Source organism: uncultured Polaribacter sp. (genome assembly GCF_947497695.1).
Taxonomy (GTDB): domain Bacteria; phylum Bacteroidota; class Bacteroidia; order Flavobacteriales; family Flavobacteriaceae; genus Polaribacter.
The window spans coordinates 1-57,671 of sequence record NZ_CANMHM010000004.1 but is presented as its reverse complement, the minus strand read 5'-3'; the positions used below and the strand labels follow the sequence as shown (position 1 = coordinate 57,671).

Below are 57,671 nucleotides of genomic sequence, written 5' to 3'. Positions count from 1 at the left end.
TGATAAAGTAGAAGTAAGATCTGCATTAACTTGTGAGTCAGAAAAAGGAATTTGTGCAAAATGTTACGGACAAAGTTTGTCTACACTTAGTAAGGTACAAATTGGTGAAGCTGTTGGTGTAATTGCGGCACAATCTATTGGAGAACCAGGTACACAGTTAACATTACGTACATTCCACGTTGGTGGGGTTGCAGGTAATATTTCTGAAGAAAATAAATTAATTGCTAAGTTTGATGGTAAAGTCATTATTGATGATTTACGCACAGTTGTTGGAAAAGACAGTGAAGGTAAAGAAGTTGATATTGTAATATCTAGAACTGCTGAAATTAAAATTATAGATAAGAAAACAGGAATTACTCAGAGTACAAATATTTTACCTTATGGTTCTATTATATTTGATAAAGAACGTAAATCTATTAAAAAGGGTGAAGCAATTGTTCAATGGGATCCATTTAATGGTGTAATTGTTTCTGAATTTGAAGGAAAAGTGAAGTTTGATAACTTAACACAAGGTATTAATTACACTGTAGAAGTTGATGAGCAAACAGGTTTCCAAGAGATTGTAATGATCGATTCTAAAAATAAGAAATTAATTGCATCTTTAATTATTGAAGATAAAGATGGTAACGCTTTACGTTCCTATAGTTTACCTGTTGGGGCACACCTAATGGTAGCTGATGGAGATAAAGTAGCATCTGGTCATACTTTAGTAAAAATACCAAGAAAATCTGGTAAAGCAGGTGATATTACAGGAGGTTTACCTCGTGTAACAGAATTATTTGAAGCACGTAATCCTTCTAACCCATCTGTTGTATCTGAAATTGATGGTGTTGTTTCTTTTGGTAAAATTAAGCGTGGTAACAGAGAAATTATTGTTGAATCTAAAACAGGAGATATTAGAAAGTATTTAGTTAAACTTTCTAACCAAATTTTAGTTCAAGAAAATGACTTTATCAAAGCTGGTATGCCATTATCTGATGGAGCAACAACTCCTTCTGATATTTTAAGAATTAAAGGGCCATCTGCAGTACAAATGTACTTAGTAAATGAAATACAAGAAGTATATCGTTTACAGGGTGTAAAAATTAACGACAAACATTTTGAAGTAGTTGTTCGTCAAATGATGCGTAAAGTGAAGATTATAGATTCTGGAGATACTTTATTCTTAGAGAATCAATTAATTCATAAAATTGACTTTATCAAAGATAATGATGCAATTTACGGAATGAAAGTTGTTGAAAATGCTGGAGATTCTGAAAATTTAGTTGCAGGTCAAATTATTTCTGCACGTCAATTAAGAGATGAGAATTCTTTATTAAGAAGAAATGATCAGAATTTAGTTGAAGCAAGAGATGCAAAACCAGCAACTGCAGAACAAGTTTTACAAGGAATTACAAGAGCATCATTACAAACAAAATCATTTATTTCTGCAGCTTCTTTCCAAGAAACTACAAAAGTTTTAAATGAGGCTGCTGTAAATGGTAAAGTAGATACTTTAGAAGGATTGAAAGAAAATGTAATTGTTGGTAAGAGAATCCCAGCAGGTACAGGAATGAGATCTTATGATAAAGTAATTGTTGGTCCTAAAGAGGAGATAGAACAAAGTTTCTAAAACAAAACGTTTAAACGTTTAAATATTTTTAAAAGTTGAATTGTTTGTTGTAACTTGTTTACAATATTCAATTCAACTTTTTTTATTTCTATTTATTAGTTTCAAATGAGAAAATTACATAACTATTAAACGGATTATAGATTTTTTAAGATTACACAATTACAAGAATAAACAAATACACAATTTTTAATATGGAAGAAAATCAAAACAAAGACGGACAAATAAATATTGAATTAGATCAAGAAATTGCAGAAGGAACGTATTCTAATTTGGCAATAATTAATCATTCTATGTCAGAATTTATTGTAGATTTTATTAATATTATGCCAGGTGTACCAAAGGCAAAAGTTAAATCTAGAATTATATTGACTCCTCAACATGCTAAAAGGTTAGCCCAAGCTTTAGCTGATAATATTAGAAAATTTGAACAGCAAAATGGTGAGATTAAAGAATTTGAACAACCTCCAATTCCAATGAATTTTGGACCAACAGGTCAAGCATAAACAAAAAAAGTGATACTTTAAGTATCGCTTTTTTTATGTTAAAGCTTGTATTATAACTCTAAGATTTAATTATTAGAATTGATATAGACAAATTAATTAATTAAAATTTTATTAGATTGAAATTTCTGTTTGTCTTTTTTTATTTTTTAGAACGTCAAAATACATAAAGTCTAAAATTTCTTTAGAACATTCATACAATGGTCTTACACACCAACCATGGTTTCCTTCTTTTATAGTATATAAAAAATACGGTTTATTTAGTACTTTTAATCTATCAGCAATTGCTCTGGATCCGTAAAGTATAAGATACCCAACATCATTTTTTTTACAATAATGATGTGGTGCTATATTATAAGGGACTAGTTTGTCTTTTATTCCATGAAAAAGCAACGTTGGTATTGCATTCTGTTTATTTATTTTTTCTTGAGATATAGTTGCACCAGCCATACTAATAAGCCCCGCAAATTTAAATTTTTCAGAAAGAATTTTTTGATCATAAATATAGGCAAGGTTTAAAATAGCTTCTGCACCTGCACTTGATCCTAAAAGGATTATTTTGGTTTTATTTATTTTAAATTTTCTATTATTCTCTAAAATATAATTAATGGCAAAACTAATATCTTCAGAGGCATTATTAAAGGCTTTTATTTTTTCTGAAGCTTTGGTATTACATCCAAAACCTAATTTTTGCATTGTCAAACGATAAGATACAGAAGCTACAGCATATCCACGTTTAGCTAAGTTATTAGCAAAATCTACAATATGATTTACATCACGTTTTCCACCTGCAAAACCACCACCATGAACATAAATAATAAGCGGTAAATTCTTTTTAATTTTTTTAGGCTTGTAAAAGTCTAATTTTAGTTTTTTATCATTGTATTTTTTATAAGTATATGTTTTTTTTGATACTTTAGAAACGCTATCTAAATATAATGTTTGAGCAATACTAACATTATAAAGTAGTAAAAACAAAATTGAAGTAACTATTCTCATATATAATTGATACTATAAATTAATTATTCGTTTTTTAGCTTAGTAATTACTTTCCTTAAAAGGTTATATAAAAATGCATTTGATTTCACATAATAGAATGATATAAAGCATACACAAGAAATAAATGTGAATGCTCCAAAAAAAGCTTGCCAAGGGGTAAGTGTTTTTCCAATTAATTTTAAACCAATACCAGTAAAGCTACCATAAATAATAATGAAATGGATTACATAAATTGATAATGTTTTCTGTCCTATTTTTAAAATTAAAGGGAATTTTAAGTAATTTTCTAAAGCATAGAAAAAAGCAAAATAAATAAACACATTCCCCAGTCTGGTAAAAAGATAATTGAAACTAGCAGCCTCTAGAAAAAGTTTGATGTTAGTTAGCTTTGCTAAAATACAAAGGAAATATGAAGAATAAAATATTAAAAGAAATCCTACTAATATAAATGATGTAACTGTTAATAATTTAATTTTTTTTTTGTGAAGGTTTTTGTGAAAAAGCGTTGCTAAAAAAGCTCCAAAAGCAACATAACCAAACCATGGAATAATTGTAAAAATAGAGCCAGCACTTTTAGAAACATAATTATTAAAAAGTAGGGGTAAGTTATTAAAAGAAATATTTCTGTATAAAGGCTCTGTTATAAATATAACAATCCCTATAGTTATGGTTACCAAAGAAAAAATTGCTGTTTTTTTTGCTGATAAAAAATACAGTATAATAATAAGTATTAAACTAAAACCAATACATTGTAAAACATCAATAACTAAAAAATATGTATTAAAACTTCCAGACAGCCATTGTAAAATTGGTATTCTAATAAGATAACCAACAAATATTAAAAAGAAACCTCTTATAATCCCTTTTCTCATTCTTAATTTCGATTCTCCTCTATCTTTTGCTCTTAATAAAAGGTAGGTAAATATTAGACCAGAAATTGTAAAAAAAGTAGGAGCTGTTATGCCTCTAAAATAAGACCAAATAGAAAAAGAGACTAAGTTCAAATTTCTATAATTTGTTGCTAAAAGCGTGTCAACAAAATGACCTTGCAACATCATTATAATAGCAAAAGCTCTAATAATATCAATAAAATATAACCTTTTCGATTCCAATATTTATAGTATCTATTCATCTAAAATAGAACTAAATATTTATAATGAATAAATATTCAGAAAAAAGTTAAATCTTTCTAGATTTATTAATTAACCAAAAATCAGCTAAAACCAAAGCAGTCATTGCTTCTACTATTGGCACAGCTCTTGGTACAACACAAGGATCGTGTCTTCCTTTTCCAGTAATTTCTGTGATTTCATTTTCAGAATTTATAGTTTGCTGTGTACTCATAATTGTTGCAACTGGCTTAAAGGCTACCCTAAAATAAATATCCATTCCGTTACTAATTCCTCCTTGAATTCCACCAGATAAATTGGTTTGTGTAGATCCATCAGCATTAAATACATCATTATGTTCAGATCCTTTCATTCTAGAACCACAAAAACCGCTTCCAAATTCAAAACCTTTAACAGCATTTATAGACAACATTGCTTTACCTAATTCTGAATGTAATTTATGAAAAATAGGTTCACCTAAACCAACAGGAACATTTTGTGCAACACAGGTAATTGTACCTCCAATAGTGTCACCTGCTTTTCTAATTTCCTTTACTTTTTCGATCATTTTTTCTGCGGATGCTTCATCAGGACAACGAATAATATTAGTTTCCGTTTTTGAGAAATCTAAGTCTTGATAAGGTTTTTCCATAAAAATATCTCCAACAGAAGATGTAAAAGCATTAATATTTATACTAGCAATTAATTGTTTTGCTAAAGCACCTGCAACTACCCAATTTGCAGTTTCACGAGCAGAACTTCTACCACCACCTCTATAATCTCTGTTGCCAAACTTTTTATCATACGTAAAATCGGCATGAGAAGGCCTATAAACATTTGTATTGTGATTGTAATCTTTACTTTTCTGGTTGGTGTTTTTAATGATAAACCCAATAGATGTACCTGTAGTTTTACCTTCAAAAATACCAGATAAAAATTCTACTGTATCAGGTTCTTTACGTTGCGTAACAATTTTAGATTGCCCAGGTTTACGTCTATCTAATTCATTTTGAATAGCATCAAAGTCAAGCTTTAATCCTGCGGGGAAACCATCAATGACACCACCAATTGCTGTTCCATGAGATTCTCCAAATGTTGTTACTTTTAATAAATTTCCGAAAGAATTAAATGACATATTTGTATAATTATAATAATAGTACAAATATACTAAACGATTCTAGAAGAAATAGAAATCGACTTAGTTTTGTAATGATTTCTAAAAAAAATAATTTTATTATAATCTTTGATTGTTAGAAAGATATAAATTTTAATCAATGATATTCAAATAAAAATAAAAAAAATGTATTTTTTATTTGACAAAATGAAAAAGGTTGTTATATTTGCAGCCGCTAACAGATTATATCTGATAAGACGCACTGGAGAAATGGCAGAGCGGTCGAATGCGGCAGTCTTGAAAACTGTTGTCTGTAACAGGACCGGGGGTTCGAATCCCTCTTTCTCCGCAAAACCCTTGTTAATCAATTGATTTTCAAGGGTTTATTTTTTGAGTTGACATTTGTCGTGGGTCAATACCAAAAGTTGTGGGTTGGAGTAAAAAGTAAGAGATTTGAATCATAAATTTTCTACATTTTGGACACTTCGATTGAGCTTGTTAAATTATTTCTACTGGAAATTATTGTTGATTATTTTAACTTACCAAACACGAAATTAAAGACGTTGAACTTCATTTCTATTTCACTGAATTAAGTACGATACCAGAAGAATTTAAAATACTTAAACTAAGTTCTAAATGATTTTTTCAAGAAGCTACTGTTCAAGATTTTCCTATTCAAGGTAAAAGCGTTTTTCTACATATTATTAGAAGACGCTGAGTTGATGATAATTCTAAAAAAAATAGTAGTAAGAAATTGGAAATTAGTAGTAAAAGTCACTAGAATGACTAGTGAATTTAGTACTTTTTTAAAACAAATCAGTTCGTAAAAATGCTACAAGTACATCTGTTGTAGTAACCTTTTACGGAGTAAAACAAAGAAACCTACAGAGACAGTACAAAGATTATTTGAGCGATTTTAAACAATTGAATCAAAAATCACACGCTAAAAATTGGTTACTATTTCCTTAAAATATTGGAAAATATATTTCCATAGATGAAACTTCTTTTTCAAACGGAGATTTATATACTATTTTTACCAACAAAGATGCACAAGGTAAAAAAGGAGCTTTAATAGCAATGGTTAAAGGAACTAAAGCAGAAACTGTTATTAAAATACTTAAAAAAAATCCATTAAAAATCAGAAAAAAAGTACTAGAAGTAACCCTAGATATGGCTGGTAATATGGGACTTATTGTAAAAAAGTCATTTCAACAGGCTAGCCAAGTTATTTATAGATTTCATGTAAAAAAAAAGCTTTAGATGCACTTCAAGAAATTAGAATTAAACATCTTTGGGAAACTTTAGATAAAGAAAATGATGCCATAGAAAACGCTAAAAACAAATCAATAAAATACAAGTTTAAACTATTTAAAAACGGAGATACCTTAAAGCAACTACTTGCTAGAAGCAGGTATTTACTTTATAAGGCTAATAGTAAATGAACTGATAATCAAATAAAAAGAGCTAAAATACTTTTTGAAAAATATCCTGACATAGAAAAAGCATATAAATTATGTCAAAACCTACCCTGGATTTACAATCAAACAAGAGATAAAACTTCACCATTGATTAAACTAGCTAAATGGGATGAAAAAGCAAGACAAGCTAAATTTAAAAGCTTTAGCAGTATTGCTAGAACCATGTCAATACATTACCAAAATAAAATCAACTATTTCGATAACAGAAGTACAAATGCTTCTGCTGAATCTTTTAACTCCAAAATAAAAGAATTTAGATCACAATTTTGGTGTTCCAGAAATATAGAATTTTTTCTTTTTAGAATAACGAATATTTATGCATAATTTCTAAATCCCACAACTTTTAGATTTGATCCCTCTTTGTTAAGAGTAAGAAAATTTGAGGCATAAAAAAACGAATTGTTAGTCACAATTCGTTGATTTAATTAGCATTAATTTTGTAGCGAGAACGGGATTTGAACCCGTGACCTCAGGGTTATGAATCCTGCGCTCTAACCAACTGAGCTACCTCGCCATAGGTTTTGAGGCTGCAAATATAATCGAATTTTGCAAACTAGCAAGAAGTGTTTTTGATTTTTTTTAAATAGAATTAATACCTATATTGTCGACCTAACAAAAAAATAATGGATAAAATAAAATTCGAAATAGAAATTCCTATTCACGCCTCACCTCACATGTTGTATCAGTACATTTCTTCTCCTTCTAATTTACAGGAATGGTTTGCTGATAAAGTAAATTCTAGAGGTAAAGAGTATAGTTTTACTTGGGAAGGCGAAGAGGAACTTGCAGAATTGATTACTAAAAAAACAGACGATAGAGTTCGTTTTAAATGGTTAGAAAGTGAAGATGATGATAGTTTTTTTGAAATTAAAATTCAGGTTGATGCATTAACAAAAGATGTTTCTTTAATTGTTACTGATTTTGCTGATGATGAAGATGAAGTTGAAGAATCTAAGAAGTTATGGGAAAGTCAAATTGATGAATTAAGAAACACAATAGGTGCTTAAATATAATTTTCATAAATTATAAAACTCAACATTATTGTTGAGTTTTTTTATGTTTAAATATTTTAAAATACCTTAATTTTGCAACTTTAAATTTAAACTATGGTCAATTTCAATGGAGATTTACTTTCTTCAACAGATATAAAATTATCATTAGAAAATAGAGCTTTTAAGTATGGAGATGCTATTTTTGAAACTATAAAGGTATTTAATAATAAAGTTATTTTCTGGGAGGACCATTATTTTAGGTTAATGTCTTCTATGAGAATGTTGCGTATGAAAATTCCTATTGAGTTCACTTTAGAGTTTTTAGAGAAAGAGATACTAAAAACAGTTAAAGCTCAAGGTGATAAAAGTTCTTATAGAGTTCGTTTAAATGTTTTTAGAAAAGATGGTGGTTTATATTTACCTAAAACCAACCAAATTGATTTTAGTATTGAAGTAAAAGAAAATTTGTATAAAACTAAAAAATCATATTCTTTAGATGTTTACAAAGATTTTTATAATTATTCTGGGCTTTTATCAACAATAAAAACCAATAATAGAATGATAAATACATTGGCAAGTATTTTTGCGAATGAAAATGATTTAGATAATTGTATTTTAATTAACGAAAAGAAGGGGGTAGTAGAAGTAACTAATGGTAATATATTTATCGTTAAAGGAAATGTTATAAAGACACCTGCTTTAACGGAAGGATGTATTAAAGGAATTACTCGTTTAAAAGTACTTGAAATTATTTTTAAAAATAAGGAATTTACAATCGAAGAAACTTCAATATCTCCCTTCGAAGTACAAAAAGCTGACGAAGTTTTTATTACAAATGCAATTATTGGGATACAACCAGTTACTAGTTATAAGAAAAAAGTGTTTACTACAGTTATTGGTAATAAAATTGCAAATAGTTTAAAAGTATTACAGACAGTAGGAGTTTAGTTTAAGTTAAAATTACTTGGTGCATTAGCCCAGAGTTTATAAGCTCCTCCTTTTTGTAATAGTTTATTTTTCCAAAGGCTTTTATCATCTGTAGAAAAAATATTTTCAAAATCATTTTCTCCAACAAACCAAGATTTTTCATTCATTTCTTCTTCTAGTTGTTGTCTATCCCATCCAGAATATCCTAAGAAAAAACGGATATCAGAAGTGTTTAAAATTTTATTTTTTAGTAAGTCTCTCAGAGATTTAAAACTACCTCCCCAGAATATTCCATTAGCAACTTCAATACTATTAGGCAGTAATTGTGGAATTTTATGTACAAAATATAAGTTATCTTGCTCTACAGGGCCTCCTTGATATATTTTAAAATGACAATCAATATCTGGAAATATATCATTTACAGTGAAATCTAAAGGTCTATTTAAAATGAAACCAACAGAATTATTTTCGGTATGTTCAGTTAATAAAACAATCGTTCTATTAAATGAACTGTCATTTAAAATAGTAGGTTCTGCAATTAATAATTTACCTTTATTTGGTTTCATATTTGCTATAAAAACTAATAGTTAAAAATAAATTCGATTACGTTTATATTATAAATATAGTCATTTACTTTTTAATACTATTTATTGCTTTAAATTTAAATATAGATTTTTAATGATCTATAATTAAAATTATAAAAAGAAAAAACCCAAAGCTAAAATGCTTCGGGTTTTATATGAATTAGATTTAAATATTGTTCAATCTAATTATTGATTGATTACTCTAAAAGAAGTTCTTCTGTTTGCTCTGTGTTCAGCTTCAGTACATGAAACACCATCAGAACATCTGTTAATTAATTTAGATTCTCCAAAACCATTACCAGTAATTTGACTAGGGTTTACACCTTTAGAAATTAAGTAATTTGTTACAGATCTTGCTCTTCTATCAGATAAGCTTTGGTTACTTAAAGCAGAACCTCTTGAATCTGTATGAGACTCAATAGCTACAGCAACACCATTCTTTAATACAGGTAACAATCTAGTATCAATAATGTTCTTAGCTTCTGCTGTTAAAGTTGCACTACCTAAATTCCAGTTAATAGGTAAAACAGTATTGTTAATTAATGCACATTCAACTTCTTTCCAAGTAGTTAAACCACCTTTGCTTACTAATACTTCTTTACTAACTGTTTTGTATTGTGGTGCTACTGCTATTTCTTCTTTAGTAGCATCTTTAACTAAAACAGTTTTCTTAATTGTAGAATATACAGGTTCAGAATTTACAACTCTTGTTGTTGGAGGAGTAACCATTACTCTTTTCTGAATAGTTTTAGTTGTTTCTGGTACATTTACTGTTTTTGTAGTTTCTGGTGTAATTACAGTTCTTGTAAATGTTTTTGTTTTTTGTGGTATTGTTACAACTCTAGTTGTAGGAGGTGTAACCATTACTCTTTTCTTAATTGTTCTAGTTACAGCAGGAACATCAATTACTCTAGTTGTAGGAGGTGCAACCATTACTCTTTTCTTAATAGTAGTTGTAACTTCTGGAATTGTAATTGTTCTTGTAGATGCTTTTTCTTTTAAAACTCTTTTTGTATAAGTAGCTTCTCCACAGTTATTTCCATCAGAATTACCAGTACAATCTGGAGTAGAAACTACTTGAGCATCACTAGATAAAACTGTTTTTTGAATTGTTTGAAATTGAGCAGGTACTTCTTTAAAACACCAGTATCTACAGTCATTAGGATCAGAAGATTCACAATCAGGTGCTCTTTCACTCATTTCCCATCTTGCAGATTGAGCTTTCATTTCAATAACCTCAGTATCTCTAGTAAGAACAGCTGGAATAACTTTTAAACTATTACCATATTCTCTTTTACGGTAAGTAATTGTTTCTGTACCATAAGTTGCAGGTATAACCTCTAAACTTTGGCTAGCTTCTTTGCTTACTACAGTTACGTCTCTCATTTCATATTTAGCAGGTATAATTTCTACTTTTTGAGTAGCTTCTGTAACAACCATAGTTACGTCTCTCATTTCGTAAACTGCAGGTACAACTTCTAAACTTTGACTAGCTTCTTCAACTACAACAGTTTCAGTTACTGTACTTGTCTTAGAAGGTACTTTTACTAAATAGCTACTTGCTTCTTTTGTAACAACAGTAACATCTCTCATTTCGTAAACTGCTGGTACAACAACTAACTCTTGTTTCCCTTCACTTACTAAAACTCTCTCAGTTACAGTTTTATACTGTGCTGGGTTTGTAATAATCTTTTTGTAAGAAGGTGCAACTTCTATTGTAATGTCTTGGTTTTTCCAAACTTCTGGAGTTTTACAACGTACATAACATTTACCCGGTTCTGGGTTTTCTGGTAAATCTTGAGCAAATGCAGATGCTCCAAACATTAATAGCATTAAGCTAAATAAAATTTTTTTCATAATTAATCGTATTTGATTTGTTGTTTATTGTGACACACAATTTTGTTTAAAGTCACATATATTATGCTAAAATAATAAAATATATTAAAGAGTAAATAACTTTTTTTAAAAAGTTATAATTTGTTATAATATAAACTTTTAATAATACCATCAGAGAGCCCTATTTTAGGAACATAAATTTTTCTTGCACCACTCCATTTCATTGCAGATAAATATATTTTAGTTGCAGGTATAATAACATCTGCTCTATCTGGGTTTAAACTTAGTTCAGAAATTCTTTCTTCATAAGTCATTTGTTTTAAAAATTGGTATTGAGCATTTAGATATATATAGGAGATTGGTTTGCCTTCAGTTCTGCCAGACATTTTAAACAATCGATTGATATTTCCTCCAGATCCTATTAAAGAAACCTTCTTTATACCTTTTGTATTCTTTTTAATCCATTTTTCAACATTAGCAAAAATTTCTTTATTTACAGATTTTTTATTCCCTAATAAACGAACAGTTCCCATTTTAAAAGATTTTGATGTTACAATTTTTCCTTGAGAAAAAAGTGTAAACTCTGTACTACCACCTCCAACATCAACATATAAATAAGAGTTATTACCACTTATTAAATCATTTAAATCTGTAGATGAAATTATAGCAGCTTCTTCCTTACCTCCAATAATATCTATCTTTATATCTGTTTCATTAAAGATTTTTTCTGTAACTTCTTTGCCATTTTTAGCTTCTCTCATGGCAGAAGTTGCACAAGTTTTATACCTTTCTACTCCATGAACGTCCATCAATAATTTAAATGCTTTCATAGCATTTATCATTCTTGTGATGTTTTTATCAGTAATAATCCCTTCATTAACAAAAGCATCTGCACCTAAACGAATAGGTACTCGTACTAAAGCAGATTTTTTAAATTTAGGATCATTATTTTTTGATATAATCACATTAGATATTAATAATCTAATTGCATTTGAACCAATATCAATGGCACCGTATTTTTTAATTTCTAACAAACTATAATTATTTATAATTTTTAGGGAATTCTACCATAAAAGTTTTCCCTTTTTTTATGTTTTTCCAATGTTTTTCTTCAAATTGAATGCCAATAACACCACTTGTAGAAACATGAGAAATAGGCTTGTTGCCAAACTTATTTACAAATGAATTAATACCATGATCGTGACTAAAAATAATAGCTGAGCTAAAACCATCATCCAAAGCATTTACTGTTTTTACCAAATAACCATCACTAAAACTATAAAGTTGTTTTTTTATTTTAAGGTTCGATAATGGATATCCAAAGTTTTCACAAAAGATTAAAGCAGTGTGTAATGCTCTGTTTGCACTACTAGAAACAAAAACGTCTGGTCTCTCCATTTTTTTTGATAGAATTTTAGATAATAAGTAAGCATCTTTTATACCACGTTTTTTTAAAGGTCTATCAATATCCTCTATTCCAGAGTACTCCCAAGAAGATTTTGCGTGTCTAACTATATATAAAGTTTTCATTAATTGTTTTGGTTGATGTGTAAATATAAAAATTATGGTGCTAATCTTTCTATTTTCCAAGAAAAATCTTTTGCCAATGTATATCTAATTCTATCGTGCATTCTATTAGGTCTACCTTGCCAAAATTCTATAGAAACAGGCTTTACCAAATAGCCTCCCCAATGTTTAGGCCTTGGTATTTCTTTATCTTTAAATTCTTTTTCTAATGATGATAATTTTTCTTCTAATTCTTGTTTAGAGTTTACCACAGCACTTTGGTTTGATGCCCAAGCACCTAATTTACTGCCATCTGGTCTAGAATCAAAATAACCATCAGATAAATTTTCGGCTAACTTTTCTGCGTTTCCTTTGATAATAATTTGTTGCTCTAAACCTGCCCAAAAAAAAGACAAACAAATATTATTAGTTGCTTCTATTGCCTTGCCTTTTTCTGAATTATAATTGGTGTAAAATATAAATCCTTCCCAAGTAAATTTCTTTAATAAAACAACTCTACTTTTTGGAAAACCATCTAGACCAATAGACGAAATTGTCATGGCATTTGTTTCTACAACGGTTTCTGAGTTATCAGCATTTGTAAACCAAATTCTAAATAGTTCAATTGGGTTTTCTGGACAATTACTTTCTAAAAGTTCTTGCTTTTCGTAAGATTTACGATAGTTACTTAAGTCTTTTTGCATTTAATTTATTTTGCCAAAGTAAAAATAGGTAATATTTTAAATATGAAGTAAATTTTTAATCAATTTTGTTCAAATGTTTTGCAACATAAACTCCTACACTTGCACAACCTTGAATTAAATATCCTCCTGTAGAAGCATCCCAATTTAGCATTTCGCCAATACAATACTGATTTTTAATTTGTTGCAATTGAAAATTATCATCAACAGCTTTTAAACAGATTCCTCCAACTGTAGAAATAGCTTTGTCTAAAACAGCTAAATCAATAACTTCTAAAGGGAATTTTTTAATTTTTTTTGATAAAACTATAGCATCTAAATAGTCTTCCTTAGAAAGATAATCTTTTAATAAATTGATTTGTGATGTGCTTAATTTGATTTCTTTTTTTAAAATTTGAGTGATATTTTTAAAGGTTGAATTTTTAATTTTAGTAAGAATAGTGTCTAAATTAAAAACAGGTTTAAAATCGATGTAAATAACTGCTTTTTTTGTTGATGATAGTTGGGTTCTTATTTGAGGACTCAATCCATAGATGGCATTTCCTTCTAAACCAAATTTTGTTATAACAGCTTCTCCTTTTTGTGTTTTATCAGCACAAGTAATTGCACTATTTTTTAAAGGATTTCCTTCATTTTGGTTGATGAAATTCGTTTTCCAATCAATTTTAAAAGCACAGTTAGATGCTTGGAATGGAGCAGTTTCAATACCTTTTTTTTGAAAGGTTTTTAACCAATTTCCATTAGAGCCTGTAATTTTCCAACTTGCACCACCTAAAGAAAAAACGGTATAATCAGATCGAATAATTTTATCATTTATAATAAGATCATTTTTAGTATTCCAACTAGAAAAAGTATGTCCGAATTTAAAAACGATGCCTTTTTCTTTTAAATGATTTAAAATAGTATTTAAAACAGTGATTGGTTTTATGCCTTCTTCTGGATATACTCTTTTGCTACTGCCAATAAAAGTAGGAATTCCGATTTCTTTTAACCAATTTCTAAAATCATTATTTGTGAAATTTAACAAGGCTTCTTTTAAAAAAATACTTGGAGTATAACGTTCAATAAACTCAATAATATTTTCTGAATGGGTAAGATTAAAACCACCTTTACCTGCAACTAAAAATTTTCTACCTGCTGTTTTGTTCTTTTCATAGATAGTAACGTTAAATTTTTTGGTGTCTAAAAAAGCAGCTAAAAGTAGTGCAGAAGGTCCACTACCAATAATAGAAATTGATTTTTTCATATTTATAGGTTGTTGCCTTTATTTTTAGTAGGACAAGGTCTTTATAATAGAAATTGTTGCTGTGTGTTATTGTTTAGTTTTGAAAAGTGCTTTTAATTTTTTTTATCCAAGGTTTAATCTTTAAATCTTGGTTAAGTTGGTTTAAAAGTTTTCTTTTTTCTTTTTTATTGTTACAGTTTAAAGGTACACCAACAAAGTTTAAACCATTTTGTAAAACACCTTCTGTTGGCTTGTAACCTAATGCTATTAGTTTATTAATTGTATTTGTTTTGTTTTTGAGCTCTTTAAAAACACCAACAATAGCAACGCAATTAAAATCGGTGTTGGTATTTTTCTTTATTGATGTTGCCTCATTAAGCGATGATTCTTCGTTTATTATCTGATTTTCAGAAGGTTTTTTAATAACTGAATTTAAAGAAGTGTCATTATCATCAACCTTATTTTTAGTGGTAACCTCATTAAAATCATCATTCACTTCACTTTTGTTGTGAATAATTTTATTTGGTGTTGTTTTAGTGGTTTCTAATGTATTATCTTCAGAGTGCTCTTTATTTACTTTATCTTCTTTGTGAAAACTTGTGTTTGGTGTTGATGTAGTTGTTGCTACTTCAGTGTTGTTTTGGTATTGAGTAGTATCTTCAGAATACTCTTTATTTACCTCAATTTCTTTAATTTTACTGGTATTAGGAGCTTTTTTAGAAGCCTTTATTTTAGTATTAACATCTTCAGCTTGTTTATCGCTAACATTAAAAAACATTAGGAAAACAAATAATGAAAAAAAAACGATAGTGATTAATGAAATAATAACATCTGCTTTATCTTTTGAATTTTTAAAAATATTGTTCTTGTTAGCCATAATTTTTATGATGTGTTTTTAAGATTCTAAAGATAGTATTTATTCTTTTACCTTCCATTAAGCAAAGTTGTTGTGATTAAAAGTTATGAAATAAACCTCGTTATTTTTTAACAATTCTTAAACCAACTAAAGTTAAAAATCCATTTAAAACCAATACAAAAAATCCAAAATCGAAACCTAATTTTTCTTTAGCATAATAACTAATTAGAAAAGTAAGAATTGGTGCAATTAAACAAATTGCTGGCACTAATTTATCTTTTACTTTTAATTTGGTAAACATTCCAAAAGTATATAAACCTAAAAGTGGCCCATAAGTATAACCAGCAAACGTAAATATTTTAGCAATAACACTTGCATCAGCAATAAAATATTTAAAAATTAAAATGGTTGCAACTAATACAAAAGAAAAAATAATATGAATTTTCTTTCTAATTTTTACTTGCTCATTTTTGTCTTTATTTTTATCGATTTCTAAGATATCAATACTAAAAGAGGTAGTTAATGAAGTTAAAGCAGAATCTGCACTAGAATACGCTGCTGCAATTAATCCTAACAAGAAAAATAGGGCAGTAGCTAAGCCTAAATTTCCTTGTGTTGCAATTATTGGAAAAAGTTGGTCTTTTTGAGCATCAATTCCGTTTTGTTGTGCATAATTTGTTAATAAAACGCCCAAAGCTAAAAAGAAAAAGTTAACAATTACCAAAACAATGGTAAACCAAAACATATTTTTCTGAGCATCTTTTAAGTTTCTGCAAGTTAGGTTTTTTTGCATCATATCTTGGTCTAAGCCTGTCATGACAACTGCAATAAAAGCACCAGATAAAAATTGTTTCCAAAAGTAGTTTCCTGTATTTACATCCTCAAAAAAGAAGGTTTTAGACAATTTATTATCAGCAATATAAGTGAATAAATTATCTATTTGCATTTCATCAGAAATGGTATAAATGCAAACGCCAACTGCAATTAACATAAATAAAGTTTGCAGCGTATCTGTCCAAACAATGGTTTTAATTCCGCCTTTAAAAGTATATAACCAAATTAATAAGATAGTGATGGCAACAGTGATCCAAAAAGGAATTCCATAAGCATCAAATAAAATTATTTGTAACACATTTGCAACTAAAAATAAACGAAAAGCAGCACCAATTGTTCTAGAAAGTAAAAAGAAACTTGCCCCCGTTTTGTAAGCATAATTACCAAAACGATCTTGTAAATAGGTGTAAATTGATGTTAAATTCAGTTTATAGTAGAGTGGGAGTAAAACCAAACCAATAACAGCATACCCAACAACATACCCTAAAACCATTTGAAAATAACTCATGTTTTGAGCCTCTACCCAACCAGGAACAGAGATAAATGTAACGCCAGAAAGCGAAGCACCAATCATACCAAAAGCCACTAAATACCAAGGAGAAGAATTATTGGCTTTGAAAAATGTTTTATTATCAGCAGATTTTCCTGTGATGTAAGAAATGAATATCAATACAGAAAAATAAGCGACAATTAATAGAATGATGTATTCTGGTTTCATAGAATAATTACGAATGTTCAATTATAAAGGACGAATATAAGATTTTTAGAAGTTAGAAAATAGAAAAGAGAGCAAAGAAAGATGTAATTAGAAATTAAGGAAATGAAGTGTGTCTTTTCTCTTTGATCTTTGATCTTTTTTCTCTTTAAAAGTGTAATTTTGCAAAATGGATTTCTCATCAAAATTATTAGAAAATGCAGTAAATGAAGTAAGTCGATTACCAGGAATTGGTAAGAGAACTGCGTTACGTTTGGTCTTACATTTGTTAAAACAACCTTCTGATAACACTAAATTTTTATCTGAAGCTTTATTGCATTTAAGAAATGATGTTAAAACCTGTAATAAATGTCATAATATTTCTGATACTATTTTGTGTGATATTTGCCAAAACGTAAAAAGAAACCCAGAAATTGTTTGTGTTGTAGAGGATATAAGAGATGTAATGGCAATAGAAAGTACCTCTCAATTTAATGGATTGTACCATGTTTTAGGGGGTAAAATTAATCCTATTGAAGGAATTGGCCCTCAAAACTTAGAAATAGAAAGTTTAGTAAATAAAGTTGCAAGTGGTGAAGTGAAAGAGTTAATTTTTGCCTTAAGTTCTACCATGGAAGGAGATACTACCAATTTTTATATTTTTAAACAAATAGAAAAATTTGAAATTACAACAAGTACAATTGCACGTGGAATTTCTGTAGGTGATGAACTAGAATATGCTGATGAAGTTACTTTAGGAAGGAGTATTGTGAATAGAATTCCTTTTGAGCAGAGTATTAGAGGTTAGTCTCAGTAAACAGTATTAAGAAACTGTTTACAATCTAAGAAACTAACTGTAAATGCCTCTGAAAACTGAGAACTATTTTTCTTCCAAAACTTCTTTCTCAGTTTTGTCCCAAGATTTTTTTTCTCTCATTTTTTTATAGAGCTTTGTAGCTAGCATAAGTAATATAACAAAAAGTAAAATACCAACAACACCCCAAAGCCAACTTATAGAACTTTTTACAGAAACCAAAAAAACAACTGCGAATAGAATAATTGTCGGAATTTCATTGATAATTCTTAATTTAAAAGCTGAGTGTTTTATAATGTCTTTTTGTAAATTTATAAAGATTACATGACAAAATCCATGGTAAAAATAAAGTGCAAATACAAAAGATAGTTTTACCAACATCCATGTTTCTTTTAGGTATTCTGGAAAATAATAAAACGTCCAAAAACCAAAAAGAAATGTTAAAATTGCTGAAGGCCATGTAATAATATACCACAGTCGTTTACTCATTAACTTGTACTGTGTTTGTAAAATAGATTTTGCAGGCTCTAATTTATTTTCTGCTTCTACTTGATAAATAAATAAACGCGGAATATAAAATAAACCAGCAAACCATGTAACTACAAAAATAATATGTAAAGCTTTTATGTAATAAATACTCATTTTTAAATTTTATTTCAAGCTAACAAAATATCAAAAAATTAAATGCAAATTTCACTAAGTTTTTCATTTTTGCTAACTGCTAACTGCTAACTGCTAACTGCTAACTATTCCTCAATCCAATTTACTAAAACATCTACCCAATCATCATTATCATTAATACAAGGTATTGCATAAAATGCTTCTCCTCCAGCTTCTAAAAATTCTTCTTTACCTTCCATAGCAATTTCTTCTAAAGTTTCTAAACAATCAGAAACAAAAGCAGGGGTAACTACTGCTAATTTCTTAACACCTTCTTTAGGGTATTTCTCTAACATTTTATCTGTGTAAGGTTGTAACCAAGGATCTCCTGCCAATCTAGATTGAAAAGATACAAAGTATTGATGTGGTTGTAAATCTAAGTATTCTACCACTTGTTTAGTTGTTTCATAACATTGATGTTTGTAACAAAACTCATGTGCAGCAGAACTGGTTTTACAACAAGCAAAATTTTTGCTATCTGATGGATTACAATGGCTTTTTGTAATGTCAGATTTACGAACATGCCTTTCTGGAATTCCGTGATAAGAAAATAAAATTTTATCCCATTCTTTGCCTTCTAAAGAACTTTTAATGCTTTCTGCCAATACTTTTATGTAATCTTTTTTATGATAAAAAGCAGGTATGTGCTTAAATTTCATTTCAGGATAAAACTCTTGTCTTAATTCTTCTGCCAATACCATAATGGTATCTGTAGTAGCCATTGCATGTTGAGGATAGAGAGGCACAATTAATACATCTGTTACACCTTTGTCATGCAGTTCTTGCAAGCCCATTTTTATAGACGGTGTTCCATAACGCATTGCTAAAGCAACTGGTAATTCTGTTTTTTTCTGTACTTTAGCTAACAATCTTTCAGACAATACAATTAACGGAGAACCTTCGTCCCACCAGATTTTTTTATATGCCTTTGCAGATTTTTTTGGTCTGGTGTTTAAAATAATACCTCTTACTAAAATAGTTCTTAACCATTTTGGAGCGTCAATTACACGCTCATCCATTAAAAATTCGTCTAAATACTTTCTAACATCTTTGGTAGATGTACTTGCTGGTGATCCTAAATTTACTAATAAAACTCCTTTCATATGTAAAGTTTCAAAGTTGCAAAGTTTCAAAGTTTGAAAAACACAACTTTAGTTATATATTTTTTATTTTTCTTACTGCTTACTGCTTACTGCTTACTGCTTACTGCTTACTGCTTACTGCTTACTGCTTACTGATAATTGATTGGTAACTTCATACAAAGTAATTGCCAAACTATGTATTACATTCATGCTAGAATTTCTACCAAACATTGGGATAGAAACAGTTTCATCAACTAAATTTATGTTTTCTATTCCGTTTCTTTCGCTACCCAAAAGTAATACTATTTTTTTGTGATTTTTGAAATTAAAATCTTGAATATCGATACTTTTATCAGTAATTTCTATGCCAATGATAGTGTTTCCTTCTTGTTTTAATTGATGTATTAAAGCATCAAAATTACTATAAAAATCATGATGAATTTGATGGATTGTATTTCTGGCAGTATTGATAACCTTTCTATTATTGATGGAAGGAGAATCTTTATGAAAATAAATTTTCTCCACACCAAAACTCTCAGAAATACGAAAACACATTCCTATATTTTCTGGAGTTCTAATAGCATCACACACAATTGTTATTGGAAATTGTTGCTGCTTATTTTCTATTTCATTGTGTGTTAATTGTTCCAACGTTTATTTTAGTTTCAAAGTTTTAACTGTAAACTGCGACTGAATACTGATTACTTATTCAAACTCATTACATATTTCTTAGGCGTTGTGCCAAATTTCTTTTTAAAAGCGGCAATAAAATGACTTGCTGTACTATACCCCACTTTTACACCAACTTCATTTACATTAAATTGGTTGCTTTCTAACAACTTTCTGGCATGTTCCATTTTATAATCTAATAAAAAACTATAAACAGTATCTCCATAAATTTGTTTAAAACCTTCTTTTAGTTTCTTTAAATTCAAACCAATTTCACTAGATAATTCTTGTAAACTTGGGGGTTCTGCCATTCTAGAAATAATAATTTCTTTGGCTTTTCTAATTTTGAGTACATTTTCTTCATCCACTAAAAACGGACAATATTCTCCGTCGTTATTTTCTTCTTTTTGAAAATGAAGACTCAACAGTTCATATACCTTACCCTTAATATATAGCTCTTTGATAGAGCTGTTAATATTAGCATTTATAATTTGCTGTAAAACAATTGAAACATTGGGCTTAATTTCAGCATCATCATAAAATTTTCTGTTACTGTTTTCATCACTCAAAAAAGGAATGTAACCAGCATCTTTAGAAAATAAAGAGTGAAATTTTTCGATAGAAATTAATAAAGAAATTAAGGTTGTTTTAGGTTGTATTTCTAAATTAATCGGTAATATTCTTTGAGGATTGTATAAAAGTATAGATCTATTGTCTAAAACATCAAAAGAATACGAACCATTATTAAACAGAAATTTAGATTTGCCTCTTAAACAAAAATGCATCTGAATAAAAGTGCTGTTAATTTCTCTTTCAAAATTCTGAATTTCATTGCTTTCATTCTGAAAATGAAATACATAAAACCCTTTTTCTAAAATAATTTCTTCAAAAGTACTTTCTCCGACATTTTTTAACATATTTCAAATGATTGTTAATATCTTTTTTATTTAGAATAGTTCTATATAAATTGGTTTTAAAGCCTTGTTTATACTACAAAAATAAGCATTTTGTTTGTTTTCAATACAATTAATTGTAAAAAAACAGATAGCGTTATAAAAAGTTCTTTAAGCGATATTTTTTTTAAATTGATGTTTATACTTTTGTATCACTTTACAAATTTATGAAAGAATTAGCACAAGAGCACTTTTACAACATTGGTGTAAGTTACAAAAAAGCAGACGCAGAAACGCGTGGTAAATTTTCTGTATCTAAAGAAAACCAAATAGCACTTTTAAAAGCAGCTAAAAATAAAGGTATTTCTGGTGCTTTAATAATTTCCACTTGTAATAGAACAGAAATATTTGGATTTGCTAATAGACCTTGCTTACTTATAGAGCTTTTATGTGATTTTTCTGAAGGAACTACCAAAGAATTTACAGAAATTTCTAATGTATACAAAGATAAACCAGCAATTATGCATCTGTTTAGAATTGGTACAGGATTGGAAAGTCAGATTTTGGGAGATTATGAAATTGTGGGGCAACTTAGGCAATCTTACAAACTTGCAAAAAAGTACAAAACGACTAATGCCTACACAGAACGTTTGGTAAATAGCGTTTTACAAGCAAGTAAACGTGTTAAAAACGAAACCAAATTAAGTTCTGGTACAACTTCTGTTTCTTATGCTGCTGTGCAATACATCATTAAAAATGTACCTGCTTACAATACCAAAAATATGTTAGTGTTTGGTTTGGGTAAAATGGGAAAGCATACTTGTAAAAATTTAGCCCAATATACCAATAATAAATCAGTTTGTTTAATTAACAGAACTGTAAATAAAACTTCTGAATTTGTAAAAGAACATACTTCTATCAGAAAATCAACTATAGAAAATCTAAAAGACGAAATTGCAAATACAGATGTTTTAATAGTTTCTACAGGAGCAAATAAGCCTACAATAACCAAAGAACATATTTCTAAAGATAAAGAGATTTTAATTTTAGATTTATCGATGCCAGAAAATGTATCTCATGATTTGGCAGCCTATAAAAATGTAACGTTGGTTAATGTTGATGAACTATCTAAAGTTACAGATGAAACCCTAGCAGTTCGTTTAGCAGAAGTGCCAATTGCAGAAGCAATAATAAAAGAACAAAAAACAGAATTTATTGATTGGCTAAACAATAGAAGGTTTACACCTGCAATTTCTGCTTTAAAAAAGTCTTTAGAAACTATTAAAAAAGATGAAATTAGTTTTCAGAAAAAGAAAATATCAAATTTTGATGAAGACCAAGCAGAGATTTTAACTTCACGCTTTATACAAAAAATTACTACTCAGTTTGTAAAACACCTAAAAGACGAAAATACTTCTGTATCAGAAAGTATTGATGTTATTCAAAAAGTTTTTCAATCTTAACAAAACATCCATGCAAAAAATAATAAGAATAGGAACTCGCGATAGTCAATTGGCACTTTGGCAAGCTAATAAAGTACGTCAAGAATTAGAGGTTTTAGGCTATCAATCTGTAATTGTTCCTATAAAATCTGTTGGAGATATTATTTTAGATAAACCTTTACACGAATTAGGAATTACAGGCGTTTTTACTAAAAATTTAGATATTTCTATGTTAAATGGAGATATTGATATTGCTGTGCATTCAGCAAAAGATGTACCAACCGTTTTACCAAAAGGCATTGTTCAATCGGCTGTTTTAAGACGTGATGATTATTCTGATGTTTTATTATTAAAAGACACCGAAGAATTTTTTGGACAACCAAATGGTATTATTGCTACAGGAAGTTTGCGTAGAAAAGCAATGTGGTTAGATAGATATCCAACTCATACAGTAGAAGGTTTAAGAGGTAATGTAAATACACGTTTACAAAAACTAGAAGATAGCGAAACTTGGAACGGAGCAATTTTTGCAGCTGCAGGTTTGTATCGTTTAGGATTAAAACCAGAAAATGCAATTCCGTTAACTTGGATGATTCCTGCTCCTGCACAAGGTGCAATTATGATTACCTGCTTAGAAAAAGATGATTATTCCTTTGACGCTTGTGAACAGCTAAACCACAAAGAAACCCATATTTGTACCTCAATAGAACGTGAGTTTTTAAATCTTTTAGAGGGTGGTTGTACAGCGCCAATAGGAGCTGTAGCATACATCGATTCTAAAACAGAAGAAATAAATTTTAAAGGTGTTCTATTAAAAAGGGACGGGTCTAAAAAAATTACAGTTACAAAAACAGCAAAAGTGGGTAGCCATAAATATTTGGCGAAAGATTGTGCAGATTATGTAATTAATAGAGGAGGAAAAGAAATGATGGCAGAAGATGAAGAAGTTTCTCAAGCTCCTTTACAAAACATATATTCTACTAAAAAACTATCAGAACTTCAAAAGGAAATATTATCTGAAACGATTGGCATAAAAGATAGCGATTTTATTAAAATTCGTTTTAATAGAATACCAGCAAAAGTAGTAAAAAACGAAATTGAAAACGTTGTGATTACAAGTCAAAACGGAGTTGAAGCGTTGTTAAATTCTTTCACAAAAAATGAAATGAATTTCAAAAATATTTACTGTGTTGGTAGAAGAACCAAAAAATTGATTGAAAACAGAATAGGTAAAGTTGCTCATGTTTCTAAAAACGCTACAAAATTAGCTGAGTATTTAGTATCAGCATTAAAAAATAAAGAGGTTACTTATTTTTGTAGTAATTTAAGATTGGATGTTTTACCTACAACTTTACAAAAAAATAATATTGCATTAAATGAAGTAGAAGTTTATAAAACAATGTTAAGTCCAGAAAAAGTTAATGATAAAGTTTCAGGAGTTTTGTTTTACAGTCCATCAGGAATTGAAAGTTATTTAGAACAGAATACTACAGATAAAGTTGCCTTTTGTATCGGAGAAACAACTGCAATAGCAGCAAGAAAACATTTTAATAAAGTAGAGGTTGCTCATTTACCAAGTGTAGAAAGTCTTTTAGAATTGGTGAATTTGTATTATTCGAAATAGCTTTAAGCTTTAGGCTTATTGCATAAAGCTTAAATTTATGTTCAGAACAAGAAGATTAAGAAAACAAGAAGGAATTAGAAGGTTAGTTAAAGAAACCAAACTTTCTGTAGACGATTTTGTGTATCCTCTTTTTATTGAAGAAGGAGAAAACATTGAAAAAGAAATTGTTTCAATGCCAGGAATTAAACGTTTTTCTTTAGATAGAATTTCTAAGGAATTAGATGAAGTTGTAGCTTTAAATATTCCAGCAGTTTTGTTATTCGGAATTCCATCTACTAAAGATGATGAAGGTAAAGAAACTTGGAATGATCATGGAATTATGCAACAAGCCATTCGTTTTATCAAAAAGAATTATCCAAGTTTATATGTAATTACAGACGTTTGTTTTTGTGAATATACAAATCATGGACATTGTGGAATTATACATGATAATGATGTAGATAATGATGCTACTTTAGTAAATATTGCAAAACAAGTAATTTCGCACGCAAAAGCAGGTGTAGATATGGTTGCTCCTTCAGGAATGATGGATGGAACGATTGATATGATTCGTCAATCTTTAGATAATTCAGGTTACATAAACTTACCAATTATGGCATATTCTGTAAAATATGCATCTGCATTTTATGGGCCTTTTAGAGATGCTGCAGATTCTGCCCCAACTTTTGGAGACAGAAGAACCTATCAAATGGATCCATCAAATAGAGACGAAGGTATGCGTGAAGCTACTTTTGATGATCAAGAAGGAGCAGATATTTTAATGGTAAAACCAGCATTGTCTTATTTAGACATCATTAGAGATTTAAAAAATAATTTCGATCGTCCAATTGCCTGTTACAATGTTAGTGGAGAATATGCTATGGTAAAAGCAGCTGCAGAAAAAGGTTGGATTGATGGCGAAAAAGTAATGATGGAAAGTTTGCTGTCTATGAAAAGAGCAGGAGCAGATATTATTATTACTTATTTTGCTAAGGAAGCAGCGAAAATTCTGTTGAAACGTTAAACTGTTTAATAGTGTAACTGTACAATTACACGATTCAACAAATAAACAATTACACAATAAATATGTTTAAAAAATCAGAAAAATTATATAATAAAGGCCTAAAACACTTAGTTGGAGCAGTAAATTCTCCTGTGAGAGCATTTTCATCAGTTGGCGGAAATCCTTTATTCATCAAAAAAGCAAAAGGAAGTAAAATTTACGATGTTGATGATAATGAATATGTAGATTTAGTTGTTTCTTATGGACCAATGATTTTAGGTCACAGACATAAAAAAGTAGAAAAAGCAGCCAAAAAAGCCTTAAAAAATGGCTATTCTTTTGGAGCCTCTACAAAAGCAGAAATTAAATTAGCAAAAATAGTTTGTGATGCTTTTCCAGGAATGGATAAAGTTCGTTTTGTAAATTCTGGTACAGAAGCTGTTTTAAGTGCAGTTCGTTTGGCAAGAGCATTTACAGGAAAAGATAAAATTATTAAATTTTCTGGTTGTTATCATGGGCATCAAGATTCTTTATTAGTAGCTGCAGGTTCTGGTTTGGCAACCTTAAGTTTACCAGGAAGCAAAGGTGTGCCAGAAGGCGCAGTTAAAAATACCTTAATTGCAGAATACAATAATTTAGAAAGTGTAAAAAAACATTTTGAACAATTTGATGATATAGCAGGTGTAATTTTAGAGCCAATTTGTGGTAATATGGGTGTTGCTATTCCACAAAACGGATTTTTAGTGGAACTAAAAAAATATTTAGAAACTAAAGGAGCTTTGTTAATTGCAGATGAAGTTATGACAGGTTTCCGTTCTAAATTTGGTGGCGCACAAGAATTATTGGGGGTAACAGCAGATATTACTTGTTTAGGTAAAGTAATTGGAGGGGGGTTCCCTGTAGGAGCTTATGGAGCAAGAGAAGAAATTATGCAAGAAGTTGCACCTTTAGGAGGCATGTATCAAGCAGGAACGTTGTCTGGAAATCCAATTGCAATGGCTGGAGGAATATCAACTTTAACTGAGTTGAAAAGACAAAATCCATATAAAAAGTTTGAAGAAATTGGTGCTATTTTAGAAGTGATTTTATTAGAAACAGCCAAAAAATACAATGTAGATTTAGTAGTAAATAGATTTGGTTCTATGATGAACCCTTTCTTCACCAAAACACCAGTTACAAATTTTGAAGAAGCACAAACATCAGACACCAAAAAGTTTGCAGTATTTTTCTGGGAAATGATTAAAAATGGCGTGTTTTTACCTCCAAGTCAGTTTGAAGCTTGGTTTTTAAACTCTGCAATTTCAGATAAAGATATTAAAGTAATTGCAAATGCTGTTGACAAAGCGATGCATAAGGTAGCAGATAGCTTTTAGTCTTTTGCCTTTAGAAAATAAACTATGAGAAATTTTAGAAATTTATTGATTTGGAAACAAGGTATTTTACTTGTTAAAGAGATTTATAAAATTGCTCATAAATTACCTTCAGAAGAAAAATATAGTTTAAAAAGTCAAATTACAAGAGCTGCAGTTTCTATTCCTTCAAATATTGCAGAAGGTTCAAGTAGAAATAGCGAAGTAGAGTTTAAAAGATTTTTAGAAATTGCAATGGGTTCTCTTTTTGAAGTAGAAACTCAATTAATTATAATTCAAGAATTAAGTCTGATAAAATCAGAAGAATTAAAAATCACTTTTGATCTAATAGCAAAAGAAGGCAAGATGATTAACGGATTAATAAATACAATAAAAAATAGCTAAAAGCTAAAGCCAAAAGCTAAAAGCCAATAGCAAAAAGCTGAATCATGATAAAAAACGATTTATTTTTAAGAGCATTAAAAGGAGAAACTGTAGATAGACCTCCAGTTTGGATGATGCGTCAAGCAGGTAGATATTTACCAGAATTTCAAGAAATAAAAAAGAAATACGATTTCTTTACACGCTGTCAAACACCAGAATTGGCATCAGAAATAACAGTACAACCTATTAGAAGATATGGTATGGATGCTGCAATTTTGTTTTCAGATATTTTGGTCATTCCACAAGCAATGAATATTGAAGTGGAAATGAAACCAAATTTTGGCCCTTATTTACCAAATCCAATTCGTACTCAAAAAGACTTAGATTCTGTAATTGTGCCAGATATTCAGGAAACTTTAGGTTATGTAATGGATGCCATTAAAGCAACCAAAGAAAAACTAAACGACGAAATTCCGTTAATTGGTTTTGCAGGTTCACCCTGGACAATTTTGTGCTATTGTGTACAAGGTCAGGGTTCTAAAAACTTTGATAAAGCCAAAGAATTGTGTTTCACAAATCCTGTGGTTGCACATTCTTTATTACAAAAAATTACAGACACAACTATCGCTTATTTAAAAGCAAAAGTTAAGGCTGGTGTCAATGCAGTTCAGGTTTTTGATTCTTGGGGCGGCATGTTATCTCCAGTAGATTATCAAGAATTTTCTTGGCAATATATCCAACAAATTATCGATGCTTTAAAAGACGAAACCCCTGTAATTGCCTTTGGTAAAGGCTGTTGGTTTGCCTTAGACAAAATGGCAAAATCTGGTGCTGCTGCTTTAGGTGTAGATTGGACGTGTTCTGCAAGAAATGCACGTTATTTATCTGGTGGTAACATTACTTTACAAGGTAATTTCGACCCAACTCGTTTGTTTTCTCCACCATCAGAAATTAAAAAAATGGTAACCCAAATGATTAACGAGTTTGGTAAAGACAAGTACATTGTAAATTTAGGTCATGGAATTTTACCAAACATTGGTTTAGACAATGCAAAAGCATTTATAGATGCTGTAAAAGAGTATCAAAGTCCTAATTAAAATAATATTTTGGGCGTTCCCACGCAAAAAAGCGTGGTCGCGCTTTCCATTATATCTTTTTGCTGAAAAAGCAAAAAGGATGCCATTTCAATCGCTAACGCAAGCCAACGCTAATGATTAAAAATATACTTTCTGCAATTAAAGCCTACGCAGGTTCTTTTAGTTTGATATCCAAATTAAAACTATGGAAGTATTTTGCAATTCCTATTCTAATTAGCATTGTAATAGCAACAATTATTGGTTTTTTTGCATACAGTCTATCAGACAATATAGGTGCATTTTTAGCAAAAATATGGATTTGGGATTGGGGAAAAGAAGCATTTACAACCTTTACATCTTTTATTGGTGGAATTTTTGTTTTGGTAATCGGTTTAATACTATATAAACATATAGTTTTAGCATTATCAGCACCCTTTATGAGTCCTGTTTCAGAAAAAATAGAAATTTATATCAATGGAAATTTAAAACATCAACATAGAAAAACATCTTTTCAAGAACAATTATGGCGTGGAATTAAAATTAATATCAGAAATTTAGGAAAAGAATTGTTGGTTACAATTCCTATTTTAGTATTAAAATTTATTCCTGTTGTAAATATATTTTCTACTATTTTATTGTTTTTAGTTCAGGCGTATTATGCAGGTTTTGGAAACATGGATTATACTTTAGAAAGACATTTAAACTATAAAGAAAGCATCAATTTTGTTGGAAAAAACAAAGGAACTTCTATAGGAAATGGAATCGTTTTTATGTTGTGTTTGTTAATTCCTGTTTTAGGAATCATCATTGTTTTACCACTTTCTGTAACAGCAGCATCAGTAAAAACAGTAGAATTGTTAAATAAAAATAATGAAAGATAAATTCATCAAATACATAGAAAACTTACAAGACCAAATAACTTCTAAGTTAGAAGAAGTTGATGGACAAGCAAAGTTTAAAGAAGACAATTGGAAAAGAGAAGAAGGAGGAGGAGGTAGAACTCGTGTAATTGAAAACGCCGATAATACTTTAGGGGTTTTTGAAAAAGGAGGTGTAAATATTTCTGCTGTTCATGGAGAATTACCTGAAGCTCTAAGAAATCAATTTAAAGTAAAAGAAGGTAATTTTTTTGCTTGTGGATTAAGTTTAGTACTGCATCCAATAAACCCTTTTGTGCCAACTGTGCATGCAAACTGGCGTTATTTTGAAATGTATGATTCAGAAGGAAATATTGTAACACAATGGTTTGGTGGTGGACAAGATTTAACGCCTTATTATTTATTTGATGAAGATGCAAAACACTTTCATCAAACCTGTAAAAATGCCTGTGATATACATCATCCAGAATTTTATCCGAAGTTTAAAAAAACGTGTGATGATTATTTCTGGAATTCCCACAGAAATGAAGCTCGTGGAATAGGAGGTTTATTCTTCGATTACTTAAAAGAAACCAATGAGTTTTCAATAGAAGATAGATTCAATTTTGTAACTGAAGTTGGAAATAGTTTTTTAGAAAGTTACGTTCCAATTGTAGAAAAAAGAAAAGATATCCCTTTCACTAAAGAACATAAAGACTGGCAAGAAGTAAGAAGAGGTCGTTATGTAGAATTCAATTTAGTGCATGACAGAGGTACACTTTTTGGTTTAAAAACAAACGGAAGAATAGAAAGTATTTTAATGAGTTTACCACCAATTGTACAGTGGAAATACAATCATCAACCAAAAGAAAACTCAGAGGAAGCAAGATTGATTGCAATTTTAGCAAATCCTAAAGATTGGGTTTAGTTTATTGAATTGTTATAATAATAGTTAAAAATTGAATTATTTATCAGTTTAAATTATTTATGTCTTTTGTTTTTTAAGAATAATATAATTTTGTTTTTAGTTCAACTTTTTTTTCATCTTTCAAATAGCATTAAAACCATCGATTTTTAGTACTTTTGCACACGTTAAAATTGATATAAATGGCTAGATTCGAATTAAAATTACCAAAAATGGGAGAAAGCGTTGCTGAAGCAACCATTACTTCTTGGTTAAAAGAAGTTGGAGACACCATTGAGTTAGATGAAGCAGTTGTTGAAATTGCAACAGATAAAGTAGACTCTGAAGTGCCAAGTGAAGTAGAAGGTACTTTAATAGAAGTTTTATTTAAAAAAGACGATGTAGTTGCTGTAGGAGAAACCATTGCTGTGATAGAAACTGAAGCAGACACTTCTTTTATTGCTACAGAGCCTAAAAGAGACATTATACCACAAGTTGCAGAAGTAGAAAAAGTAATCGAAAAAGCAGTAGAAGTTATTGCTAGTCCTATTGCCAAAACTTCTGATTCAGGTAAGTTTTACTCACCTTTAGTTAGAAATATTGCAAAAGCAGAAGGAGTTTCTATGGATGAATTAGAAGCAATTTCTGGGTCTGGTAAAGAGGGTAGAGTTACCAAAGAAGATATTCTTTCTTTTGTAGAAAAGAGAACTGCACCTGTGCAAATAGCTGCAAATACAGCACCAATTAAAAAAGTAATTACAAAACCAATTGAAAAGCCTTTAGAAAAAACTGTTGTTTCTAAAGCTACTCCTGTTTCTATCAGTGGAAGTGATGAAATTATAGAAATGAGTAGAATGGGCAAACTCGTTGCTAAACACATGGTAGATTCTTTACAGACTTCTGCTCATGTGCAATCATTTATAGAAATTGATGTAACAAATATTGTAAATTGGAGAAATAAAGTAAAAGATGCTTTTTTAAAAAGAGAAGGAGAAAAGCTAACTTTTACGCCCATTTTTATGCAAGCAATTGCAACTACTATTAAAAAATACCCATTAATTAATATTGCTGTTAATGGAGATACAATCATCAAAAAGAAAAATATTAATTTAGGGATGGCTGCTGCATTACCTGATGGAAATTTAATAGTCCCTGTAATTAAAAATGCAGATCAATTAAATTTAGTGGGTATTACAAAAGCGGTAAATGATTTGGCAAATAGAGCAAGAAATAATGCTTTAAAACCTGATGAAATTCAAGATGGTACCTATACTGTTACAAATGTTGGTAGTTTTGGTTCCATAACAGGTACACCAATAATAAACCAACCACAAGTTGCAATTTTAGCTCTTGGAGCTATTAGAAAATTACCTGCTGTAATTGAAGCTGAAGAAGGAGATTTTATAGGTATCAGACAAAAAATGATGGTCTCTCATTCTTACGATCATAGAGTTGTAAATGGTGCTTTAGGGGGAATGTTTATTAAAACATTAAAAGATATTTTAGAGTCTTGGGATGTGAATCAGGACTTTTAACTAGTAAATTTTAAAAAAATAAAAAAAAAGAAAATGAAAAAATTGTTCGTATTATTTTTAGTGTTATCTGCAAACTTAACTATTGCACAAGAATCTGTTGTACTTCGTTTAAATTACGAAAAAGGAGCAACTTATGATGTTACCATGAATATGACTCAAAAAATGGATACCATTATGTCTATGCAAATGAGTATTAATATGGATATTAAAGTTTTAGAGGTAAAAGATGATGTTTACGAAAGTGAAATGAAATTTACTAAAATGACAATGGATATGTCACAAGGAGGAAACGAAATGAATTTCGATTCTTCTAAAAGTGATGATGAACTTGACGATATGGGTAAAATGATGAAGACTCAAATGTCACCAATGTTAAATGCTGTGATTTTTGTAAAAGGAAATTCTTTAGGAGAAGTTTTAGAAGTAAAAGTAACGCCAAATGTTCCTGGTGTAGAAGATATTGCCAATCAATCTAGTAACGTTATTTACCCTAAAGAAGCTATAAAAGTAGGAAGTACTTGGACGATGTCTAAAAATCAAAAAGGAATGAAAATGGATTTTATTTATACAGTAAAATCTATTGAAAAAGAAACTGTTATTTTAGATTTATCTGGAGAAGTAACAGGAGTTGCAGCAGGAGAAATTTCTGGATCTATGAATATTGAAACAAATTCTGGGATACCTACAGATACTAAAATAAATATGGATTTAGATATTAATGGGCAAAAACTAAAGTCTGAAATAGCAATGATAATGGCTAAAAAATAAATTTCTACAAAAAATTAAACGCTTGTTAATTTTAATAGCTTGCTTTTTTAACTAAATATCTTTGGTTGATTTTGGCTACTTAAATTCAATTAGCATCATATTTTAATAAGATTCTTTAGCAAATTAAAACTCTAAATACAAAACATCATTGGGTCTTGTTTCTGTTTTAGAAATAGGGAAATGATAAGAGGCAATTTTTTTAAAGCCTGCATTTTTATAAAAATGAATCGCTTTGTAGTTTTTTATCCAAACATACAACCAAATACCTTTTTGATTTTGTTGTTTGGCTAATTTTAAATTATACGCGAATAATTGTTTTCCTAAACCCAAGCCGTAAAATTCTTTTAATAAATACAAACGCTCCATTTTAGTAACATTTGTTTCCTTTATATTTTCGTTTTTATAATTGATAATTATTTTTGAATATCCTACTAAAACATCATTTTTAAAAATTAAATGGTATTCAAATTCTTTGTTATTAATTTCTTTAATTAGATTTTCTTCATTAAAACTATCATCAATATAAGCCTCCATAATTTCTTTAGGAATTGCTTTTTGATGAGGTTCAAAAAAAGCTTTTTGTGCAACTATAGACAAAGCTTTTATATCTTTAATACTAGCTTTTTTAATTGAAATCATTCTACGATAAAATAATTACAAAGATCTTGCATTAAAAGTATCTCCTTGGTTTACATCACCAGTATCGAAACCTTTTTTAAACCAACGCATTCTTTGTGCCGAAGTTCCGTGTGTAAATGAGTCAGGTACAACTCTTCCTGTAGATTGTTTTTGCAAACGGTCATCACCAATGGCATGTGCAGCATTTAAAGCTTCTTCTAAATCACCACTTTCCATCATTTTATTGATTCTTTGAGAGTGATGTGCCCAAACTCCCGCATAAAAATCGGCTTGTAATTCTAGCATTACAGAATATTTATTGTATTCTGTTTGACTAACTCTACCTCTCATAGATTGTACTTTTCTACTGATACCTGTAATATTTTGAATGTGATGTCCAACTTCATGTGCAATTACATAGGCCTGAGCAAAATCTCCAGGAGCATTTAATTTACGTTCCATTTCTTCAAAAAAGCTTAAATCTATGTATAGTTTTTCATCTCCAGGACAATAAAAAGGGCCTGTTGCACTAGTTGCAGAGCCACAAGCAGAATTTACAGATCCAGTAAAAATAACCAATGTAGGTTCTCTATAATTAGGTATTATTTGATTCCAAATATCTTCTGTATTGGCTAAAATAGTAGCACTAAATGCAGCCAATTCATTTTCTTTTGCAGATCCTTTATAAGTAGACGATTCTATTTGGTTATTGGTATTTCCTGTGATAAAATTTAAAGGATTATTACCTGTAAAGTACATCACTGCCAAAATTACACCTACAATTATTAACCCTTTTTTAGAAGTGATTAATTTTAATAAAAGACCAATAATCATAGGGCTTAATCCACCACCTAAATTTGTAAAACTTTTTCCTGAAGAGTTACCTCTTCGATCATCAATATTTGAGCTTTTTCTATTTCCTTTCCACTTCATAAATGTTATTTTAAAAGGATAAATTTACTATTTATTTTTTGGTTTGATAAAATTAGATTTCAGGTAACAATTGTTTAATTTCTTAACAAGGTAAAATGACCAGTATAAGGCTTTCCATCAATAATTATTCGATACCAATAATCTGATGCAGGTAAAATAGCACTATTATAAGTTCCATTCCAACTAAAGGAAGTGTTTTTAGCACTTTTTAAAAGTTTTCCAAAACGATCAAAAATATGTACTTCGTAAGAGCTAAATGACTCTAACCCTTTTAATTCAAATGTATCATTTACAAGATCTCCATTTGGAGTGAAAAATTTTGGAATGTATATATGTTGATGCTGAGTTGTAATAACATCTGGACAGTTTTCTTGTTTTACAAAAATGGTATAAGAACCTGAAGGAATATTAATAAAAATATTACTAGTTTGAAAGTTAATGCCGTCTATTGAGTATTCAAAATTAACAAAACTAGAGGTTTTGATAACGATATTTTGCATATCAGAAGTTACACTTTCAATTAAGTGATTAGGAGGAGTACTTGTAATTTCCCAAGCACAAATATTGTTATTAAAGTTGGCAGTTTCCCAACATTTTAAAATGGGTTTTATATCTTGATTACCATTATTGACCCATAAACATGTTGTTGTATCAAATTGATAATTATCCCAACAATTTACTTTAGGTGGTTGTGCTTCTTGGACTCCATTGTTAACCCAAGTACAAGAAGTGGTATTGTATTCAAAATTATCCCAACAATTCACTTTCGATGGTGATGTAGGTATTATTACATCATTTATCCATTTACATGTAATATTATCAAACTGATAATTATCAAAACACTCTACACTTTGAGGTTTTGGGTCTTGATTTCCATTATTAACCCATGTACAAGAAGTAGTGTTAAATTGATAGTTATCCCAACAATTTACATTTGTAGGTTGAGTATTTTGCACACCTTTGTTTTCCCAAGAACAAGTTGTGGTGTTAAATTGATAATTATCCCAACAGTTTACCTTGGATGGTTGTGCGTCTTGCACACCAATATTAACCCAAGAACAAGAAGTAGTGTTAAATTGATAGTTATCCCAACAATTTACAGTTGATGGTTTTGAAGGAGCTGGATTTACAGTTACTTTAAAAACATCAGAAACTACATTACAACTAGAATTATTTAGGTTCACTGCAGATTCTGCTACTCTAGCTCTGTAATAACTTGTAGCATTAATGCCTGTAATTGTTATATTTTGATTGGTTTCTCCAGAAATATTTGTCCAATTTATACCATTTGTACTAGTTTGCCATTGGTAAAAATGAGTGCTAAAAACAGAATTATCAGGTGTTACATTTAGGGTTGTTGTATAAGGTGTTTCTGTGCTACAAATATTATTACTTGTATTGCCAGAAGTATCACCAATACTTATAAAATCTCCACAAGTTTTAAAAACAATATCATCAATAGCTACATCATTACCAATACCTCCAACACCATTATTTACCATTTTTAAAATTACAGAATTTTGTCCTACTTGTGTTTGAAATACAAGAGCAGATTCTATCCATACTCCATTTTCAGAAATTAAACTGCCAAAAAAATCACCAGTACTTCCAGATTTTAATAATACAGTATCTGTGCTGTTCCAAATTTCAAACTTTACATTGCAAGGTCTAATAGGAGGAGGGTTAGCTCTTGAATTTCTTGGAGTTAAATTTTTTAGCCAAGCAGAAAATTCATAGGTTGTATTTTCACAAAGACCCGTAATTGTGGTTTTATAAAATTGACCTGGAGTAAAACTTGCATTAACCACTAACATTCTTCCATTACTATCTCCAGGAGTATGATCTGGCTCATTAAACCAATCATATTGTTGATAATTAAAGTTAGTAACAGAATACCTACCATCAAAAAAATCATTTTGTGAAGGGTTGGTTCCTACAAATATGTAATTTGTTTGCGAACTAGGCAAAGGTACATGTTGTGTAGCAGCACTTGGTGCCCTACCAAAATCTTCCTTAAAAATTGGATCACCAGAATTACCACCACAAGATCCTAACTGAGCGTTTGTATTTATAGTAAAAATGCCGATTGTAATTACTAACCAAAAAGTGTTTTTAAATTGATAAAACAATAGTTTTTTATTTACATAATTTATAGTTAGCTATATTACAAAAAAAAAGGTGTATTTCTTTTGAATTTAGTGTAAATCAGTTTTTAACACAACTAATAAATTGAGTTTCAATTTATTTTATAAGAAGTAAAACGAAGAAAACCTCTCTGAATCAACAAAGAGGTTTTGGTTTTATAGATTCCTGTTTTCGCAGGAATAACAGATTAATTTTACTTAATCAACTCGTAAGAACGTTTGATAAAGTTGGTTAACTCTTCACCATGTAATAAGTTCTGAGATAATTTAGCCAAATCAAAAGCCTGAGAAATTAATCCTTTTTGTACAGCTTCGTCTTTATTGTTTAAAATTTCAGAAACCAATGGGCTGTTAGTATTTACTATTAAGTTATACATGTCAGGGAAATTACCCATTCCCATCATTCCTCCACCACCAGAAGCTTGCATTTCTTTCATTCTACGCATAAATTCTGGCACCGTAATCATAAAAGGAGACGCAGCAGAATCCATAGCTTCTAATTGTACTGTGTATGATTTAGAATTTACAGCACTTTCAATAATTGGCTTTAAAGTTTCTTTTTCTGCATCAGATAATTTAGAAATTACATTATCGTCTTTCTTAATTAAATTATCTACATGGTCTGCATCTACTCTTGCAAATTTTATTTTAGCATCACCACCTTCTAATTTCTGCATTAAATGCGAAATAATAGGAGAATCTAAAATTAAAACTTCATAACCTTTTGCTGTTGCATCTTGAATGTAACTGTGTTGTGCTTCTTTATTGGCAGCGTATAAAAGAACATGGTTTCCATCTTTATCAGTTTGAGAATCTTTTGTTTTTTCAATCAATTCATCAAACGTAAAATAAGAGTCTGCAACTGTTGGGTACAAAGCAAATTTCTTAGCTTTATCGAAGAATTTATCTTCAGACAACATACCATATTCTATAATTACTTTAATGTCGTTCCATTTTGTTTCAAAATCTGGTCTGTCTTTTTTAAAGATAGAAGCTAATTTATCTGCTACTTTTTTAGTGATGTAACCAGATATTTTTTTAACAGCACCATCTGCTTGTAAACCAGAACGAGAAACATTTAAAGGAATGTCTGGAGAATCAATAACCCCCTTTAACATCTGTAAAAAGTCAGGTACAATACCTTCTACATTATCCGTAACAAAAACTTGGTTTTGGTATAATTGTATTTTGTCTTTTTGCATATCCATAGAAGTACTTAACTTTGGGAAAAATAAAATTCCGGTTAAGTTAAAAGGATAATCTACATTTAAATGAATATGAAATAAAGACTCTTCAAATTGCATTGGATACAATTCTCTGTAAAAGTTTTCATAATCTTCATCACTTAAATCTGCAGGTGATTTTGTCCAAGCAGGTTCTGTGTTATTGATTATTTTATCTACAGTAATTTGTTTGTGTGGCTCTGTAGTTTCTTTACCATCTTTATCTTTGGTAGTTTTTGGTGTAAACTCAGGATCGTTAATTTCTTTAGTTCCAAATTTAATTGGTACTTGGTTAAAACGGTTGTATTTTGTTAGTAATCCTTCAATTTTACTTTCTTCTAAAAAGTCTAAAGAATCTTCAGCAACATGTAAAATAATTTCTGTACCTCTGTCAGTTTTATCATGTGCAACTAAAGTAAATTCTGGAGACCCATCACAAGTCCAATGAGCAGCAGGTTCATCTTTAAAAGATTTTGTAATTAATTCTACTTTATCAGCAACCATAAATGCAGAGTAAAAACCAAGACCAAAATGCCCAATAATTCCTGCTTCGTTGTCTTTATATTTGTCTAAAAACTCTTCTGCACCAGAAAATGCAATTTGGTTGATGTACTTTTCAACTTCATCAGCAGTCATTCCTAAACCTTGATCTTTTATAGAAATTGTTTTTGCATCTTTATCAATGCTTATTTCTATTTTAACATCACCCAATTCAGTTTTTGCTTCACCAATAGATATAAGGTGTTTAAGTTTAGAAGTAGCGTCTGTTCCGTTAGAAATTAATTCACGTAAAAATATTTCGTGATCAGAATACAAGAATTTTTTAATCAGTGGAAAAATATTTTCTACCGATACATTAATATTTCCTTTTGCCATTTTATAAATGTTTTTGTTAATTTATTATTTGTGATAAGCAATAGTCAAAAAAAATACCAAAGAAGTGATTGTGACAAGATGACAGAAGTATTACAATTTAGACAGTTTAGTGTTTTGTAATATGTGATTCATTAAAAATAAATGTTGCCACGAATTCACGAATTATTAAATCCAATTTTTATTAAAATTTCACTAATTTAAAAAGTTCCAATGGAACTTTACTTTGTGAAATAATTTTTTATATTAAAAAATTGAAATTCGTGAATTCGCGACAAATTTTAAAATCCATTATTTTAAGTGAACATTTATTTTGTAGTTGTTTTGAAAAATAAGATTCAAAAATAAATTCACTATTTTAGCTACAAGCAAATTGATATTCAAAAATAAAATATATGTACAGTTCTAAAATTACAGGTCTTGGACGTTATGTTCCAGAAAACGTTGTAACCAATAACGATTTAAAGGAATTTATGGAAACATCAGATGAATGGATTCAAGAAAGAACAGGCATACAAGAAAGACGTTGGATTGACCCAAAAACAGAAGACACCACTGCTGTAATGGGAGCAAAAGCAGCAAAAATTGCCATAGAAAGAGCTGGTTTAACAAAAGATGATATTGATTTTATTGTTTTTGCAACTTTGAGCCCAGATATGTATTTTCCTGGTGGAGGAGTGCAAGTACAAGATCTATTAAATATGCCAACAATTGGTGCTTTAGATGTGCGTAACCAATGTTCTGGTTTTATTTATGCGATGTCTGTTGCAGATCAGTTTATAAAAACAGGTATGTATAAAAATATTTTGGTGATTGGTTCAGAAAATCATTCTGGAGGTTTAGAAAAATCTACAAGAGGTAGAAATGTTTCTGTTATTTTTGGAGATGGAGCAGGAGCAGCTGTTTTATCACGAAGTGAAATAGTAGGAAAAGGAATTTTGTCTTCTCATTTACATTCTGAAGGAAAACATGCAAAAGAATTGGTTTTAGAAGGACCATCAACTCAAAGATGGGTGCCAGAAATTTTAGAAAATAATGATCCTGAAGATGTATCTTATTATCCTTATATGAATGGGCAGTTTGTTTTTAAACACGCTATAACACGTTTTTCTGAAGCGATTGTAGAAGGTTTAGCAGCTAATAATTTAGAGAAAGAACAGATTGATATGTTAATTCCACATCAAGCAAATTTGCGAATTGCACAATTTATTCAGAAAAAGTTTAAATTATCTGATCATCAGGTTTTTAATAATATTCAAAAATATGGTAATACAACTGCTGCTTCTGTAATTATTGCTTTAACAGAAGCGTGGGAATTGGATAAAATAAAAGACAATGATTTGGTTGTTTTAGCTGCTTTTGGAAGTGGTTTTACTTGGGGAAGCGTAATTATTAGATGGTAAATTATAATTTTTTTTAAATGAAAAAGACAACGTTGGTTATTGGAGCATCATTAAAAGAAACGCGATATTCTAATAGGGCAATAAAAAGTTTAAGAGGGAAAAAAATCCCTGTTTTAGCTTTGGGTTTAAGAAAAGGTATTGTTGAAGATGTTGCAATAGAAACTGAAAAAATTCTCTTTACAGATATAGATACTATTACTTTATATCTAAATCCTAAAAGACAAGAGGAGTATTACAACTATATCATCAACTTAAAACCTAGAAGAGTTCTTTTTAATCCTGGAACAGAAAACGTAGACTTTATAAAATTATTGAAAGATAATAATATTGAATCTGAAATTGCTTGTACGCTAGTATTATTAAGTACCAATCAATATTAAAAAGTTTTTTATAGGGTAAAAATTAACTTAAAAATTTAAACTCAAAAGCCTCATTTCTTCATAAAATGAGGCTTTATTTTTTAAACTAAAACTATTATCTTCTACTTCTTGATTTGTTATTTGTTGCACTTCTTGTTGATGTTGCTCTTGTTGTTTTTTTTACATCTCTTTTAATAGGAGTTGCACTTCTTTTAGTAACGCTAGCAGGTTTTCTAATTGTAGTTCTAGTAGTACTAGTTCTAGGTGTTACAGTTCTTTTTGTATTTACAGTAGCTGGCACTCTATTAGAAACAGCTGTATTTTTTCTTACAGTTGTATTTCTATTTGTAGTAGTTGCTCTGTTAATAATCCTATTATTTCTTTTAACAGGTTTTCTATAAGTAGTATTATTTTTTCTTGTAGAAGTAATATTTCTATTGGTAATTGCAACTGCTGGTTTTCTTCTTCTAATAATAGTACTTCTGTTACCAATTCTTGCATTAGGGTTTGCTCTGTAGTAATAGAAATTTCTATCTTCTCTAATTCTAGAATAGTTTACTCTAAAATCGTTTCTATAAAAGAAAGCATCATTATAATTACAAATATCTCCAATATTTAAGTTAATATTTACACCATTATAATTGTGAAAATTATTTCTTACAGTACCATTAAAAATAGGATTTCCCCAACGATTATATCGTACTTGTAAATTACCTACATTTGCTAACCTACCTCTGTTATATCTCATAAAAACGTTTCCAATTCTGGTAACATTTCCAAAAGCATCATAGTTTATAAACGAGTTTCCAATTCTTACAATTCTTCCCCTAAAATCTCTATTGATGTTTATGTTTCTATTGTAAACGCTATTAAAATCAAACTCACCATTTGTAAAAACAAAGAATTCTACACCTCTATCTTCAAAAATTACAGCGTTATTGTAAGAGTAATTAAATACATTTGTAATGAATGATTCGTTGTTGTTTTTAGCTTCTACAGTAGCAATCATTAGAAGCATACCTAATAATATATATATACCTTTTTTCATAATTTATGGTTTTAAAGGGTTTTGCTTACTCTTTATACTTTTCAGCTTCCGTATTTGATAAGTATTTATTCAAACAGCGTGCCAAAAAACAAAAACACTAGTTTTTAGGATTTAATTATTTGATATATAAGTTGTTATAATTATATTGATTTTAAAGCTAAGAACTCGTAAATTTGCTAAACTTTTTACGACAGATACTATTTAATAAAATGTATGATTAACGCAATTGAACAAAACTTACAAAAAGGGATTAAATTATTAAACTCTATTTCAGATGAACAATATTCAGATAGTTCTATAGCTCCTTACAATTCTAGTATTGGTTGTCATGTGCGTCATGTTTTAGATGTTTTTTCTTGTATTTTTAAAGGGTTAGAGAATGATTTTATAGATTTTTCTGTAAGAGAACGAAATGAATGTGCCGAAAAAGAAACTGCAACAGGCATTGCTTATTTTAAATCTATAACTCATCAACTAAAACAAATAAAAAAAGAAGACTTTACTAAAACGATTCAAGTTTCTGACGATTTAGGTTTGGGTAAAGAAATAGCAAATTATACCATTGCAGCAGTTTTAATGCAGGCTCAAAGCCACGCAATTCATCATTTTGCAAGTATTGGTTATTTAATTTATCAATTAGATATTGCTTTGCCAGATTCAGATTTTGGCTTTAACCCAACAACACCAAAAAGAGTAGGAAGTTAGTAATTTATGCAAGTATAGTGAGCTTAAAAGTTTTTTCCTTTTGATCAATAAAAACTTCTCTACAATTTGTAGGATGTATGAATTGATGTTTTTCAGAATGTTTAAAATCAGTATCAGAAATGCAAAATAATCCTTCAAAATCTTTTTTTCCTTTGGATGTAAATCTAGCTATTTTATAAGTTGTATTGTCTTTTTTTTCATCAATTATAAACCAAGCACCACTTCCAATTCCACCTAACCAAGTGCCGTTTTCTAATTTAAAAGATGCTAAATCAGCAATTTCAGTTCCAACTAAATTGGGTTCTCCTTTAATTTTATTAAAAAAAGAAGCCCTGTATTCTTTGGTAATAGATCTATTTTTATACTCCGTAATTTGTTGATTGTAAATAGTGTAAATACTATTATTTGTAGTGCCTTTTAGTACATTGCCAATAGGACTTGGTGTAACTAAATTAGATTTTTTTAGTTGCTTTTTAATTTTTGTATTTGATGAAGCAGCAATGAGTGTGTCTGTTACAAAACGAGCACAATTACTTCCATTTTTCACAAAAAGTCCATAAGGAATTTCTTTTTTATCAATTAATTGATGCATAAAGTTTAAAGCTTTCTGATAATCAATATCAGTGTGCATACTAGCAACCAATCTGCCATTTCCATGTGTTTTTTCAGGATGCTTTTCAATCCAAAGTAAAATTTCTTGTAGATTGGCAAGTTGTCCGTTTTTAAACTTTGCATCCATTGTAATCGTAACATCTGGGTCTGTTTCTTTACAACGAACACGACCATTTCCGTAAGAAGTAATATAGCGTCCAAAATCAAAATAATTGATCTCAGTTTCTCCTTTTTTAATCAACAATAAAGCAGCGTGACCAGCTTGTACTGCATGTTTACTTCCAATACCAATAATTGGCCAAATTTTACTCGAAGGTTCCCAGTAAGGAGGTCTAACAATAGTATCTGGGTAAGAAAGAATAATAATAATTCCGTCTGATTTTTTGCTGCTCATTAATTATTAAATAAAGCTTGTAATAAAATTTTAAAAGTTTTAAAAGCAAAAATAATCGTAAAAATAACTAGAATAGCAGCAACAAATAAAATAAGGTAAGACAGATATTCATTTGGTGTATTTTCAAACTTTTTTAAAGCTTTAAAACCCATGGTAAGTGTTATTGGAGATGCAATAAGAAATAGCACTAAAAAGCCTAAATATTTTAAACCCTTTGCTAATATGTTGATATTAGTACTCATTTTTTATAGTTTTTAATAGCATTTCTAACGTTGCCAAACTGTTCTAGTAAATTGGCAGCTACATTTTGGTCGATATTTAATTCTTTGGCTAACATTTTTTGCCCTCTTTCTAACAATTTATTATTAGAAAGTTGCATGTCTACCATTTTATTGCCTTTTATTTTACCCAATTGAATCATGGTAGCAGTAGAAAGCATATTTAATACTAACTTTTGAGCAGTACCTGCTTTCATTCTAGAGCTTCCTGTTACAAATTCTGGGCCCACAACAACTTCTATAGGGAATTGAGCTACTTTCCCTAAAGGACTATTTTTATTGCAAGCAATACAACCTGTAACAATATTGTTTTTATTACATTTTTCTAAAGCAGCAATTACATAAGGTGTTGTGCCAGATGCAGCAATACCCACAACAACATCTTTATTTGTAATATTATTTTCTTGCAAATCTAACCAACCTTGGTTTGTAGAATCTTCTGCAAATTCAACCGCTTTTCTAATAGCTATATCTCCACCTGCAATTATACCAACTACTAAATCATAAGAAACGCCAAAAGTTGGCGGACATTCAGAGGCATCGACAACACCCAATCTGCCAGAAGTTCCTGCACCTAAATAAAAAAGCCTGCCTCCTTTTTGTAATTTGTTTACAATTTGTGCCGTTAAAATTTCTATTTGTGGCAATGCCTTTTCTACTGCTAAAGGCACTGTTTTGTCTTCTTTATTAATATTTGCTAATAGTTCTTTTACAGACATCTTTTCTAGATGATTGTACTTAGAATCTTGCTCTGTAGTTTTTATAAAAGTCATGTTTCAAAAATATAGAAATCTACTGGATGTTTTTAATTATTTTTTGGGTGTTTTAAGGGGCTTGGAATTTATCTTTAACCAAGTGTAAAGGCTATATCTTTTTTTAAGAAAAATAAAAAAAAGGTACATTTTCAAATGCATCACATTTAATATTTTAAAAGAAATAAAAAAAAGTAAGAGTATTTTTTAAAGTAAATACAGGTTAAATAAATTTAGTTTTTATCTACCAAATCTATAGCAAAAGTATCTGTTTCAGAAATATGAAAATAACCTAATGGAAAATTGGCTTCGTTGGTCATATTGATTATATTTCCTAAAAGAGTAGAAGGTACCGTTTCAAAAGGACCACCTCCACCTTCACCACTTTGGCTAGATAAAACTCTAAAATAAGTAAAATAGTCTTTTGTGATACCAGACATTTTTATGTTTACTGTTTGAGGAAGTTCTAACTCTTCTTCACTATAAAAATTTGTAAAATTATAAGCTTTACCGTTAAAGAAACGATCTTCTAATACTCTAAAGTCTCCTTCAGAAAAATCAAATAAATAATAGTTTTCTACACTGCCATCGTCTGTAAAATCTATTTTAATTTGAGTCTCATTTCCTGTAAATAAAGTTTCATCTCCTTGAACAATATTTGTAAGTGTTGTAGATTTTATTCTTGTTGCAGTTCCTTCATAAGTTTCACCATCATAAATAACAGTTAATTTATACTCAACATTATCTTGAGGTACAAATGGATTTTCTGGTTCGTAATCTCCATCTGCATTTAAATCGTTATAATTAATGATGTTTCCATCAGACATATTAGTTACAAATACAGTTGCGTTGGTAACTTTAGGAATTGAATCTTCAAAAAAGTCTGCTGTTAGTCTTAAAGCTACTGTGTTATTTGAAATAATAGGGTTTTCATCAAATAAAACCTCAAAAGTAGCTTCAATAATTAATTTAGGCTCTATAGAAGGTACATCAATTTCTACTACTTTTTCGCAATTTGCTAAAAGTACCATAAATAAAACGAATAATATTTTTATATTTTTCATAAGAATAGTAATATATTAAAACCTGTTAAAGGTTTAAAATTTGAAATTATAAGTAACAGAAGGCACAATACCAAAAATAGAAGTTTGTACAGCTTCGTTTCTTAGGGTTTCGTCATTTTGACTAAAATTAATAGAAGCCGCATTTTGACGGTTGTATAGGTTGTAGATACCAAAAACCCACTCTCCTTGTAATTTTCTATTTTTATTTTTTCTAGGTGTTAATGTTGCAGAAACATCAAATCGATGAAATAATGGAAGTCTATCTGCATTTCTGGTATTGTCATTAAAAACAGGAATTGTTAACGCTTCAAATTGATATTGACCTACAGGATAATTTGTTGGTTGCCCTGTTTGTAGCACAAAATTTGCGTTAAATTGCCATTTTTCATTTAATTCATAACCTGCATTAATAGATAAGTCATGTGTTTTATCAAACGGTGTGCTATACCATTCTCCATTATTTATTCCTGGTTCATTAGCAGTTCTACCAGGTGTTTGTTGCTCTGATCTAGACAATGTATAAGCCAGCCAACCAGTAAATTTACCTCTATTTTTTTTAAACAAAAGTTCTAAACCATAAGCTCTTGCTTGTCCGTTTAAAATTACCGTTTCAATTTCATTATTGGCAACTAAATTAGCTCCATTTATGTAATCTATTCTATTTTGAATGTCTTTGTAAAATGATTCTACTTCTAAAGAATAATCTCCTTCTTTTAAAGAACTAAAATACCCAACAGCAAACTGATCTAGTAATTGAGGATCTATATACTTTCCACTTGGCGCCCAAATATCTAATGGAGTAGGTGAAGCAGTGTTTGTTAGCAAGTGTAAATATTGCACCATTCTGTTGTAGCTTGCTTTAATAGAAGTATTATCATTTAAAGTATAAGAAGCAGAAAGTCTTGGTTCTAAGTTATGAAAGTTAGAAATTAGATCAGTTCTTTTAAATGTATCAACTCCTGTTGCATCAGCAGATTCGTATTTTTTAAATTCTTCATTATAAATTACAGCTTTATCATTTGTATATGTATTTAATTCATCTTGTCCTAAACGCAGAAAGTTACTAAAACGGATACCATATTGTAATCTAAAATTATTAGTAATTTTATGTTCTACATCTATATAACTAGCAAGTTCAATGGCATGTTTTTGGGTTAATTCTTCTGCTTGAACACCATCTTCTCTATTTGGTGCAATTTTTCCAGGATTAAAGTTACTGTATATGTTATTAATTCCGTAACTTAATTTTATTTTATTACTTATATAATGGTTGATATCATATTTTAGATTAAAGTTTGTAATTCCAGACTCCCATTCAAACCCAACAAAATCTAATGTTAAACCATAAAAATAATCAGAATAAATTAATGATAGATTAGAAAATATTTTATCAGAAAAAAGATGATTCCAACGTAAATTCCCAACAGAATTCCCATAAGTATTTACAAAGCTATCATTAATGCCAAATACATCTTTACCAAAATAACCCGAAAAGAAAAGACTGTTTTTATCATCTAAACGAAAGTTTATTTTAGTGTTTAAATCATAAAAATAAGCAGTATTGTCATTATCAAAAAGCGGTAAAAATAAATGAGCATAAGAAGATCTACCACCAATTAAAAACGAACTTTTTTCTTTTTGAATAGGACCTTCTAATAACAATCTAGAGGAAACTAAACCAATACCACCAGTTGCTTTAAATTCTTTACTATTTCCTTCTTTTTGATAAATATCTAAGACTGAAGATAATCTACCTCCAAATTTTGCAGGAATACCTCCTTTGTATAATTTAACATCTTTAATTACATCAGGATTAAAAACCGAGAAAAAGCCGAATAAGTGAGAGGAATTAAAAACAATTGCTTCATCTAATAGTATTAAATTTTGATCTGCAGCACCACCTCTTACATTAAAACCAGAAGCTCCCTCACCAGCACTTGTTACACCAGGTAATAAAATTAAAGATTTTATAACATCTGCTTCTCCTAAAACAACTGGTATTTTTTTAATACTAGCAGAGGTTAGCCTATTTACACTCATTTGTGAAGTTTTAATGTTTAGTGCCTCCACATTACTTTTTATAACAATTTCATTCAAACTTTCTGTTTCTTCTTTTAGTTTGAAGTTTTTTGTAAGTTTTTCCCTTATGTTAATAGTCTTTAAAATTGTTTTGTATCCCAAATAACTAATTTGTAGTTTTTGAGTTCCTTCTGGAACTGTGATAGAATAGAATCCATATTCATTTGTAGTTGTTCCTGAATTTAGTTCTGGAAAGTAAATCGAAACTCCAATTAAAGTTTCATTACTACTATCGTCATAAATAGTACCACTAATAGTATGTTTTTCTTGACTTAAAGCGTTAAAAGCTATTAAAAACAACAAAAAAAACATTTTTTTTATGTGCAACATCTTCTTTCTATATTATATTCTTAATTTTCAAAAATACGATAGTAAAATTTAATAGAATGTTAAAATATGGGTAATTATAAACGAATAAAAACCAATGAATAAACATTGGTTTTTATTAAAAAAATATTTTTTCTGATATTTAAATAGAAGCTAAAATACTATTTAAAGTAGTATTTGGTCTCATTGCAGCATCTGCTAAAGTATCTGTTGGTTGATAATAACCACCAATATTTACAGCACTTCCTTGAATTTCATTTAATTCTGTTGCTATTTTAGTTTCATTCGTTTTTAAATCATTGGCAATCTTTGTAAAAGCAGCTTTTAAATCAGCATCTTTATTTTGCTTTGCCAAACCTTCTGCCCAATACATTGCCAAATAAAAATGACTACCTCTGTTATCTAATTCACCAACTTTTCTTGAAGGAGATTTGTCGTTTTCTAAAAATTTATCAGTAGCATCATCTAAAGTTTCTGCTAATACTAAAGCTTTAGCGTTGTCATTTGTATTTCCTAAATGCTCTAAAGAAACAGCTAATGCTAAAAACTCTCCTAAAGAATCCCAACGTAAATGATTTTCTTCTACAAATTGTTGCACGTGCTTTGGAGCAGAACCTCCAGCACCAGTTTCAAACAATCCTCCACCATTCATTAAAGGAACAATAGATAACATTTTTGCAGAAGTACCTACTTCTAAAATTGGGAATAAATCTGTTAAATAATCACGTAAAACGTTACCAGAAACAGAAATAGTGTCTTCACCTTTAGCAATTCTTTCACAAGTAAATTCAGTTGCTTTTATAGGCGATAAAATTCTGATATCTAAACCAGAAGTATCGTGTTCTGGTAAATATTTATTTACTTTTTTAATGATTTCTGCATCATGAGCTCTATTTTCATCCAACCAAAAAACTGCAGGTGTTTCTGAAGCTCTAGCTCTTGTAACAGCTAATTTAATCCAATCTTGAATTGGTAAATCTTTAGCCTGACACATTCTCCAGATATCTCCTTCTTCAACATTGTGTTCTAAAAGTGTATTTCCATCAGTATCAACTACTACTACTTTTCCTGCAGAAGCTATTTCAAAAGTTTTATCATGAGAGCCATATTCTTCAGCTTTTTGAGCCATTAAACCAACATTGGGCACTGTACCCATTGTTGTAGGGTCAAAAGCACCATTCTTTTTACAGAAATCTATTGTTGCAGCGTAAATACCTGCATAAGAACTGTCTGGTATTACAGCTTTTGTATCTTGTAACTCTCCTTTAGCATTCCACATTCTACCAGAAGTTCTAATCATTGCTGGCATAGAAGCATCAATAATTACATCAGAAGGTACATGTAAATTAGTAATTCCTTTATCAGAATTTACCATGGCTAAGTCTGCATTTTTTTCAAAAGCAGTTTCAATATCTTTTAAAATTTCTGCTTTCTTCTCAGCAGAAACTTCCTCTAGATTACTTATTAAATTACCAAAACCATTGTTTACATCAACACCAATTTCATCAAAAGTTGCTTGATGTTTAGAAAATACATCTTTAAAATATGTTCTTACAGCATGCCCAAAAATAATAGGGTCAGAAACCTTCATCATAGTAGCCTTCATGTGCAGAGAAAGTAATACATCTTGTTCTGCTGCGTCTGTAAATTCTTTATCCAAGAAATTTAATAATGCATTTTTGCTTAATACACTAGCATCTATAACCTCACCATCAATAATAGATATGTTTGCTTTTAATGTTGTTTCTGTATTGTTATTTGCAATATGCTTTATATGAAGATTTGTTGCTTTATTAATGGTAACAGATTTTTCATTGTGTGCAAAATCTCCTTCACTCATGGTTGCAACATGCGTTTTAGAGTCAGCACCCCAAACACCCATTGAATGTGGGTTTTTGCGTGCATAGTTTTTTATAGCTTTTGGAGCTCTCCTGTCAGAATTACCTTCACGTAAAACAGGGTTTACAGCAGAACCTTTTACTTTATTATATAATGCTAAAACAGCTTTTTCTTCATCTGTATTTGCTTCTTCGGGGTAATTAGGTATTTTATAACCTAATGTCTGTAATTCAGAAATAACAGCATTTAATTGAGGTACAGAGGCACTAATGTTTGGCAACTTAATAATATTAGCCTCTGGCTTTTTAGCCAAATCACCTAAAAAAGCCAATGCGTCTTCTACCTTTTGATCTTCTGTTAAGTAGTCTGAGAAATTAGCAAGAACTCTTGCTGCTAAAGAAATGTCTTTAACTTCGATTTCTATATTTGCAGATTTTGTAAATGCTTTTACAATAGGTAAGAAAGATCTTGTTGCTAAAGCTGGTGCTTCATCTGTTTTAGTATATACTATTTTAGCTATTTTACTCATTATGAGATGTTTTTTTAATTGTTATTTTTTTACGAATTATTTTTCAAAAAAAAAGTGGAACAAATTTAAGAATTATTAACGATACTTTTATTGATAAATTATTATTAATAACACTATTTTTAGGAGTTTCTAATAATAAATATAAGGTTTTGTTAAGAATATTAATTTAAAACAAAATAAAAGCCATATATAACAATTGCTTGTTAAAATATGGCTTATTTAAAATAGTTTAAAGTAATGTTTTATGTATTGCTACAAAAAAATATAAAGGTCAAATTTTATATTTATTAAAAAAGAAATTACTTTTACTAAATCTGTATTAGAAACGTTTTTAAAACGTTACTATAATTTATTCACTTGATAACAACATGAGCTTTATGAAGACTTTATGTTAAATTAACCTGTAAATTATTTTTCAAATATAAAATTGTTTTTTGTTTATGCGAATTTTTTGAGGAAATAGTAATCAACATATTATGTAGTATAGTTATTAACATTTGTTCATGAAAAAAGCGTTGTGAACATCACAACGCTTTTTTTAAATCCTATGTAAAAGAAATTATTTTCTTCTTTTTTCAGTAATTCTAGCTTTTTTACCAGTAAGACCTCTAAAGTAGAAAATACGTGCTCTACGTACTTTACCTCTTTTATTTACTTCAATTTTTTGAATAGAAGGTAAGTTTACAGGAAATATTCTTTCTACTCCAACAGTACCAGACATTTTTCTGATTGTAAAAGTTTCTGAAGCTGCAACTCCTTTTCTTTGAATAACTACACCTCTAAAAAACTGAGTACGTACTTTTTCACCCTCCTTAATTTCGTAATAAACTGTGATTGTATCACCAGCTGCAAATTCTGCAAATTCTTTTTTTGCTACAAATTCGTCTTGAACAAATTTTACTAAAGATTCCATATCTTTTAATTTAATTGATTTTGTAAAGCAACATTCACGATTTTTTCGTCAGAGGTTATTTTAGCGGTTGCAAAAGTAATCATTATTTTTTGTTGATAAAACTAATATTTAATTATTTTTTGCTATGGTAGTTATTAAAATAACAAATGCATCTTATTTTCAATCAAACAACTATACTTTTAATTGTTTTTTATTCCTTTAATAAATCAGGTCTTATTTTTTCAGTTCTTTCATAAGCTTGGTCGCTTCTCCAATCTTCAATTTTAGGAAAATTACCAGATAATAATACATCAGGTACTTTCATGCCTTCATATTCAGCAGGTCTTGTATAAACAGGTGGAGATAATAAATTGTCTTGAAAAGAATCTGTCAAAGCCGATTGTTCATCACCAATAACCCCAGGAATTAAACGTACAATAGTGTCTACTAAAACAGCAGCAGCTAACTCTCCGCCAGTTAAAACATAATCTCCAATAGAAATTTCTTTGGTTATGTATTTGTCTCTTATTCTTTGGTCTACTCCTTTATAATGACCTGTTAAAATGAGTATGTTTTCTTTTAAAGAAAGTGTATTTGCTGTGCCTTGGTTTAATGTTTTTGCATCAGGAGTCATATATATAACCTCATCATAGCTTCTTTCTAATTGTAATTTTTTAATACAGTTTGCAATTGGTTCAATCATCATAACCATGCCAGCACCACCACCAAATTGAGTGTCGTCTATTTGTTTGTAGTTACCCAAACCATATTCACGTAAATCGTGAATTACAATTTCTGCCAAACCTTTGTCTTTTGCACGTTTAATGATAGAATGATTAAACGGGCTTTCTAATAAGTTTGGGGCTATTGAAATAATATCTATTCGCATGTTTGCAAATGTAACATTTTTGTAGGTTTTTAAAAGAAGAGTTTTATAGATTCTATTTCTTATCAGTAGGTTTAAAAAAGTAGTATCAATTTATTTTAGTTGATAATAATTATTACTTAATTTTGCTATTAATATGGAAGAATTAACTTTAACAACACCCGCACTTTTATTTTCTGCAATTTCATTAATCATGCTTGCTTACACAAATAGATTTTTAGCCTATTCTGCAGTCATAAGAAATTTACACGATATTTATTTAGAGAAACAAGACACGTCATTATTAAGGCAAATTAAAAATTTAAAATTGCGTTTAAATTTAACAAGGTGGATGCAAATTTTTGGCATTTCAAGTCTATTATTTTGTGTGTTAACCATGTTTTTAATCTACATTAACTATCATCAAATTGCTGCTTGGGTTTTTGGTGCTGCTTTAATTTTACTAATTATGTCTTTAACTTTGTTGATAAAAGAAATACAGATTTCATCTCAAGCACTACAACATCATATTGCAGATATTGAAGAGCATTTAAAAAATAAATAAATCTAATTTTAGATTTATTTATTTTTAACAAAAATTAATTTATGCCTACTTTTTGATGCTTCTCTTTGGTCTAATTCAAACTTACCAATAGATTTAATGAGTGGTGTTAGCTTGTCAAAACCGTAGTTTCTAGAATCAAAATTAGGCTGTTTCTTTTGAAGTAAACTTCCAACATCGCCCAAAAATGCCCAACCATCTTCGTCCGATAAATCAGAAATGGTAGAAGAAATTAATTTAATCACTTTTGATGTAATTTTATCAACACTATCTTTTTCACTTTCTTTCTGGTTGATGCTTTCTTTCTTTTCGGTTTGTTTTCTAATAATTTCTATGTAAATAAATTTATCACAAGCAACAATAAAAGGGTTTGGTGTTTTTTTCTCTCCAATACCAATAACTTGTTGGCCAGCTTCTCTTAATCTAGTTGCTAATTTTGTAAAATCACTATCACTAGAAACTAGGCAGAATCCATTTACTTTTTCTGAATATAAAATATCCATGGCATCAATAATCATAGCAGAGTCTGTAGCGTTTTTACCTGTTGTATAAGCATATTGTTGAATGGGAGTTATTGCATTTTCTAACAACAAATTTTTCCATTTAGACAAATGAGGCCTTGTCCAATCTCCATAAATCCTTTTAATGGTTGGGTTTCCATATTTCGCAACTTCTTCCATCATTTCTCTTACGTGTGCAGAAGGAATATTGTCTCCATCAATTAATACTGCGATATTCATATTCTTAGTCATAATTTATTCAGAATCAAAATTAATGTTTCGAGCGAAGTTAGTTTTTTCTCAACAAAATCTTGTTCATTTTTTGAAATTAAAGATAGTTTTATCTTATCTTAAAATTATCTTTGCAAAATCAGAAAAAATGAATTAATTAAAAAGTTATTATTCATCATTATTTACAAAAATATTTTTTGTACATCTAATTAAATAGACATCGTATTTTTTAACGAGTTAATAAATTGTTTATCAGTTTTTTAATAGAATGTATTTGGGTTGGATATAATATATAAATTCATATAAATGTACTCTAAAACAGAATAATAGTGTATTTTTGGTAGCTGATTATAACTTAAATAATTAAAGAACAAACAAATGGCAAATACATTATTTGACAAGGTATGGGATTCACACGTTGTTCGTCAAGTTAAAGACGGACCAGATGTGTTTTTTATAGACCGTCATTTTATCCACGAAGTAACAAGTCCCGTAGCTTTTTTAGGATTAGAAAGTAGAGGGAATAGTGTTGTATATCCAGAGCGTACTTTTGCTACTGCAGATCATAACACACCAACAATAAACCAACATTTACCTGTAGAAGATCCTTTGTCTGCAAATCAGTTGGATGCATTAGAAAACAATGCAAAAAAGCACGGTATTTCTCACTGGGGTTTAGGAGATGTAAATAATGGAATTGTACATGTTGTAGGACCAGAAAACGGAATTACATTACCAGGAGCAACTATTGTTTGTGGAGATTCTCATACATCAACTCATGGTGCTTTTGGTGCTATTGCCTTTGGTATCGGTACTTCAGAGGTAGAAATGGTATTATCTACACAATGTATTATGCAACCAAAACCAAAATCGATGCGTATTAACGTAAACGGAAAATTAGGTTTAGGTGTTACACCAAAAGATGTTGCTTTGTACATTATTTCTAAACAAACAACTTCTGGTGCAACAGGTTATTTTGTTGAATATGCAGGAGATGTTTTTGAAAATATGTCAATGGAAGGTCGAATGACTGTTTGTAACTTATCTATTGAGATGGGAGCAAGAGGAGGTATGATTGCTCCAGATGCAAAAACATTCGAATATTTAAAAGGTCGTTCTCAAACACCTAAAGGAGCAGATTGGGACAAGGCAATGAAATATTGGGAAACTTTATATTCTGATGAAAATGCAGAGTTTGATGTAGAGTTTACTTATGATGCAGCAGATATTGAGCCAATGATTACTTATGGTACCAACCCAGGAATGGGAATGGGTGTAACAAAATCAATTCCTTTAGCAGAAAATGTAGAAGGTGGTGTAGATACTTATAAAAAATCTTTAGGGTATATGTCTTTTAGTGAAGGCGACTCAATGATTGGTAAAGAAATTGACTTTGTATTTTTAGGTTCTTGTACAAATGGACGTATTGAAGATTTTAGAGCATTTTGTTCTATTGTTAAAGGGCGTAAGAAAGCAGACAATGTTACTGCTTGGTTAGTGCCAGGTTCACATAAAGTAGTAGATCAAATTAATGCAGAAGGATTAGATAAAATAATTACAGACGCAGGTTTTGTTTTAAGAGAACCAGGTTGTTCTGCTTGTTTGGCAATGAATGATGATAAAATTCCACAAGGAAAATTATCTGTTTCTACTTCTAACAGAAACTTTGAAGGAAGACAAGGACCAGGTTCTAGAACTTTATTAGCAAGTCCTTTAGTTGCAGCAGCATCTGCAGTTAGTGGAGTTGTTACGGATCCAAGAACGCTTCTTGTATAGTTTGCAGTTCACAGTAGGCAGTTTTCAGTCAAAAACTGATTTTTTGCTAACTAAATAATATTTGAATAACATAATGACTGCCAACTGAATACTGGCAGACTGAATACTTAAAAATATGGCTTACGATAAATTTGACGTACTAACAAGTACAGCATATCCATTACCTACAGAAAATGTAGATACAGATCAAATAATACCTGCTCGTTTCTTAAAAGCAACAGAGCGTAAAGATTTTGATATTAATTTTTTCCGTGATTGGAGATTTGAACAAGATGGAACACCAAAAGCAGATTTTCCTTTAAATAAAGATATTTATGCAGGTTCTAAAATATTAGTAGGAGGTAGAAACTTTGGTTCTGGTTCTTCTAGAGAACACGCAGCTTGGTCTGTGTACGATTTTGGATTACGTTGTGTAATTTCTTCTGCATTTGCAGATATCTTTAAAAATAACTGTTTAAATGTAGGGGTTTTACCTGTACAAGTTTCGGCTGAATTTGCAGATACATTATTTGCAGCAATTATGGCAGATCCTAAAACAGAAATTAAAGTAGATTTACCAAACCAAACAGTAACTTTAGTTGCAACGGGTGAATCTGAATCTTTTGTAATTAATACTTACAAAAAAGAGAATATGTTAAACGGTTTTGATGATATAGATTACTTAAAAAACATCGAAAACGAAATTGCTGCTTTTGCTGAAACAAGACCGTTTTAATTATTAAAAAGTCTTCGACAAGCTCAGACTGACATACAGATTGCCACAATTGTAATTTGGATCAACAATGTCACACTGAGCTTGTCGAAGTGATTTAAGTTAAGTAGATGACCCAGAGAAAAATAGAAATAATGGATACGACACTGCGTGATGGCGAACAAACATCAGGAGTGTCGTTTTCAGTTTCTGAAAAATTAACAATAGCAAAATTATTATTAGAAGAATTAAAAGTAGATCGTTTAGAAATAGCATCTGCCAGAGTTTCTGAAGGCGAATTACAAGCCGTTAAAAAGATTACTTCTTGGGCCTCAGAAAATAATTTTTTAGAAAATATTGAGGTTTTAACATTTGTTGATGGAGGGAAATCTATCGATTGGATGCTAGAAGCTGGGGCAAAAGTTCAAAACTTATTAACCAAAGGTTCTTTAAACCATTTAACACATCAACTTAAAAAAACACCAGCACAACATTTTGCAGATATTAAAGCTACCATTGAATTAGCTGCAAAACATGATATTAAAACCAATGTGTATTTAGAGGATTGGTCTAACGGAATGCGTAATTCTAAAGATTATGTTTATGAATATTTAGATTTTTTAACTACTCAAAATATAGAACGTGTTTTATTACCAGATACTTTAGGTGTTTTAACACATACTGAAACTTTTGAGTTTATTTCTGAAGTTCGTGAAAAATACCCAAACACACATTTCGATTTTCATGGTCATAATGATTATGATTTAGGGGTTGCCAACGTTATGGAAGCTGTAAAAGCAGGTGTAAATGGTTTGCATTTAACCATAAATGGGATGGGAGAACGTGCAGGCAATGCACCAATGGCAAGTGTTATTGCTGTTATTAATGATTTTCTTTCGGATGTAAAGATTTCTGTGAATGAAAAGGCGTTACATAAAGTTAGTAAATTGGTAGAAACCTTTTCAGGCTTTCGAATTCCTGTAAATAAGCCAGTTGTTGGTGCCAATGTTTTTACTCAAACTGCTGGTATTCATGCAGATGGAGATAATAAAAACAACTTGTATTTTAACGATTTAATGCCTGAGCGTTTTGGTAGAAAACGTAAATATGCATTGGGTAAAACATCAGGCAAAGCCAATATTCAGAAGAATTTACAAGATTTAGGTCTAAGTTTGAATGATGAAGAGCTTAAAAAAGTAACCCAAAGAATTATAGAATTAGGAGATAAAAAAGAGGTGGTTTCTCAAGAAGATTTGCCTTACATTATTTCTGATGTTTTAGATAGTGATACTATTGAAAAACGTGTTGTTGTAGAAAATTATGTTCTTGGGCATGCTAAGGGTATGAAACCCTCTACCACTTTACAATTAAGAGTAGAAGGTGTGCAGTATGAAGCCCATGCACAAGGAGATGGACAATTTGATGCCTTTATGAATGCATTACGTAAATTGTACAAAAGGCATAGTAGAAAAGAAATACCTTCTTTAATAGATTATGCTGTAAGAATACCTCCAGGAAGTAATTCTGATGCTTTATGTGAAACAATTATTACTTGGAAATTACAAGAAAAAGAATTTATAACTCGTGGTTTAGATTCAGATCAAACAGTATCTGCTATTAAAGCTACAGAGAAAATGTTAAATATCATTTAAAATGCCATTTGCTTTTAGCTTTTGCTATTAGCTAAATAATAACTCAAAATAAATTACCAGCTGTTTTATTGAGCTAATTGCCAATTGTTAACAGCTAAAAGCTTAAAAATATGAAATTAAATATCGCAGTATTAGCAGGGGATGGAATTGGTCCTGAAGTAATAGATCAAGCATTAAAAGTATCTGATGCTATTGCAAAAAAATTCAATCATGAAATTACTTGGAGACCTGCTTTAACTGGTGCAGCAGCAATTGATGCAGTTGGTGAGCCTTATCCAGATGCAACACACGAAATTTGTGCGTCTTCAGATGCAGTTTTATTTGGAGCAATTGGGCATCCACGTTTTGATAATGATCCTTCTGCAAAAGTAAGACCAGAACAAGGTTTATTAAAAATGCGTAAAAAGTTAGGTTTATTTGCAAATGTAAGACCAACGTTTACGTTTCCTTCTTTGTTAGATAAATCGCCTTTAAAAAGAGAACGTATAGAAGGTACAGATTTGGTTTTTTTACGTGAATTAACTGGAGGAATTTACTTTGGTGAAAAGGGTAGAAGAGATGAAGGAGAAACTGCTTTTGATAATTGTGTATACACAAGAGCAGAGGTGCAAAGATTAGCCGTAAAAGGTTTTGAATTGGCAATGACGCGTGGTAAAAAGTTATGTTGTGTTGATAAAGCTAATGTTTTAGAGACTTCAAGATTATGGAGAGAAACTGTACAAGCAATGGAAAAAGACTATCCAGAAGTGGAGGTTTCTTATGAGTTTGTAGATGCAGTTGCAATGCGTTTGGTTCAGTGGCCAAATAGTTATGACGTTTTAATTACTGAAAACTTATTTGGAGATATTTTAACAGATGAGGCTTCTGTAATTTCTGGTTCTATGGGCTTAATGCCTAGTGCTTCTTTAGGTTCTGATATTGGTTTATTTGAGCCAATACATGGTTCTTACCCTCAAGCAACAGGTTTAAATATTGCAAATCCAATGGCAACCGTTTTATCAGCTGCAATGATGTTTGAAAATTTTGGTTTACAAGCAGAAGGACAAGCAATTAGAGATGCTGTAAATAGTGCTTTAGATAAAGGAATTGTAACAGAAGATTTAGCTGATGGAGGTAAAGCTTATGGAACAAATGAAGTAGGAGACTGGTTGGCAGAGAATATCTAATCTATACTATTTATATATTAAAAAAGCTCTCGTAAACTCGAGAGCTTTTTTTGTTTAAACTTTAAAATATATTAGGCACTTTCATAAGTATATAAATACTTGTTTATCAATTAAATAAGTTGTATTTTAGATAAAACAAAACCCCGAAAA

54 protein-coding genes and 2 tRNA genes (1 of these 56 running past the window's edge) are annotated in these 57,671 nt (G+C 29.8%); 26 read left to right on the top strand and 30 right to left on the bottom strand.

Going from position 1 to position 57,671, the window contains the following annotated elements:
* Together rpoC and Q0731_RS06420 are read left to right on the top strand one after the other, a co-directional pair.
* Window positions 1–1,612, top strand: partial view of a DNA-directed RNA polymerase subunit beta' gene (gene rpoC, locus Q0731_RS06425; RefSeq protein ID WP_299061491.1) — the 3' end only. 2,663 nt of this gene lie to the left of the window's left edge; 1,612 of the gene's 4,275 nt are visible here — the last part of the coding sequence; the start codon falls outside the window, past its left edge; its stop codon occupies window positions 1,610–1,612.
* Between the two features lie 191 nt (window positions 1,613–1,803).
* A complete protein-coding gene (locus Q0731_RS06420) occupies window positions 1,804–2,115 on the top strand; it encodes a DUF3467 domain-containing protein (RefSeq protein WP_299061488.1) in 312 nt (103 codons plus the stop codon).
* Window positions 2,116–2,226: 111 nt separating this feature from the next.
* On the opposite strand, the gene Q0731_RS06415 is transcribed toward Q0731_RS06420, so the two are convergent.
* The 3 genes from Q0731_RS06415 to aroC all read right to left on the bottom strand — a co-directional run bounded on the left by Q0731_RS06415 (window position 2,227) and on the right by aroC (window position 5,355).
* On the bottom strand, window positions 2,227–3,090 hold the full coding sequence (locus Q0731_RS06415) for a DUF1749 domain-containing protein (RefSeq protein WP_299061485.1): 864 nt from the start codon (window positions 3,088–3,090) through the stop codon (window positions 2,227–2,229).
* A gap of 44 nt (window positions 3,091–3,134) precedes the next feature.
* On the bottom strand, window positions 3,135–4,223 hold the full coding sequence (locus Q0731_RS06410; RefSeq protein WP_299061482.1) for a heparan-alpha-glucosaminide N-acetyltransferase domain-containing protein: 1,089 nt from the start codon (window positions 4,221–4,223) through the stop codon (window positions 3,135–3,137).
* Between the two features lie 67 nt (window positions 4,224–4,290).
* Entirely contained in the window at window positions 4,291–5,355 is a 1,065-nt protein-coding gene (gene aroC / locus Q0731_RS06405; protein WP_299061480.1) for a chorismate synthase, read from the bottom strand.
* A gap of 243 nt (window positions 5,356–5,598) precedes the next feature.
* Here aroC and Q0731_RS06400 point away from each other — a divergent pair.
* The 3 genes from Q0731_RS06400 (at window position 5,599) to Q0731_RS06390 (ending at window position 7,136) form a co-directional block, all read left to right on the top strand.
* Window positions 5,599–5,683: transfer RNA gene (locus tag Q0731_RS06400), tRNA-Ser, on the top strand.
* Window positions 5,684–6,306: 623 nt separating this feature from the next.
* Entirely contained in the window at window positions 6,307–6,594 is a 288-nt protein-coding gene (locus Q0731_RS06395; protein ID WP_366915402.1) for a transposase, read from the top strand.
* A 194-nt stretch (window positions 6,595–6,788) separates the two neighbouring features.
* Window positions 6,789–7,136 carry a transposase gene (locus tag Q0731_RS06390; protein WP_366915401.1) on the top strand — a complete coding sequence of 116 codons (348 nt, stop codon included), beginning with the start codon at window positions 6,789–6,791 and terminating at the stop codon, window positions 7,134–7,136.
* A gap of 116 nt (window positions 7,137–7,252) precedes the next feature.
* Here Q0731_RS06390 and Q0731_RS06385 read toward each other — a convergent pair.
* Window positions 7,253–7,326 (bottom strand) — tRNA-Met (locus Q0731_RS06385).
* A gap of 109 nt (window positions 7,327–7,435) precedes the next feature.
* On the opposite strand from Q0731_RS06385, the gene Q0731_RS06380 reads away from it, so the two are divergent.
* Together Q0731_RS06380 and Q0731_RS06375 are read left to right on the top strand one after the other, a co-directional pair.
* Window positions 7,436–7,819 (top strand): START-like domain-containing protein, encoded by a 384-nt coding sequence (locus Q0731_RS06380; RefSeq protein ID WP_299061477.1) that lies wholly within the window; start codon window positions 7,436–7,438, stop codon window positions 7,817–7,819.
* 99 nt (window positions 7,820–7,918) lie between these two features.
* Complete coding sequence (locus Q0731_RS06375) at window positions 7,919–8,752, top strand: aminotransferase class IV (RefSeq protein ID WP_299061474.1); 834 nt, start codon at window positions 7,919–7,921, stop codon at window positions 8,750–8,752.
* Here Q0731_RS06375 and Q0731_RS06370 read toward each other — a convergent pair.
* From Q0731_RS06370 to Q0731_RS06335, 8 genes are all read right to left on the bottom strand, one after another.
* Window positions 8,749–9,306: a YqgE/AlgH family protein gene (locus Q0731_RS06370; RefSeq protein WP_299061880.1), complete on the bottom strand. Its 558-nt coding sequence runs from the start codon at window positions 9,304–9,306 to the stop codon at window positions 8,749–8,751. The two genes, Q0731_RS06375 and Q0731_RS06370, sit on opposite strands and share 4 nt — an antisense overlap.
* 195 nt (window positions 9,307–9,501) lie before the next feature.
* Window positions 9,502–11,172, bottom strand: a complete 1,671-nt coding sequence (locus Q0731_RS06365) for an OmpA family protein (RefSeq protein ID WP_299061471.1) — start codon at window positions 11,170–11,172, stop codon at window positions 9,502–9,504.
* A 113-nt stretch (window positions 11,173–11,285) separates the two neighbouring features.
* On the bottom strand, window positions 11,286–12,185 hold the full coding sequence (locus Q0731_RS06360; protein ID WP_299061468.1) for an exopolyphosphatase: 900 nt from the start codon (window positions 12,183–12,185) through the stop codon (window positions 11,286–11,288).
* A gap of 7 nt (window positions 12,186–12,192) precedes the next feature.
* A complete protein-coding gene (locus Q0731_RS06355; protein WP_299061465.1) occupies window positions 12,193–12,681 on the bottom strand; it encodes a histidine phosphatase family protein in 489 nt (162 codons plus the stop codon).
* 32 nt (window positions 12,682–12,713) lie between these two features.
* A complete protein-coding gene (gene pdxH, locus Q0731_RS06350; protein ID WP_299061462.1) occupies window positions 12,714–13,361 on the bottom strand; it encodes a pyridoxamine 5'-phosphate oxidase in 648 nt (215 codons plus the stop codon).
* A 55-nt stretch (window positions 13,362–13,416) separates the two neighbouring features.
* Window positions 13,417–14,604, bottom strand: a complete 1,188-nt coding sequence (locus tag Q0731_RS06345) for an NAD(P)-dependent oxidoreductase (protein WP_299061459.1) — start codon at window positions 14,602–14,604, stop codon at window positions 13,417–13,419.
* Window positions 14,605–14,677: 73 nt separating this feature from the next.
* Window positions 14,678–15,460, bottom strand: a complete 783-nt coding sequence (locus tag Q0731_RS06340; protein ID WP_299061456.1) for a hypothetical protein — start codon at window positions 15,458–15,460, stop codon at window positions 14,678–14,680.
* Window positions 15,461–15,560: 100 nt separating this feature from the next.
* On the bottom strand, window positions 15,561–16,991 hold the full coding sequence (locus Q0731_RS06335) for a sodium:solute symporter (RefSeq protein ID WP_299061877.1): 1,431 nt from the start codon (window positions 16,989–16,991) through the stop codon (window positions 15,561–15,563).
* A gap of 166 nt (window positions 16,992–17,157) precedes the next feature.
* On the opposite strand from Q0731_RS06335, the gene recR reads away from it, so the two are divergent.
* Entirely contained in the window at window positions 17,158–17,775 is a 618-nt protein-coding gene (gene recR / locus Q0731_RS06330; RefSeq protein ID WP_299061453.1) for a recombination mediator RecR, read from the top strand.
* Window positions 17,776–17,847: 72 nt separating this feature from the next.
* Here the strand turns inward: recR and Q0731_RS06325 are convergent, their stop codons facing one another.
* The 4 genes from Q0731_RS06325 to Q0731_RS06310 all read right to left on the bottom strand — a co-directional run bounded on the left by Q0731_RS06325 (window position 17,848) and on the right by Q0731_RS06310 (window position 21,109).
* Entirely contained in the window at window positions 17,848–18,423 is a 576-nt protein-coding gene (locus Q0731_RS06325; protein WP_299061450.1) for a CopD family protein, read from the bottom strand.
* A 104-nt stretch (window positions 18,424–18,527) separates the two neighbouring features.
* The gene (hemH, locus tag Q0731_RS06320) at window positions 18,528–19,544 is read right to left on the bottom strand and encodes a ferrochelatase (protein ID WP_299061447.1); all 1,017 of its coding nucleotides are present in this window, start codon (window positions 19,542–19,544) and stop codon (window positions 18,528–18,530) included.
* A 114-nt stretch (window positions 19,545–19,658) separates the two neighbouring features.
* Window positions 19,659–20,174, bottom strand: a complete 516-nt coding sequence (locus Q0731_RS06315; protein WP_299061444.1) for a TrmH family RNA methyltransferase — start codon at window positions 20,172–20,174, stop codon at window positions 19,659–19,661.
* 50 nt (window positions 20,175–20,224) lie between these two features.
* Entirely contained in the window at window positions 20,225–21,109 is an 885-nt protein-coding gene (locus Q0731_RS06310) for an AraC family transcriptional regulator (protein WP_299061441.1), read from the bottom strand.
* A gap of 203 nt (window positions 21,110–21,312) precedes the next feature.
* Here Q0731_RS06310 and hemA point away from each other — a divergent pair, with 203 nt between their 5' ends.
* The 10 genes from hemA to Q0731_RS06260 all read left to right on the top strand — a co-directional run bounded on the left by hemA (window position 21,313) and on the right by Q0731_RS06260 (window position 32,006).
* Window positions 21,313–22,548, top strand: coding sequence for a glutamyl-tRNA reductase (gene hemA / locus Q0731_RS06305; protein WP_299061438.1), 1,236 nt, complete (start codon window positions 21,313–21,315; stop codon window positions 22,546–22,548).
* A gap of 10 nt (window positions 22,549–22,558) precedes the next feature.
* Complete coding sequence (gene hemC / locus Q0731_RS06300; protein WP_299061435.1) at window positions 22,559–24,151, top strand: hydroxymethylbilane synthase; 1,593 nt, start codon at window positions 22,559–22,561, stop codon at window positions 24,149–24,151.
* Between the two features lie 37 nt (window positions 24,152–24,188).
* Window positions 24,189–25,154: a porphobilinogen synthase gene (gene hemB, locus Q0731_RS06295; protein ID WP_299061432.1), complete on the top strand. Its 966-nt coding sequence runs from the start codon at window positions 24,189–24,191 to the stop codon at window positions 25,152–25,154.
* Between the two features lie 62 nt (window positions 25,155–25,216).
* The gene (gene hemL, locus Q0731_RS06290; protein WP_299061427.1) at window positions 25,217–26,506 is read left to right on the top strand and encodes a glutamate-1-semialdehyde 2,1-aminomutase; all 1,290 of its coding nucleotides are present in this window, start codon (window positions 25,217–25,219) and stop codon (window positions 26,504–26,506) included.
* A 24-nt stretch (window positions 26,507–26,530) separates the two neighbouring features.
* Complete coding sequence (locus Q0731_RS06285; protein WP_299061424.1) at window positions 26,531–26,887, top strand: four helix bundle protein; 357 nt, start codon at window positions 26,531–26,533, stop codon at window positions 26,885–26,887.
* A gap of 44 nt (window positions 26,888–26,931) precedes the next feature.
* Window positions 26,932–27,963, top strand: a complete 1,032-nt coding sequence (gene hemE / locus Q0731_RS06280) for a uroporphyrinogen decarboxylase (RefSeq protein ID WP_299061421.1) — start codon at window positions 26,932–26,934, stop codon at window positions 27,961–27,963.
* A gap of 113 nt (window positions 27,964–28,076) precedes the next feature.
* Window positions 28,077–28,823, top strand: coding sequence for an EI24 domain-containing protein (locus tag Q0731_RS06275; protein WP_299061419.1), 747 nt, complete (start codon window positions 28,077–28,079; stop codon window positions 28,821–28,823).
* Window positions 28,813–29,727 (top strand): oxygen-dependent coproporphyrinogen oxidase, encoded by a 915-nt coding sequence (hemF, locus tag Q0731_RS06270; RefSeq protein ID WP_299061417.1) that lies wholly within the window; start codon window positions 28,813–28,815, stop codon window positions 29,725–29,727. The genes Q0731_RS06275 and hemF overlap by 11 nt, the downstream gene beginning before the upstream one ends.
* 179 nt (window positions 29,728–29,906) lie before the next feature.
* Complete coding sequence (locus Q0731_RS06265; protein WP_299061415.1) at window positions 29,907–31,238, top strand: dihydrolipoamide acetyltransferase family protein; 1,332 nt, start codon at window positions 29,907–29,909, stop codon at window positions 31,236–31,238.
* A gap of 33 nt (window positions 31,239–31,271) precedes the next feature.
* Window positions 31,272–32,006 (top strand): DUF6263 family protein, encoded by a 735-nt coding sequence (locus Q0731_RS06260; protein ID WP_299061412.1) that lies wholly within the window; start codon window positions 31,272–31,274, stop codon window positions 32,004–32,006.
* Window positions 32,007–32,129: 123 nt separating this feature from the next.
* On the opposite strand, the gene Q0731_RS06255 is transcribed toward Q0731_RS06260, so the two are convergent.
* The 4 genes from Q0731_RS06255 to htpG all read right to left on the bottom strand — a co-directional run bounded on the left by Q0731_RS06255 (window position 32,130) and on the right by htpG (window position 37,800).
* A complete protein-coding gene (locus Q0731_RS06255; RefSeq protein WP_299061409.1) occupies window positions 32,130–32,645 on the bottom strand; it encodes a GNAT family N-acetyltransferase in 516 nt (171 codons plus the stop codon).
* A gap of 15 nt (window positions 32,646–32,660) precedes the next feature.
* Window positions 32,661–33,557: a neutral zinc metallopeptidase gene (locus Q0731_RS06250; protein ID WP_299061406.1), complete on the bottom strand. Its 897-nt coding sequence runs from the start codon at window positions 33,555–33,557 to the stop codon at window positions 32,661–32,663.
* 74 nt (window positions 33,558–33,631) lie between these two features.
* On the bottom strand, window positions 33,632–35,686 hold the full coding sequence (locus Q0731_RS06245; RefSeq protein WP_299061403.1) for a T9SS type B sorting domain-containing protein: 2,055 nt from the start codon (window positions 35,684–35,686) through the stop codon (window positions 33,632–33,634).
* Between the two features lie 209 nt (window positions 35,687–35,895).
* Complete coding sequence (gene htpG / locus Q0731_RS06240; RefSeq protein WP_299061400.1) at window positions 35,896–37,800, bottom strand: molecular chaperone HtpG; 1,905 nt, start codon at window positions 37,798–37,800, stop codon at window positions 35,896–35,898.
* A gap of 392 nt (window positions 37,801–38,192) precedes the next feature.
* On the opposite strand from htpG, the gene Q0731_RS06235 reads away from it, so the two are divergent.
* Both Q0731_RS06235 and Q0731_RS06230 read left to right on the top strand, forming a co-directional pair.
* Window positions 38,193–39,200 carry a beta-ketoacyl-ACP synthase III gene (locus Q0731_RS06235; RefSeq protein WP_299061398.1) on the top strand — a complete coding sequence of 336 codons (1,008 nt, stop codon included), beginning with the start codon at window positions 38,193–38,195 and terminating at the stop codon, window positions 39,198–39,200.
* A 17-nt stretch (window positions 39,201–39,217) separates the two neighbouring features.
* A complete protein-coding gene (locus Q0731_RS06230) occupies window positions 39,218–39,580 on the top strand; it encodes a CoA-binding protein (protein WP_299061396.1) in 363 nt (120 codons plus the stop codon).
* 94 nt (window positions 39,581–39,674) lie between these two features.
* Here Q0731_RS06230 and Q0731_RS06225 read toward each other — a convergent pair whose 3' ends face one another.
* Window positions 39,675–40,607 carry a hypothetical protein gene (locus tag Q0731_RS06225; protein ID WP_299061395.1) on the bottom strand — a complete coding sequence of 311 codons (933 nt, stop codon included), beginning with the start codon at window positions 40,605–40,607 and terminating at the stop codon, window positions 39,675–39,677.
* Window positions 40,608–40,820: 213 nt separating this feature from the next.
* On the opposite strand from Q0731_RS06225, the gene Q0731_RS06220 reads away from it, so the two are divergent.
* On the top strand, window positions 40,821–41,312 hold the full coding sequence (locus tag Q0731_RS06220; RefSeq protein ID WP_299061392.1) for a DinB family protein: 492 nt from the start codon (window positions 40,821–40,823) through the stop codon (window positions 41,310–41,312).
* A 4-nt stretch (window positions 41,313–41,316) separates the two neighbouring features.
* Here Q0731_RS06220 and Q0731_RS06215 read toward each other — a convergent pair whose 3' ends face one another.
* From Q0731_RS06215 to trmD, 8 genes are all read right to left on the bottom strand, one after another.
* Window positions 41,317–42,318 (bottom strand): DUF6695 family protein, encoded by a 1,002-nt coding sequence (locus Q0731_RS06215; RefSeq protein WP_299061390.1) that lies wholly within the window; start codon window positions 42,316–42,318, stop codon window positions 41,317–41,319.
* On the bottom strand, window positions 42,318–42,560 hold the full coding sequence (locus tag Q0731_RS06210; RefSeq protein WP_299061387.1) for a DUF6095 family protein: 243 nt from the start codon (window positions 42,558–42,560) through the stop codon (window positions 42,318–42,320). The genes Q0731_RS06215 and Q0731_RS06210 overlap by 1 nt, the downstream gene beginning before the upstream one ends.
* On the bottom strand, window positions 42,557–43,369 hold the full coding sequence (gene murQ, locus Q0731_RS06205; RefSeq protein WP_299061384.1) for an N-acetylmuramic acid 6-phosphate etherase: 813 nt from the start codon (window positions 43,367–43,369) through the stop codon (window positions 42,557–42,559). Before murQ ends, Q0731_RS06210 begins: the two co-directional genes overlap by 4 nt.
* Window positions 43,370–43,581: 212 nt before the next feature.
* Window positions 43,582–44,412 (bottom strand): DUF4249 family protein, encoded by an 831-nt coding sequence (locus tag Q0731_RS06200; RefSeq protein ID WP_299061381.1) that lies wholly within the window; start codon window positions 44,410–44,412, stop codon window positions 43,582–43,584.
* Between the two features lie 33 nt (window positions 44,413–44,445).
* Window positions 44,446–46,821, bottom strand: coding sequence for a TonB-dependent receptor (locus tag Q0731_RS06195; RefSeq protein WP_299061378.1), 2,376 nt, complete (start codon window positions 46,819–46,821; stop codon window positions 44,446–44,448).
* 139 nt (window positions 46,822–46,960) lie between these two features.
* Window positions 46,961–49,186 carry an NADP-dependent isocitrate dehydrogenase gene (locus tag Q0731_RS06190; protein WP_299061375.1) on the bottom strand — a complete coding sequence of 742 codons (2,226 nt, stop codon included), beginning with the start codon at window positions 49,184–49,186 and terminating at the stop codon, window positions 46,961–46,963.
* A gap of 559 nt (window positions 49,187–49,745) precedes the next feature.
* A complete protein-coding gene (rplS, locus tag Q0731_RS06185; protein ID WP_299061373.1) occupies window positions 49,746–50,099 on the bottom strand; it encodes a 50S ribosomal protein L19 in 354 nt (117 codons plus the stop codon).
* Window positions 50,100–50,289: 190 nt separating this feature from the next.
* Entirely contained in the window at window positions 50,290–50,967 is a 678-nt protein-coding gene (gene trmD / locus Q0731_RS06180; RefSeq protein ID WP_299061370.1) for a tRNA (guanosine(37)-N1)-methyltransferase TrmD, read from the bottom strand.
* A 133-nt stretch (window positions 50,968–51,100) separates the two neighbouring features.
* Here trmD and Q0731_RS06175 point away from each other — a divergent pair, with 133 nt between their 5' ends.
* A complete protein-coding gene (locus Q0731_RS06175; RefSeq protein WP_299061367.1) occupies window positions 51,101–51,508 on the top strand; it encodes a DUF2721 domain-containing protein in 408 nt (135 codons plus the stop codon).
* Between the two features lie 14 nt (window positions 51,509–51,522).
* Here Q0731_RS06175 and Q0731_RS06170 read toward each other — a convergent pair whose 3' ends face one another.
* The gene (locus Q0731_RS06170) at window positions 51,523–52,245 is read right to left on the bottom strand and encodes an NYN domain-containing protein (RefSeq protein WP_299061364.1); all 723 of its coding nucleotides are present in this window, start codon (window positions 52,243–52,245) and stop codon (window positions 51,523–51,525) included.
* Window positions 52,246–52,614: 369 nt separating this feature from the next.
* Between Q0731_RS06170 and leuC the strand changes: the two genes are divergently transcribed.
* The 4 genes from leuC (at window position 52,615) to leuB (ending at window position 57,521) form a co-directional block, all read left to right on the top strand.
* On the top strand, window positions 52,615–54,012 hold the full coding sequence (gene leuC, locus Q0731_RS06165) for a 3-isopropylmalate dehydratase large subunit (protein WP_299061361.1): 1,398 nt from the start codon (window positions 52,615–52,617) through the stop codon (window positions 54,010–54,012).
* 115 nt (window positions 54,013–54,127) lie between these two features.
* Window positions 54,128–54,727 carry a 3-isopropylmalate dehydratase small subunit gene (gene leuD, locus Q0731_RS06160; protein ID WP_299061358.1) on the top strand — a complete coding sequence of 200 codons (600 nt, stop codon included), beginning with the start codon at window positions 54,128–54,130 and terminating at the stop codon, window positions 54,725–54,727.
* A 107-nt stretch (window positions 54,728–54,834) separates the two neighbouring features.
* Window positions 54,835–56,355: an alpha-isopropylmalate synthase regulatory domain-containing protein gene (locus Q0731_RS06155; RefSeq protein ID WP_299061356.1), complete on the top strand. Its 1,521-nt coding sequence runs from the start codon at window positions 54,835–54,837 to the stop codon at window positions 56,353–56,355.
* Between the two features lie 110 nt (window positions 56,356–56,465).
* On the top strand, window positions 56,466–57,521 hold the full coding sequence (gene leuB, locus Q0731_RS06150) for a 3-isopropylmalate dehydrogenase (protein WP_299061353.1): 1,056 nt from the start codon (window positions 56,466–56,468) through the stop codon (window positions 57,519–57,521).
* Window positions 57,522–57,671 lie beyond the last annotated feature (150 nt).

Coding starts and splice junctions, on each gene's coding strand:
- Q0731_RS06420 (WP_299061488.1), top strand. CDS start 1,804: ATGGAAGAAAATCAAAACAAAGACGGACAAATAAATATTGAATTAGAT.
- aroC (WP_299061480.1), bottom strand. CDS start 5,355: ATGTCATTTAATTCTTTCGGAAATTTATTAAAAGTAACAACATTTGGA.
- Q0731_RS06380 (WP_299061477.1), top strand. CDS start 7,436: ATGGATAAAATAAAATTCGAAATAGAAATTCCTATTCACGCCTCACCT.
- Q0731_RS06375 (WP_299061474.1), top strand. CDS start 7,919: ATGGTCAATTTCAATGGAGATTTACTTTCTTCAACAGATATAAAATTA.
- Q0731_RS06365 (WP_299061471.1), bottom strand. CDS start 11,172: ATGAAAAAAATTTTATTTAGCTTAATGCTATTAATGTTTGGAGCATCT.
- Q0731_RS06355 (WP_299061465.1), bottom strand. CDS start 12,681: ATGAAAACTTTATATATAGTTAGACACGCAAAATCTTCTTGGGAGTAC.
- pdxH (WP_299061462.1), bottom strand. CDS start 13,361: ATGCAAAAAGACTTAAGTAACTATCGTAAATCTTACGAAAAGCAAGAA.
- Q0731_RS06345 (WP_299061459.1), bottom strand. CDS start 14,604: ATGAAAAAATCAATTTCTATTATTGGTAGTGGACCTTCTGCACTACTT.
- Q0731_RS06340 (WP_299061456.1), bottom strand. CDS start 15,460: ATGGCTAACAAGAACAATATTTTTAAAAATTCAAAAGATAAAGCAGAT.
- Q0731_RS06335 (WP_299061877.1), bottom strand. CDS start 16,991: ATGAAACCAGAATACATCATTCTATTAATTGTCGCTTATTTTTCTGTA.
- recR (WP_299061453.1), top strand. CDS start 17,158: ATGGATTTCTCATCAAAATTATTAGAAAATGCAGTAAATGAAGTAAGT.
- Q0731_RS06325 (WP_299061450.1), bottom strand. CDS start 18,423: ATGAGTATTTATTACATAAAAGCTTTACATATTATTTTTGTAGTTACA.
- hemH (WP_299061447.1), bottom strand. CDS start 19,544: ATGAAAGGAGTTTTATTAGTAAATTTAGGATCACCAGCAAGTACATCT.
- Q0731_RS06310 (WP_299061441.1), bottom strand. CDS start 21,109: ATGTTAAAAAATGTCGGAGAAAGTACTTTTGAAGAAATTATTTTAGAA.
- hemA (WP_299061438.1), top strand. CDS start 21,313: ATGAAAGAATTAGCACAAGAGCACTTTTACAACATTGGTGTAAGTTAC.
- hemC (WP_299061435.1), top strand. CDS start 22,559: ATGCAAAAAATAATAAGAATAGGAACTCGCGATAGTCAATTGGCACTT.
- hemB (WP_299061432.1), top strand. CDS start 24,189: ATGTTCAGAACAAGAAGATTAAGAAAACAAGAAGGAATTAGAAGGTTA.
- hemL (WP_299061427.1), top strand. CDS start 25,217: ATGTTTAAAAAATCAGAAAAATTATATAATAAAGGCCTAAAACACTTA.
- Q0731_RS06285 (WP_299061424.1), top strand. CDS start 26,531: ATGAGAAATTTTAGAAATTTATTGATTTGGAAACAAGGTATTTTACTT.
- hemE (WP_299061421.1), top strand. CDS start 26,932: ATGATAAAAAACGATTTATTTTTAAGAGCATTAAAAGGAGAAACTGTA.
- Q0731_RS06275 (WP_299061419.1), top strand. CDS start 28,077: ATGATTAAAAATATACTTTCTGCAATTAAAGCCTACGCAGGTTCTTTT.
- hemF (WP_299061417.1), top strand. CDS start 28,813: ATGAAAGATAAATTCATCAAATACATAGAAAACTTACAAGACCAAATA.
- Q0731_RS06265 (WP_299061415.1), top strand. CDS start 29,907: ATGGCTAGATTCGAATTAAAATTACCAAAAATGGGAGAAAGCGTTGCT.
- Q0731_RS06260 (WP_299061412.1), top strand. CDS start 31,272: ATGAAAAAATTGTTCGTATTATTTTTAGTGTTATCTGCAAACTTAACT.
- Q0731_RS06255 (WP_299061409.1), bottom strand. CDS start 32,645: ATGATTTCAATTAAAAAAGCTAGTATTAAAGATATAAAAGCTTTGTCT.
- Q0731_RS06250 (WP_299061406.1), bottom strand. CDS start 33,557: ATGAAGTGGAAAGGAAATAGAAAAAGCTCAAATATTGATGATCGAAGA.
- htpG (WP_299061400.1), bottom strand. CDS start 37,800: ATGGCAAAAGGAAATATTAATGTATCGGTAGAAAATATTTTTCCACTG.
- Q0731_RS06235 (WP_299061398.1), top strand. CDS start 38,193: ATGTACAGTTCTAAAATTACAGGTCTTGGACGTTATGTTCCAGAAAAC.
- Q0731_RS06230 (WP_299061396.1), top strand. CDS start 39,218: ATGAAAAAGACAACGTTGGTTATTGGAGCATCATTAAAAGAAACGCGA.
- Q0731_RS06225 (WP_299061395.1), bottom strand. CDS start 40,607: ATGAAAAAAGGTATATATATATTATTAGGTATGCTTCTAATGATTGCT.
- Q0731_RS06220 (WP_299061392.1), top strand. CDS start 40,821: ATGATTAACGCAATTGAACAAAACTTACAAAAAGGGATTAAATTATTA.
- Q0731_RS06215 (WP_299061390.1), bottom strand. CDS start 42,318: ATGAGCAGCAAAAAATCAGACGGAATTATTATTATTCTTTCTTACCCA.
- Q0731_RS06210 (WP_299061387.1), bottom strand. CDS start 42,560: ATGAGTACTAATATCAACATATTAGCAAAGGGTTTAAAATATTTAGGC.
- murQ (WP_299061384.1), bottom strand. CDS start 43,369: ATGACTTTTATAAAAACTACAGAGCAAGATTCTAAGTACAATCATCTA.
- Q0731_RS06200 (WP_299061381.1), bottom strand. CDS start 44,412: ATGAAAAATATAAAAATATTATTCGTTTTATTTATGGTACTTTTAGCA.
- Q0731_RS06195 (WP_299061378.1), bottom strand. CDS start 46,821: ATGTTGCACATAAAAAAAATGTTTTTTTTGTTGTTTTTAATAGCTTTT.
- Q0731_RS06190 (WP_299061375.1), bottom strand. CDS start 49,186: ATGAGTAAAATAGCTAAAATAGTATATACTAAAACAGATGAAGCACCA.
- rplS (WP_299061373.1), bottom strand. CDS start 50,099: ATGGAATCTTTAGTAAAATTTGTTCAAGACGAATTTGTAGCAAAAAAA.
- trmD (WP_299061370.1), bottom strand. CDS start 50,967: ATGCGAATAGATATTATTTCAATAGCCCCAAACTTATTAGAAAGCCCG.
- Q0731_RS06175 (WP_299061367.1), top strand. CDS start 51,101: ATGGAAGAATTAACTTTAACAACACCCGCACTTTTATTTTCTGCAATT.
- Q0731_RS06170 (WP_299061364.1), bottom strand. CDS start 52,245: ATGAATATCGCAGTATTAATTGATGGAGACAATATTCCTTCTGCACAC.
- leuC (WP_299061361.1), top strand. CDS start 52,615: ATGGCAAATACATTATTTGACAAGGTATGGGATTCACACGTTGTTCGT.
- leuD (WP_299061358.1), top strand. CDS start 54,128: ATGGCTTACGATAAATTTGACGTACTAACAAGTACAGCATATCCATTA.
- Q0731_RS06155 (WP_299061356.1), top strand. CDS start 54,835: ATGACCCAGAGAAAAATAGAAATAATGGATACGACACTGCGTGATGGC.
- leuB (WP_299061353.1), top strand. CDS start 56,466: ATGAAATTAAATATCGCAGTATTAGCAGGGGATGGAATTGGTCCTGAA.